This window comes from Amycolatopsis sp. CA-126428 (assembly GCF_002904335.1).
Taxonomy (GTDB): domain Bacteria; phylum Actinomycetota; class Actinomycetes; order Mycobacteriales; family Pseudonocardiaceae; genus Amycolatopsis.
Map to the genome: position 1 here is coordinate 1 of NZ_PPHF01000085.1, position 44,269 is coordinate 44,269.

General features: G+C 70.7%; 40 protein-coding genes. 18 read left to right on the forward strand and 22 right to left on the reverse strand.

The genetic code is table 11. The annotated features are described in order from the left end of the window. Positions 1-456: 456 nt before the first annotated feature. The gene (locus C2L58_RS23205; protein WP_103339721.1) at positions 457-1,908 is read right to left on the reverse strand and encodes an amino acid adenylation domain-containing protein; all 1,452 of its coding nucleotides are present in this window, start codon (positions 1,906-1,908) and stop codon (positions 457-459) included. Further along, positions 1,905-3,029 carry an acyl-CoA dehydrogenase family protein gene (locus C2L58_RS23210; RefSeq protein ID WP_103339722.1) on the reverse strand — a complete coding sequence of 375 codons (1,125 nt, stop codon included), beginning with the start codon at positions 3,027-3,029 and terminating at the stop codon, positions 1,905-1,907. The genes C2L58_RS23205 and C2L58_RS23210 overlap by 4 nt, the downstream gene beginning before the upstream one ends. Positions 3,030-3,221: 192 nt before the next feature. Here C2L58_RS23210 and C2L58_RS23215 point away from each other — a divergent pair, with 192 nt between their 5' ends. From C2L58_RS23215 to C2L58_RS23240, 6 genes are read left to right on the forward strand one after another with little or no spacing between them, the layout of a single operon-like run. Then, a complete protein-coding gene (locus C2L58_RS23215) occupies positions 3,222-3,503 on the forward strand; it encodes an acyl carrier protein (RefSeq protein WP_103339723.1) in 282 nt (93 codons plus the stop codon). Next, positions 3,500-4,846 (forward strand): NAD(P)/FAD-dependent oxidoreductase, encoded by a 1,347-nt coding sequence (locus C2L58_RS23220; protein ID WP_103339724.1) that lies wholly within the window; start codon positions 3,500-3,502, stop codon positions 4,844-4,846. Before C2L58_RS23215 ends, C2L58_RS23220 begins: the two co-directional genes overlap by 4 nt. Positions 4,847-4,859: 13 nt before the next feature. Further along, a complete protein-coding gene (locus C2L58_RS23225) occupies positions 4,860-6,227 on the forward strand; it encodes a TrpB-like pyridoxal phosphate-dependent enzyme (RefSeq protein ID WP_103339725.1) in 1,368 nt (455 codons plus the stop codon). Position 6,228: 1 nt separating this feature from the next. Then, entirely contained in the window at positions 6,229-7,182 is a 954-nt protein-coding gene (locus C2L58_RS23230; protein WP_103339726.1) for an amidohydrolase family protein, read from the forward strand. 1 nt (position 7,183) lies between these two features. Then, positions 7,184-7,654: a MaoC/PaaZ C-terminal domain-containing protein gene (locus tag C2L58_RS23235; RefSeq protein ID WP_103339727.1), complete on the forward strand. Its 471-nt coding sequence runs from the start codon at positions 7,184-7,186 to the stop codon at positions 7,652-7,654. Beyond that, positions 7,651-8,112 (forward strand): aminoacyl-tRNA deacylase, encoded by a 462-nt coding sequence (locus C2L58_RS23240; RefSeq protein ID WP_103339728.1) that lies wholly within the window; start codon positions 7,651-7,653, stop codon positions 8,110-8,112. The genes C2L58_RS23235 and C2L58_RS23240 overlap by 4 nt, the downstream gene beginning before the upstream one ends. Before the next feature lie 3 nt (positions 8,113-8,115). Here the strand turns inward: C2L58_RS23240 and C2L58_RS23245 are convergent, their stop codons facing one another. The 5 genes from C2L58_RS23245 to C2L58_RS23265 form a co-directional block, all read right to left on the reverse strand. Then, complete coding sequence (locus C2L58_RS23245) at positions 8,116-9,306, reverse strand: cation:proton antiporter domain-containing protein (protein WP_103339729.1); 1,191 nt, start codon at positions 9,304-9,306, stop codon at positions 8,116-8,118. Next, complete coding sequence (locus tag C2L58_RS23250; RefSeq protein ID WP_233225875.1) at positions 9,303-10,187, reverse strand: DMT family transporter; 885 nt, start codon at positions 10,185-10,187, stop codon at positions 9,303-9,305. Before C2L58_RS23250 ends, C2L58_RS23245 begins: the two co-directional genes overlap by 4 nt. A gap of 5 nt (positions 10,188-10,192) precedes the next feature. Then, entirely contained in the window at positions 10,193-10,780 is a 588-nt protein-coding gene (locus C2L58_RS23255) for a helix-turn-helix transcriptional regulator (protein ID WP_146073650.1), read from the reverse strand. Between the two features lie 770 nt (positions 10,781-11,550). Further along, entirely contained in the window at positions 11,551-12,414 is an 864-nt protein-coding gene (locus tag C2L58_RS23260) for a hypothetical protein (RefSeq protein ID WP_103339732.1), read from the reverse strand. 230 nt (positions 12,415-12,644) lie between these two features. Continuing rightward, positions 12,645-13,589, reverse strand: a complete 945-nt coding sequence (locus C2L58_RS23265; protein WP_233225876.1) for a patatin-like phospholipase family protein — start codon at positions 13,587-13,589, stop codon at positions 12,645-12,647. A 247-nt stretch (positions 13,590-13,836) separates the two neighbouring features. Between C2L58_RS23265 and C2L58_RS23270 the strand changes: the two genes are divergently transcribed. After that, a complete protein-coding gene (locus tag C2L58_RS23270; protein ID WP_103339734.1) occupies positions 13,837-14,376 on the forward strand; it encodes a TetR/AcrR family transcriptional regulator in 540 nt (179 codons plus the stop codon). Between the two features lie 584 nt (positions 14,377-14,960). On the opposite strand, the gene C2L58_RS23275 is transcribed toward C2L58_RS23270, so the two are convergent. Then, positions 14,961-15,428, reverse strand: coding sequence for a cupin domain-containing protein (locus C2L58_RS23275; RefSeq protein WP_103339735.1), 468 nt, complete (start codon positions 15,426-15,428; stop codon positions 14,961-14,963). Between the two features lie 26 nt (positions 15,429-15,454). Further along, positions 15,455-15,790, reverse strand: a complete 336-nt coding sequence (locus C2L58_RS23280; RefSeq protein WP_233225877.1) for a hypothetical protein — start codon at positions 15,788-15,790, stop codon at positions 15,455-15,457. 159 nt (positions 15,791-15,949) lie between these two features. On the opposite strand from C2L58_RS23280, the gene C2L58_RS23285 reads away from it, so the two are divergent. Continuing rightward, entirely contained in the window at positions 15,950-16,555 is a 606-nt protein-coding gene (locus tag C2L58_RS23285; protein ID WP_233225878.1) for a TetR/AcrR family transcriptional regulator, read from the forward strand. A 167-nt stretch (positions 16,556-16,722) separates the two neighbouring features. Here the strand turns inward: C2L58_RS23285 and C2L58_RS23290 are convergent, their stop codons facing one another. Beyond that, positions 16,723-17,937, reverse strand: a complete 1,215-nt coding sequence (locus tag C2L58_RS23290) for a helix-turn-helix transcriptional regulator (RefSeq protein ID WP_103339757.1) — start codon at positions 17,935-17,937, stop codon at positions 16,723-16,725. A gap of 548 nt (positions 17,938-18,485) precedes the next feature. After that, positions 18,486-18,941 carry a type II 3-dehydroquinate dehydratase gene (locus C2L58_RS23295; RefSeq protein WP_103339758.1) on the reverse strand — a complete coding sequence of 152 codons (456 nt, stop codon included), beginning with the start codon at positions 18,939-18,941 and terminating at the stop codon, positions 18,486-18,488. A gap of 188 nt (positions 18,942-19,129) precedes the next feature. On the opposite strand from C2L58_RS23295, the gene C2L58_RS23300 reads away from it, so the two are divergent. Further along, positions 19,130-20,392: a cytochrome P450 gene (locus C2L58_RS23300; RefSeq protein ID WP_103339737.1), complete on the forward strand. Its 1,263-nt coding sequence runs from the start codon at positions 19,130-19,132 to the stop codon at positions 20,390-20,392. Between the two features lie 222 nt (positions 20,393-20,614). Here C2L58_RS23300 and C2L58_RS23305 read toward each other — a convergent pair whose 3' ends face one another. Together C2L58_RS23305 and C2L58_RS23310 are read right to left on the reverse strand one after the other, a co-directional pair. Then, positions 20,615-22,405: an ABC transporter ATP-binding protein gene (locus tag C2L58_RS23305; protein ID WP_103339738.1), complete on the reverse strand. Its 1,791-nt coding sequence runs from the start codon at positions 22,403-22,405 to the stop codon at positions 20,615-20,617. Further along, positions 22,405-24,180 carry an ABC transporter ATP-binding protein gene (locus tag C2L58_RS23310; protein WP_103339739.1) on the reverse strand — a complete coding sequence of 592 codons (1,776 nt, stop codon included), beginning with the start codon at positions 24,178-24,180 and terminating at the stop codon, positions 22,405-22,407. Before C2L58_RS23310 ends, C2L58_RS23305 begins: the two co-directional genes overlap by 1 nt. A 304-nt stretch (positions 24,181-24,484) precedes the next feature. Between C2L58_RS23310 and C2L58_RS23315 the strand changes: the two genes are divergently transcribed. Further along, on the forward strand, positions 24,485-25,684 hold the full coding sequence (locus tag C2L58_RS23315; protein WP_103339740.1) for a cytochrome P450: 1,200 nt from the start codon (positions 24,485-24,487) through the stop codon (positions 25,682-25,684). 98 nt (positions 25,685-25,782) lie between these two features. Beyond that, positions 25,783-25,983 (forward strand): ferredoxin, encoded by a 201-nt coding sequence (locus tag C2L58_RS23320; RefSeq protein ID WP_103339741.1) that lies wholly within the window; start codon positions 25,783-25,785, stop codon positions 25,981-25,983. 211 nt (positions 25,984-26,194) lie between these two features. On the opposite strand, the gene C2L58_RS23325 is transcribed toward C2L58_RS23320, so the two are convergent. Next, positions 26,195-28,186 carry a multicopper oxidase family protein gene (locus C2L58_RS23325; RefSeq protein WP_103339742.1) on the reverse strand — a complete coding sequence of 664 codons (1,992 nt, stop codon included), beginning with the start codon at positions 28,184-28,186 and terminating at the stop codon, positions 26,195-26,197. A 220-nt stretch (positions 28,187-28,406) separates the two neighbouring features. Beyond that, positions 28,407-29,294, reverse strand: coding sequence for an NAD(P)H-binding protein (locus C2L58_RS23330; RefSeq protein ID WP_103339743.1), 888 nt, complete (start codon positions 29,292-29,294; stop codon positions 28,407-28,409). A gap of 213 nt (positions 29,295-29,507) precedes the next feature. Here C2L58_RS23330 and C2L58_RS23335 point away from each other — a divergent pair, with 213 nt between their 5' ends. Further along, a complete protein-coding gene (locus C2L58_RS23335; protein WP_103339744.1) occupies positions 29,508-31,010 on the forward strand; it encodes an FAD-dependent monooxygenase in 1,503 nt (500 codons plus the stop codon). A gap of 33 nt (positions 31,011-31,043) precedes the next feature. On the opposite strand, the gene C2L58_RS23340 is transcribed toward C2L58_RS23335, so the two are convergent. Beyond that, positions 31,044-31,298 carry a hypothetical protein gene (locus C2L58_RS23340; protein WP_146073651.1) on the reverse strand — a complete coding sequence of 85 codons (255 nt, stop codon included), beginning with the start codon at positions 31,296-31,298 and terminating at the stop codon, positions 31,044-31,046. 55 nt (positions 31,299-31,353) lie between these two features. Between C2L58_RS23340 and C2L58_RS23345 the strand changes: the two genes are divergently transcribed. Then, a complete protein-coding gene (locus tag C2L58_RS23345) occupies positions 31,354-32,136 on the forward strand; it encodes a hypothetical protein (RefSeq protein ID WP_233225879.1) in 783 nt (260 codons plus the stop codon). Between the two features lie 11 nt (positions 32,137-32,147). Here C2L58_RS23345 and C2L58_RS23350 read toward each other — a convergent pair whose 3' ends face one another. The 3 genes from C2L58_RS23350 to C2L58_RS23360 are packed head-to-tail and all read right to left on the reverse strand — an operon-like array spanning position 32,148 to position 34,581. After that, a complete protein-coding gene (locus tag C2L58_RS23350) occupies positions 32,148-33,059 on the reverse strand; it encodes a transketolase family protein (protein ID WP_103339746.1) in 912 nt (303 codons plus the stop codon). Continuing rightward, complete coding sequence (locus tag C2L58_RS23355; RefSeq protein ID WP_103339747.1) at positions 33,056-33,742, reverse strand: thiamine pyrophosphate-dependent enzyme; 687 nt, start codon at positions 33,740-33,742, stop codon at positions 33,056-33,058. Before C2L58_RS23355 ends, C2L58_RS23350 begins: the two co-directional genes overlap by 4 nt. 20 nt (positions 33,743-33,762) lie before the next feature. Further along, positions 33,763-34,581, reverse strand: coding sequence for a 27-O-demethylrifamycin SV methyltransferase (locus C2L58_RS23360; protein WP_103339748.1), 819 nt, complete (start codon positions 34,579-34,581; stop codon positions 33,763-33,765). Positions 34,582-34,778: 197 nt separating this feature from the next. On the opposite strand from C2L58_RS23360, the gene C2L58_RS23365 reads away from it, so the two are divergent. From C2L58_RS23365 to C2L58_RS23385, 5 genes are all read left to right on the forward strand, one after another. Next, a complete protein-coding gene (locus tag C2L58_RS23365) occupies positions 34,779-36,053 on the forward strand; it encodes a cytochrome P450 family protein (protein WP_103339749.1) in 1,275 nt (424 codons plus the stop codon). A 16-nt stretch (positions 36,054-36,069) separates the two neighbouring features. Next, positions 36,070-36,843, forward strand: coding sequence for a thioesterase II family protein (locus C2L58_RS23370; protein WP_103339750.1), 774 nt, complete (start codon positions 36,070-36,072; stop codon positions 36,841-36,843). Next, on the forward strand, positions 36,840-38,033 hold the full coding sequence (locus C2L58_RS23375; RefSeq protein ID WP_103339751.1) for a phthiocerol/phthiodiolone dimycocerosyl transferase family protein: 1,194 nt from the start codon (positions 36,840-36,842) through the stop codon (positions 38,031-38,033). Before C2L58_RS23370 ends, C2L58_RS23375 begins: the two co-directional genes overlap by 4 nt. A 7-nt stretch (positions 38,034-38,040) precedes the next feature. Beyond that, entirely contained in the window at positions 38,041-39,543 is a 1,503-nt protein-coding gene (mhpA, locus tag C2L58_RS23380) for a bifunctional 3-(3-hydroxy-phenyl)propionate/3-hydroxycinnamic acid hydroxylase MhpA (RefSeq protein ID WP_103339752.1), read from the forward strand. Positions 39,544-39,920: 377 nt separating this feature from the next. Next, positions 39,921-41,186 (forward strand): cytochrome P450 family protein, encoded by a 1,266-nt coding sequence (locus C2L58_RS23385; protein WP_103339753.1) that lies wholly within the window; start codon positions 39,921-39,923, stop codon positions 41,184-41,186. Positions 41,187-41,481: 295 nt separating this feature from the next. Here C2L58_RS23385 and rifN read toward each other — a convergent pair whose 3' ends face one another. The 3 genes from rifN to C2L58_RS23400 are packed head-to-tail and all read right to left on the reverse strand — an operon-like array spanning position 41,482 to position 44,179. Next, positions 41,482-42,393 (reverse strand): kanosamine kinase, encoded by a 912-nt coding sequence (rifN, locus tag C2L58_RS23390; protein ID WP_103339754.1) that lies wholly within the window; start codon positions 42,391-42,393, stop codon positions 41,482-41,484. Between the two features lie 4 nt (positions 42,394-42,397). Beyond that, positions 42,398-43,096, reverse strand: coding sequence for an HAD-IA family hydrolase (locus tag C2L58_RS23395; RefSeq protein WP_103339755.1), 699 nt, complete (start codon positions 43,094-43,096; stop codon positions 42,398-42,400). 12 nt (positions 43,097-43,108) lie between these two features. After that, on the reverse strand, positions 43,109-44,179 hold the full coding sequence (locus C2L58_RS23400; protein ID WP_103339756.1) for a Gfo/Idh/MocA family protein: 1,071 nt from the start codon (positions 44,177-44,179) through the stop codon (positions 43,109-43,111). Positions 44,180-44,269: the final 90 nt, after the last annotated feature.

A 44,269-nucleotide genomic window follows, 5' to 3' on the forward strand; every position in this document is an offset into this window, starting at 1 on the left:
CCACCGCCACCCCGGGTACAAGGGCAGGTGAACGCCTTCACCACGCACGAAGGTCTCGAACTCCTCCGGCGTGACACCAGCCTCCGTGTCGATGGCGATGTACTGGAAAGTGAACACCGACGAGCGTCCCATTGCGTCCAATCTTCGGGCCGGGAGGGGAACGCGCGTCCGACAAGCACGACTCCCCCGCGCCACATCCTGCCAGCTCCAGAGCAACGGGGCCCGCGAGCCCTCCCCACCGGAAGGCTCTCGTCATGACACGCTCCAGCGCGAACTTCGACGACTCGGCTGCCCGCTCCTCCCGCGCGAACACGCACACCGTCGCCACCCCGTCGAACTCAATGCCGCGCAGGGTGCCGAACAACGCGTCCCAGTGCACCTCGCCCTGGCCGACGGGGGAGCCTGTGGTCGGCCAGTACCTCAAATCCGCGGCCGCCGGCGGATGACGGCGCCGGGTCACGTACCCAGGCCGGTGGCCAGTGCCTTGCGGTCGAGCTTGCCGTTCGCCGTCCGCGGTAGGGCGGCCAGGACGCGTACCCGGTCCACGATCATGTGGCGGGGCAGCAGTTGCGCACAGTGCCGCTTCGCGTCCAGCAGGCCGAACGCGCTGCCGTCCACCGCCACCACGTACGCCGTCAGCAAGGCGTCCATCCCGGTCCCCACGACGGCCACGGCCACCTGGCTCACCTCGGGATGGGACTGGAGCGCGGCCTCCACGTCGCCCAGTTCGATCCGGTTCCCCCGGATCTTCACCATGTTGTCCCGGCGCCCCACGTAGTGGTACTCGCCGTCGGCGCGCAGCACGACGCGGTCGCCGGTGCGGTACGGGCCGGTGTGCGGCTCGGCGCCGTGGTAGCCCAGCATGACGGTCGGCCCGTCGACCACCAGCTCGCCCTCTTCCCCCGGTGCGGCCGTCGATCCGTCGTCGCGGACGGCCCACACCCGGTCGCCCGAGCAGGCGTGCCCGATCGGCGCGGGCCGCGTCCAGCCGGCCGGGACGTCGGTCACCTCGTAGAACGTGCACACGTTCGTCTCGGTCGGCCCGTACAGGTTCAGCAGCCGGACGTCGGGGAAGTGGGCCCGCAGTGCCCGCAGGTGGTCGACGGGGTACGGCTCGCCGGCGAACAGGACGGCTCGCAGGTCAGGCAGGTCGGCGGTGTGGAGGCCGCCGTCGCGGGCCATCAGGATCAGCACCGAGGGCACCGAGTACCAGACGGTGATCCGCCGCGCGGCGAGGAGTTCGACCAGCAGGCGCGGCGCGTACGCGGTCTCCTGCGGCACCAGGTGGACCGACGCGCCCGCCAGGAACGCGACGTACAGGTCCAGCACCGACAGATCGAAGTGCAACGGCGCGTGGTTGGCGAACCGGTCCGCCGCCTGGGCCTTCAGCTCGTCCGCCGCCCAGTCCACGAACGCCAGCGCGTTGCGGTGGGAGATCCGGACGCCCTTCGGGACGCCGGTGGACCCCGAGGTGTAGAGGATGTACGCGAGGTCGTCCGGCGCCCGCCGCACGTCCAGCGGCGCCGCCACGGGCCCGCCGCCGAGGGCCACGCACAGCGTGGTGAACTCCTCGCCCAACGCCGCCACGCCCTCCGGCGTGGTGATCACCACCCTGGGCGCGCAGTCGCGGATCACCCGCACGGCCCGCTCCACCGGGCTCAGCGGGTCCACCGGAACATAGGCCGCGCCGACCCGCAACGCCGCCTGCATCGCGACGACCGCCACCGTCGACTTGGTCAGCCACAGGGCTATCCGGTCCCCCGCCTGAACGCCCATTGTGGACAGCCGGTGTGCGAGCCGGTCCGCCTCGGTGTTCAGTTCGGCGTAGGTCAGCGTGCCGTCGCCCGCGCTGACGGCGATCGCGTCGCTCGCCCCGTGCGCCCGGACCAGGTCCTGCAGAAGTCTCACAGCCCCCACTCCTTGGCCATCTGCTCCAGCTGCATCTCGGACGTGCCGGAGAACGTGGTCGCGGCCATGGCGTCCAGCAGTTCGTGCGACACCCCGACGTCGGTGCGCACGCCGGTCCCGCCGAGCACCCGCATCGCGAACGCCGCCGTGTCCACGGCCACTTCGCTGACCGCGAGCTTCCCGGCGGCCACAGCCCCCGAGGCCCGCTCACCCATGTCCAGCCGCCAGCACGCCTGCCACAGCAGCAGCCGGGCCGCTTCCAACCGGCCGCTCAGCCGCGCGATCCCGTGCGACACGGCCTGGTTCGTGCCGATCGCCCGGCCGAACTGGCGGCGCTCGCGGGCGTGCGCGACACACCGCTCCAGCAGCCGTCCGGCCTGGCCCAGGTAGGCGGCGAACAGGCAGGTCCGCTCCCAGCGCATGGACGACTGGAAGATGGCCGCGCCCTGTCCCGGCACGCCCAGCACGTGGTGCGCGGGCACCCGGCACCCCGCCAGCCGGACCTCGCCGACCGGGCAGGTGGCCAGCACCGCCTTGGCGAACGGCTCGACGGTCAGCCCCGGCGTGTCCCGTTCCACGACGAAACCGGTCACCCCCAGGTGGCCGAATTCCGGGTCGGTGGACGCGTAGACCACGAACACATCGGCCTCGGGAGCGTTGCTGACGAACGACTTCACGCCGTCCAGGACGTAGTGGTCGCCGTCCGCGCGGGCGGTCGCGCGCAGCGCGGTGACGTCCGACCCCGCGTCCTGCTCGGTGATCGCGTTGGCGCCGACCCATTCTCCGGACGCCATCAGCGGCACCATCCGCTTGCGTACCCGTTCGTCGCCGTGCTCCACGATCGGCATCGCGCACGCGAACAGGTGCGCCAGCGACGCGAACACCAGTCCCATGTCCGCGCACCCCAGCCCGAACGCCTCCATGGCGCGTGCGGTGTCGAGGAACCCGTGCCCGGTTCCGCCGAGATCGGCCGGCACGCTGTAGCCGAGCAGCCCGGCGTCGCCGCACCGCCGCCACTGCTGTCTGGTCAACGCCGCCGGCCGTTCGTCCGGCCAGGTCGCGGTCTCCGCGCGAAGGCGGTCGAAGTCGGCCTGGGCGGCCGGGTGCCATCCGAAGTCCACGTGACGCAACAGTAGGCGGCGCGGGCCTGGTTGTCCTCGCCCGGAATACCGGCCCCGACCTGGCCGCACGAACAGGTCGGGGCTCCGCCGAACGGCTGGCTGCCGCCCGCCATTCCGACGGAAGACACCGGTTGTCCACGGCTTATAGCATCGGGACCGGTCTGTCGGTGCGACGCGGATACGGAGACGTGCATGGAACACGCTGAAGTCCTTGGCACACTGACGGAATTCATCCGGGAGAAGGTGCTGGACTCCGCAGGCGTGGAGGTGGACCCGCACACCCCGCTGCTGGAGTGGGGCATCCTCAACAGCCTGTCCACGACCGCACTCGTCGTGTTCATCAACGAGCGGCTGGGGGTGGACGTGCCCGCCGAACGCATGGTGGGCCGCAACTTCCGGGACCTGGACAGCATCACGCGGCTGGTGCTGGAGCTGGCGGCGGACGCCCGCGAGCCCGAGATGGGGGCGCTGTGACAGACGTCGACTTCGACATCGGCATCGTCGGCGGTGGCCCCGCCGGCTCCACGATCGCCTCGTACCTGGCCAAGGCGGGCCTGTCCGTCGTGCTGCTGGAGGGCGAGCTGTTCCCGCGCCCGCACGTGGGCGAGTCACTGATCCCGGCGACCACCCCGGTGCTGGCCGACATCGGCGCACTGGCCAAAGTGGACGAAAGCGGGTTTCCGCGCAAGTACGGCGCGGCCTGGACCTCCGCCACCAGCAACGACATCTCGTCACTGGGTTTCAAGCTCTCGCACGGGTTCAAGGCCGCGGAGGTCGCGTTCAGCGAACGTGACCAGCAGGGCGTCGACCAGGACTACACCTACCACGTCGACCGGGGCCAGTTCGACCTGTTGCTGTTGCAGCACAGCGAATCCCTGGGCGCGAAGGTGTACGAGGGCGTGCGCGTGCAGCGCGTCGAGCTGGACGAGGACATCAAGCGGATCGTCTTCACCATGGGGCGGCGCGAGATCGGTGTCCGGGTGCGGCTCGTCGTCGACGCCAGCGGGCGGAGCACGCTGCTCGGCCGCCAGCTCAAGCTCAAGGTGCCCGACCAGGTGTTCAACCAGTACGCCATCCACACCTGGTTCGACGGGCTGGACCGCGCCGCGCTGGCGGTGGACAAGAAGCAGGCGGACTTCATCTTCATCCACTTCCTGCCGATCACCGACACGTGGGTCTGGCAGATCCCGATCACCGACACCATCACCAGCGTCGGCGTGGTGACCCAGAAGAAGCACTTCACCGCCGCGAAACAGCAGTGGGGCGCGTTCTTCGAGGATGCCACGGGGACCCGCCCGGAGCTGGCCGAGGCGCTGCGCAAGAGCGAGCGGGTCCGGCCGTTCAAGCCCGAGGGCGACTACAGCTACGCCATGCGGCAGGTGTGCGGCGACGGCTGGCTGATGGTCGGCGACGCGGCCCGGTTCGTCGACCCGATCTTCTCCAGCGGCGTCAGCGTCGCCATGAACAGCGCGCGGATCGCGTCCTACGACATCCTCGAAGCGGCCGAGCACGGGGACTTCACCAAGCCGTCGTTCGGCCGGTACGAGACGAAGCTGCGCCGCGCGGTGAGCAACTGGTACGAGTTCATCTCGATCTACTACCGGCTCAACATCCTGTTCACCGCGTTCGTCGCGGACCCGCGCTACCGGCTGGACGTGCTGCGGATGCTCCAGGGCGACGTGTGGGACGGCGACGGCGAGCCGGCCGCGCTGACCCGGATGCGGGAGATCACCCGCGAGGTCGAGGAGAACCCGGACCACCTGTGGCACCCGCACCTGGGCACGCTGCGCGCGCCGAGCCAGGCACCGCTGTTCTGAAGGGAAGAGTGACGTGAAGAAGTTCCTGCTGCCCGAAGACGACATGCCGGCTCAGTGGTACAACATCCTGCCGGACCTGCCCAAGCCGCTGCGGCCGCCGCTGCACCCGGTGACCCACGAGCCGGTCACCGCGGCCGACCTGCGGGCACTGCTGCCGGACGAGGTCATCGCGCAGGAGTTCAGCCCGCAGACCTGGATCGACATCCCCGAGCAGGTGCAGGACATTTACCGGATCTGGCGGCCGTCCCCGCTGTACCGGGCGGACCGGCTGGAGAAGGCGCTGGACACCCCGGCCAAGATCTACTTCAAGTACGAGGCGGTGTCGCCTGCCGGGTCGCACAAGCCGAACACCGCCGTGCCCCAGGTGTTCTACAACGCGCAACAGGGCGTGAAGCGGCTGACCACCGAGACCGGCGCGGGCCAGTGGGGCTCGGCGCTGTCGTTCGCGGGCAGCCTGTTCGGCGTCGGGGTCACCGTGTACATGGTGAAGGCGTCGTTCCAGCAGAAGCCGCACCGGCGCTCGCTGATGGAGACGTGGGGCGGCGAGGTGTACGCCTCGCCCAGCACCCACACCCAGGCCGGCCGGAAGATCCTCGACGACGACCCGGACTCGCCGGGCAGCCTCGGCATCGCGATCAGCGAGGCCGTCGAGGACGCGCTGGCCCACGACGACACCAGGTTCGCCCTCGGCTCGGCCATGAACCACGTGGTGCTCCACCAGACCGTGATCGGGCTGGAGGCCAAGCGGCAACTGGAGATGGCCGGCGACTACCCGGACGTCGTGGTCGGCTGTGTCGGTGGCGGGTCGAACTACTCGGGCCTGGCGTTCCCGTTCCTGGCCGACACGCTGACCGGCGCTCGGAGCGGCACCCGGTTCATCGCCGCCGAGCCCACCGCGTGCCCGACTCTGACCAGGGGCCGCTACACCTACGACTACCCGGACACCGCCGGCCTCGGCCCGCTGCTGCACATGAAGACCATGGGCCACGGCTTCATCCCGCCCCCCATCCACGCGGGCGGCCTGCGCTTCCACGGCGACGCGCCCACGCTGTGCCTGCTGCAGGACGAGGGTTTCGTGGAAGCCCGCGCCTACAACCAGAACGAGGTCTTCACCGAGGCCGTGCGGTTCGCCCGCACCGAGGGCTTCGTGATGGCGCCGGAGTCGTCGCACGCGCTGCGTGGTGCGGTCGCCGAGGCGCTGGCCGCGAAGGAGGCGGGCGAGGCACGCACGATCCTGTTCGGGTTCTCCGGCCACGGCCACTTCGACATGGGCGCGTTCGACACGTTCCTGGCGGGCAACCTGGAGGACTACGAGCTGCCGCAGGAGCAGATCGACGCGGCGTTCGCCGACGTGCCCACGATCACCGCCCAGCCGGCCTGACGTGTCCGAAGTGGACTGGATCGACGTGCACCACCACGCGTACCACGGGCGGCTGGCCGACGCGCTGGCCGCCCGCGGTGTGACGCACATGGCGCCGGGCGTGCCGGTGCCCGGATGGGCAGCGGCCGACACGCTCCAGGTGATGGCCGAGCACGACCTCGCCGCCGCCGTGCTGTCGGTGCTGATGCCCGACGCGGCGCTGTTGCTGCCCGGCGCCGCGGACCTGGTGCGGCAGACCAACGAGTGGACCGCCGACGTGGTGCGGGAGCACCCGGACCGGTTCGGGCTGCTGGCCACCCTGCCACTGCCGGATGTGCCCGCCGCGCTCGCCGAGGTCGAGTACGCCTTCGACGTGCTCGACGCCGGCGGCGTGGTGCTGCCCGCCTCGTTGCCGGACGGCTCGGTCCTGGGCGACCCCGGCCTGGACCCGCTGCTGGCGGAGCTGGACCGGCGCGGCGCGGTGGTGTTCGTCCACCCGAACCCGGGCTACCGGTGCTCCTGCACGGGCGCGCCGGACTTCGCCGCCGCGGTGCCGCCGCCGCTGGTCGACTTCGTCATGGACACCACCCGCGCGGTGGCGAACATGCTGTTCCGGGGTGCGCTGCGGCGCTTCCCCGGCATCCGGTTCATCCTCGCGCACGGCGGCGGCACCATCCCGTTCCTGGTGGGGCGGCTGGAGTTGGCCCGCACGTGGGTGCTGCCCGGCCAGGACGGCTCAGTCCGCGAGGATCTGGGCCGGCTCTACTACGAGACGGCCCAGTCGTCCTCGTTCGCGGCGCTGGCGTGCGTGGACGCCGTTGCCCGGCCGGGGCACGTGCTGTTCGGCACGGACTTCCCGTTCATGGCCGGTCCGGTGGTCGGGCAGACCCGGCGCGAGGTGGCCGCGCACCGGCCCGGCATCGGCGGGGCGGGCATGGCGCTGTTCCCCGGGCTGAGCGCCACCGCCAGGACGTGACGTGCGTTATTTCGAGGATTTCCGGGTCGGCGACGTGTACGAACTGGGCAGCCGGCGGATGTCCGAGGCGGAGATCCGCTCCTTCGCCGGCCAGTTCGACCCGCAGCCGATCCACCTCGGCGAGCCGGGCGAACCGCTGATCGCGAGCGGGTGGCACGTGGCCGCCACGTTCATGCGGCTGTACGTGGATTCGGTGGTCAGCGGGTCGGCCGCGGAGGTGTCGCCGGGCATCGACGAGCTGCGCTGGCTGCGCCCGGTGCGGCCCGGCGACCTGCTGGTCGGGCGGATGACCGTGCTGGGCACGACCGTGTCACTGTCCCGAGAGGACTGCGGGATCGTGCGCCAGCGTGGCGAACTGTCGGACGACTCCGGGCGGCCCGTCATGCGGTTCGTGTTCCACGGACTGATGAAGCGGCGTGAGCATCGCCCCGCCACCTCGGCCGACGTCCACCCCGATACACTCCGGACGTGAGCAGACCGACTCCCGCGCAGATCCTGCTGGCCGCCGGCGTGCCGTTCTCGTCCTTCACCCACGCGCCGATCCGCACGTACGAGGACATCGAACGCGAGCTGAAGCTGCCCGCCGAGCGGTTGCTGAAGACGTTGGCGTTCCGTACCGAGGACCGGTTCATCCTGGTGTCCATGCCGATGTTGACCCCGGCCGGCTACGGCAAGATCGCCAAGGCGGCGGGCGTGTCCCGGGCCAAGCTGCGCCGCGCCGGCGAAGACGACCTGGCGGAGCTGGGCATGGCTCCCGGCGGCATCAGCCCGTTGACCGAGCTCGCCGGCCGCACGGTCGTGTTCCACACGACCGTGCCGGACATGGGCACGGTCTACTGCGGCAGCGGCCGGGACGACGAGACCATCGAGGTCGCCGCGGCAAGCCTGGTCGAGCTGGTGCGGCCGGTGCTGCACGACGTGGCCGGCTGACCGTCACACCGAGGCGAGCTTGGCGGCGGGCTCCCGGTACAGCAGTTTCACCAGTGGCCCGCTCATCATCGTGGTGAGCACGGCCATCAGCACCAGTCGCGAGTACAGGTCCCGGTCGAGCAAGCCCAGTTGCAGGCCGATGCTGAGGATCACCAGCTCGGTCAGGCCCCGGGTGTTGAGCAACGTGCCCATGGTCGCGGACTCCCGCCAGTTCAGCCGGCACAGCCGGGCCGCCAGCACCGCGCCCGCGAACTTGCCGCCGACCGCGACCAGCATGATCAGCCCGAACTCGGCGAACCCCGGCCACGTGGTGCCGGACAGGTCGACGTCGAGCCCGGCGACCACGAAGTAGACCGGCAGCAGCAACACCTTGCCGACCTGCTCGATGCGCTGCGTCACGCCCGCCCGCAGGTCCGTCCCGTGCGGCATGACGAGCCCGAAGAGGAACGCGCCGAAGATGAAGTGCAGCCCCATCCACTCGGTCAGCGCGCTCCACACGAGCAACCCGATCAGCACGACCGCGAACAGGTCCCGCCGGGCTGCCGCGATCCGTGCCAACAGCGGCCGCACCACCAGGAAGCTCAGCAGGACCAACGGCAGCACCAGCGCCAGCCGCCACTGTCCGGACGTGCCGGCGCCGAGCGTCGCGATCGTGACGGCCAGCATCGTCCACGCCAGCAGGTCGCCCAGTGCGGCGCTGCCCAGCGCGAGCACGCCGATCTTCGTGCCGGCCATGCGCCAGTCGCCGAGCATCCGCGCCAGCACCGGGAACGCGGTCACGGCCATCGCGGTGCCCAGGTAGAGCACGAACGCCGGCCGGTCGTCCGCGGGCCGCAGCGCGGTCGCCAGCACCACACCCAGGACGAACGGCGTGACCATCGACCCGATCGACAGCACCACGATCGACCCGAGCCGGTCGCGCAGCAGGTCCCGGTTGAACTCGAGGCCCACCAGGAACATGAAGAACACCAGCCCGACGTTGGCCAGCGAGCTGAGCATCGGCCGGATGTCCGTGGGGAACACCAGGTTCGCCACGGTCCCGCCGAACAGGGTCGGCCCGACGAGCACGCCGGCCAGGATCTCGCCCACCACGGCGGGCTGCGCGATCCGCGTCGCCAGCCAGCCCATCACCTTGGCCAGCGCGACGATCACGGCCAGCGCCACGAGCAGCGCGACCACCTGATGGGAGATCACGCCGGCTCCGGATGCCGGCTGCGCGCGGGCCGCAGCCCGATCACGAGTCCGCCCATCACCACGCACGCGCCGACCAGGTCCGCGAGCCGGGGGTGGCCGGTGCCCAGCACGACGGTGGACAGGACCGCACCGACCGGGAGGAAACCGGAGAACAGCCCGGCTTTGTCCGCACCGAGCCGGGGCAACGACGTGTACCAGCACAGGAACGCGAACACCGTGATCACCACGGCCAGGTAGCCCAGGGCGAGCGCCTCGGCCGCGGTCGGCACCCGGACCAGGTCCGGCCCGCCGACGACGAGCCCCACCACGACCAGCTGCGGCACGGCCAGCGCCGCCGAGTACGCCGACACCCGGATCGCGCCGAGCCGGCCCAGCACCGGCAGCGCCAGCAGGGAGAACCCGGCCTCGCACGCCAGCGCGCCGAACGCCAGCAGCAGCCCCAGCGGCGACCCGCCGCCGAACCCGCCGGTCACCGCGACCCCGATGACCACGATCACGGACGCCAGCAGCACGCGCGGCGCGGGCTTGCGCCGTTCCAGCAGCGGCCCGACGAGGGCCAGGATGATCGGCACGGCGGCCACCACGGTGCCCACGGTCGCCGGGTCGGCGAACCGGGTGCTCTCCACGATCAGCACGTTGAACGCGGTGAGCCCGGTGAGCGCGAGCGCCATCAGGAAGAACACCTCACGCCGGGTGAGCCGCACGATGCCGTTTCCCGTCGCCCGCGCGATGGCGAGCAGCAGCAGCGAGCCGATCAGGTAACGCACGGCTTGGCCGCCGTACACGGGATAGTCGTGCAATGCCGGGGAGACGCCGGTCAGCGTGCCTACGCAGAACATCGCGGTCGCGGCGCCTATCGCGCCACGGCGCAACTCGGTCATCCTGATCAACGGTTCACGGCCTCCCCCGCTGCTTCGGACAGCTCCCCCACGTTGATCAGCCCGGTTTCGTACGCGTAGGCCACGGCGCTCGCGCGGTTGGGCAGGCGTAGCTTGCGCAACAGGTTCTGCACATGGAACTTGACGGTGCTCTCGGTGAGCGACAGGTGCCGGGCCATCGCGGAGTTCGTCTGGCCCGCCACGAGCAGGCGCAGCACGTCGGTCTCCCGGCGGGTGATGCGCTCCGGCTGCGGCTCGCCCCGTTCGGCGGTGCGCGGCGCGGGGCCGGCGTAGAACGCGTAGCCCGCGGCGAGCATCCGGATGGCGCTGAGGAACTCGTCCGGGCTGGAGGTCAGCGGCAGCACACCCACCCGGGGCGCGTCCGGCAGCACCGCGTTGTCGTCCAGCACGAGGACGTTCGCCGACGGCCAGCGGTCGAGGAACCGGCGCGCGGCCAGCGGTGCGCGCGGCACGTCGGCGAGGCAGCCGATCACGACCACGTCGGGCAGTTCCTCGGTGTGCCGGGCCAGGCTTTCGAAGGTGTCGACCTGGTGGGCCACCTCGATCCCCGAAGCCTCGTCGAGAGTTTTGCGCATCCCGATCCGGAAAAGCGTTCTCCGTTCCGCCAGGATGACTTTCGTGGGATTGCCGATGAGTGCGTTCTTCACAAGCGCGGGTCCCCCAACCTGGTGTGCGTGCGACCCAGCCGCCAGCAGATCAGGCGGCCGGCAGAAGAATGCGGTCGACTGGTGCCCAGGCAGCTTTGACCTCGGGTCTCGCACCCGTCCCCAGGCTGTGCGATCGACCGGTGCACGGTGATTCGATGATCGGCTTCCGCTCCGGCGTCGCCGGACGCGTCTGGCACGCGACAGATATTACGGCGCTAACGTCCTACGGTCATGCCTCCCCATTTTCCCCCATGCCCGCTCACCCGCAGGCCGAACACCCGTGTCATCTCATATTGCACGTCTCCGGTGATCAACACAACCTCGTGGGGCCCATCTGGCCCACCTCCGGTTTGTGCCCCCGGAGCCGCGAGCAGACGTTCCGCTTCTCGGGCAGATCTGCCTGGATGCTCGTATCGTCGCGTGAATGAGCGTGCCTCGGATATTCACGTGGGTCGTTTCATCGCCCGAATAAGTGCCTCAACGGGGGATACCGTGGCAGTTTTGTCGTTGTCCGGTGGGATCAGCAGGCGAGCAACCGACCCGCGCCCGACCAACGGATTTGGCCGGCTACACCAGGTGCTTCGTCATGATGTCCAGCGAACCACCGCCGGCCGCCGCCGGAGCCCGGGCATGGCCGAGCACCTCATCGCTGCCGGCAGCCGGGCGGATTCCCGGCTGCCGATCTCGATTTCCCTGGATCAGGGGTGGTAGATCTCCTTGACCGTCGTGATCCGGTCGTCGCCGTTCACGGTGATCCGCGCGAGGATCGAATTGCCGTCCTTCAGGTGCTGGAGCAGCTCGTTCCGGCCGCACGGCCCGTTGCCGTAGCCCTGACCGTCGATGGTGACCGAATCGCCGGGGCACAGGGTGGCCGCGCTGAACACCTCGCCGCCCTTCTGCAGCGGGAGCCGGTAGGTCTTGCCGTCGAGCGGCACCCAGTGGCCGTTGTCCGGACCGCCGTTCTGGCGGGTGACCAGCTGGAAGCGGACCATCTGCACACCGGCGTCGTACCCGGCGAACTGCACCTCCTGGGTGGTGTTCGGGAACTTGCGGACAGTCACGGCCGAAAGCCTGGTCTCCAGCTGCAGGAAGCTGTCGGGCACCCCGCAGACGACGGCACCCTGGCTGCCGGCGAACCCCGCCTGGCGGGCGCACGTCCACTTCCCCTGGACGTCGAGCACCCGCTCACCCGGGCCTTCGGCCTGCGGCAGCTTCCCGTAGTACTCGGTGATCACGGTGAACGCCTCGGTGCAGCCCGGCGTGGTGCCGTCGGTGGCGGCCACCGCGATCAGGTCCATCTTCGTCCGCCCGGGTGCGCCGACCCGGCCGCCGTACTTGCTGCAGTCGACGTCGCCGGCACCCCCAGCGCCGGAACCTCCGGTGGCAGCCCCCTGGCCGCCGCCTTCCGGCACCTGCTCCACCGCCGCCGTCACCGTCTCGTTCTTCGCCGGCGAGCCATTGCCCGCAACACTGTTCCCGCTGCACGCGGAAAGCAGAACGGTGGCAGTGAATGCCCCGGCCACCATGGCCGTTTTGATTGTCTTCTTCGCGGTGAATTCCATCTCGACGCCCCTCCTGCAGCCTTTTTGAAGCTTTGTCTCCGAAGACGCCGGAAACGGAATCAGGTTGTTCACCGGTGCCGCCGGACCGCAGCGCTGCCCGAAATTCCGGCCCGCCCTGTCCCCACGGGCACAACCTCGGCCGGCCGCGCAACCCCTCCCACCGATGCGCGAACGAGAGGAACTCCCGGCCGCCTCCGGTCAGGGCCAACGCATGCCCCCAACTGGACCGATCAGAAGTCCCAGGCGGCCCGGATCGCTGCCGCTTCGCGTTCCGCCTGGCGCCTGCCGATGTGGAGAGCCCGGCCGGCGGTCTCCGGGTCCAGCATTTTCACCGGTGCTTCGAGGTCACTGAAATCAGGCTCGACGGCCACCAGCCGGGTGTTTTCACGCAACTGGGCCACTTCGGCGTCCGCCCTGATCGTCGAAGCGGATCGATCGCTGTCGGCCGCGCTTCCCTGGGCACCAAGAGGATGGCAGGACACGACCACCAGAACGTCGCTCGGTGGCGCCGCCGTGGCGTTCAGGTGGCTCACTAGACCGCCGTCCAGGTAGCGGGCTCCGTTGATGGTGACGGCGGGGAACAGCATCGGTACGACGCAACTGGCCGCGACAGCGTGTCGCAGCGGCACACCGGATTCCGGCCCCCACACGACGAGCTCGCCGGTGCCGGTGTCGACCGCCGTGCAGCGAAACCCGGGAGGCCAGGCGACTCCGTCGAGGACGTCGAGCAGGCCGAGGTAGTCGTCTTCGGTGAGCGTGGTCGTTGCTTCCCGCACCGCGGAGCCGATCGCTCGCAGCGCTTGCCGCGGATCGGCGGCGAGGGCGGCTTGGCGCGACGCACCCAGGAAGCTTTCCTCGCTCGCCGCCAGGACGGCGAAGTCGAGTTTCCGTCCAACCGCCGCCAGGACGGCCAGCGCGTCGGTGACGTCGCGACCGCCGGCCAGCAGCGCACCGACCAGGGATCCCGCGGATGTTCCGACGATCGACGAGGCTTCCGAAAAGTCGACACCGGCTTCGCGCAGCCCGGCGAGCAGACCCGTCTGCCAAGCGACACCGACGGTACCGCCGCCGCCGAGAACGACCGTGCGCGTGGGTGAGCCATTTCCCGGAGAAGTCATTGCTGTTCCTTCACGATGCGAGGTTGATACCGAAGAGGCGCAGGCGTTGCGGACCATGCGCGAGGGAGTGCGGGGGGCCGGCCGGCGGCCTCGGCGATGATGTCGTTGGCCCGCCTGCTGAGCGAACGCTCGGGTCACCGCGGTCTTCCAGGAGTGCCTTCACCACCGAGGTGAACTCGGGCAGGTTCCAGTGTTCTTCGATCGCGATCAGTGCCACACCAGGTCTCCCGGGGTCCGGGCAGTCCGCTCAACCACCGTTGAGTGAGACGGTACACGAATCGCTCAACGGCTGTAGAGTGAAGTCATGACCGAGACCTTCCGCGCCGCCAAACGCGCCCGTACCGCCCAGCGGATCCTCGACGCCGCCCGGCAGGAATTCGCGACCCGGGGCTTCGAGGGCGCGACGATCCGGGGCATCGCCGCCGCGGCGCGAGTGGACGCCTCACTGGTGATGCAGCACTACGGCTCGAAGGCGGCCCTGTTCACCACCGCCGTTCAACTACCCGGCGAGGACGCCAAGATCGCCGCCGAGCACCTGCTGGAGGTCCTCGCCAACCGGCTGCGCGAACTGCCCCCGGAGACGGCCGCGCTCGTCCGGTCCATGCTCACGGTGCCCGAAGCCGCCGACTCGATGCGGTCCTACCTCGACGAACGCGTCGACAACCTCGCCAGGTCACTCGAGGGCGACGACGCACACTTGCGCGCCCTGATCACCGTGAGCGGCATCCTCGGCCTGACGATCACGCAGCACTTCCTGAAGCTGCGCGCCTTCGACGATGCTTCCCACGAATCGCTGCTGCGGGCAGCGCGCGGCTGGGCCGAATACTTGTCCCGCGACTCGTAAGACCGGTCAGCAGCAGGCGATCGTTGCCTGCACCCGGTTGCCGCCGTACCGGCTGGGCGCGCATCAGGCGTAAGTGAGGACAGGTGCAACGACGAGGGCTCCTCCGCGTCCTCGAGCCGGTCAGCCGGCGGAGACGGTCGACCGCCTTGCTGATTTCGCCGACACTGAAGTTGCGGGCCCGGCCGTTGCGCAGGCGGCTGAGGTGGCAACGCCGGACCAGCCCCCCACACCGGCGGCCGCCGGAGCGGCGTCCCGCACAAATCACCCCATCGCTCGAGCGACGCGGGCGGGCGGGCGCCGACCATCAGCAGATGTCCACGTCGGCCGACGCGGTCACCAACTCGGTCGCCGGGCCGCGTTCTCCTTGATCGTCGGACGGGAGGCGCTCAGCGCGGGTCGCCGAACCAGGCGGACAGGGTGTCGCGGAGGGATGTCGTGTCGGGACCAGGCATTCGACCTGCTGGCCGCGGGGATCCACACCTTCGGCGGGAATTCCTGATCAGGCCATTGACCGCAGCGACGGCGGGTGCACGACGGGGAGATCGAAAGCCTCTCCCCTCCCGAGCGCCACTTGCCGAGTGGGGTCAGCGAGGCGGGCCGACGATGACGTTCCCGAACTTCTCCGCCGCCTCGGCCATCCGGGCCGGAGAGATCTCGAAACCGTCCGGCCGGGGCTCGGCCCGGTCGCGGCCGGCGTGGCGGAACATGCCCTCGATGCCCGCCGGGGTGTTGATCATCAGCAGGTCCGCCGTCGCGGAGGTGATGCGGTAGGCGTGCGGGATGTTCTTGGGCAGGAAGACGATGCCACCCTCCGCGAGCTCCATCTCCTCCTCCCCCACCCAGACCAGCGCGGTGCCCTTGATGAGCATGAAGACTTCGTCTTCCCTGGTGTGCAGGTGAAACGGCGGCGCCTCGCCCTTGGCGACGTCGAACCGGCCGACCATCAGCCGGCCGTCGGTGGCGGCGCCGTCGAGCAGGATCGACAGCGTGCCGCCGTCGAGCCACTCCAGCTTCTGCTGCTGGTCGGGCTGGGCGAGGTAGGCCATGCTCATCGGGTGGCTCCGTTCGGAAGGGACGGTCAGAGGGAACCGAGGACACGCAGGCGGTCGGCGACCGCGCGGCGGGCGACGTCGGTGTCCCAGGCGCACGTTTCGAACTCGTGCGGCACCCCGGGGTGCAGGTGGAACTCCACCCAGCGCAGCAGCACCTTCGTGCCGTCGCCGGCGACCGCGTGGAAGTCGGTGACCGTCACGTCGGCCGGGGTGGGCTGCAGCGCCGCCGTCTCGGCCATCATCGCTTCCAACGCGACACGCCGGGTCGCGATGTCGCCCACGGCGGGGTGCGGTGCGGCGGCCACGGCTTCGGCCATCGGCGCCAGGATCGCGGCGACCTGAGGATCGACGGTGAACGTCACAACGGTCCTACTCTCCGGGGATTCGCACGGACCGGATCGACGGTGATCGAGGCCAGGACACGCGACTCGGCGACGCTCAGGCGCGATAAACGGACGATATCGTCCGGCTAATCGGCTGTCAACGAGGCGGCGAAGCACCGAACTGCAATGATCGGTGCCGTGAGCGAGAGCAGAGGCGGACCTGGCAGGCGGCGAGAGCTGCGGCGGGACGCGATCGACAACCGCGACCGGGTCCTGGCGGCGGCCGCCGCCGCGGTCCGCCGGGAAGGGACCGCGGTCCCGATGGCCACCATCGCCGCGGATGCCGGGGTCGGCGTCGGTACCGTCTACCGCCACTACCCCTCGCGGGACGCGCTGCTCGGCGCGTTGACGCACCGGTCCTTCCAGCTGGTGCTGGAGACCGCCCGCCGGGCCGCGGCCCTCGACGGACCACCGATCGAGCGGATCCGCTTTTTCCTCGAACGCACCATCGAGCACGGATCGGACCTCGTGCTCCCGATGCACGGTGGCCCGGCACCCGGCGACCAGGCCACCGTCGCGCTCCGGGACGAAGCCCACCGGACACTGGGCTCGATCCTCGAACAAGGACGAGACGACGGCTCGATCCGGGCCGACGTGACCAGGGCCGACATCGTCAGCTTCGGCGCGTTGCTGGCGCAGGGTCTCCCCCACGTCCCGGATTGGAAACCCACGGCACGCCGCCAAGCCGACATCTACCTCACCGGCCTCCTGAACCGCCCCGGCCGGCCGGATCCCGGCCGCTGAACCGCGGCTACTTCGCCCCGGACTGCGGACTCGCTCCACGATCGTCCGCAGTTCCTCGACGTGCCCGAAGAACCGTTGCCGACCCACGCCGCTGGCTTTTTCTTCAGCGTGGCCGGCTGTTCGGACAGCGCGGAGTCCGACCGGCCCACCGCGTCCACCCTCCTTCCCTACGAGAACACCTTCCAAGCCGCCGCCAGCTCCACTCTCGACGTGATGTTCATCTTCTGGAACACCTTCTTCAGGTGGAACGCCACCGTGTGCCGGGAGATGAACAGCTGCCGGCCCACCTCGTTGTTGGTGTGGCCCTGGCTCACCAGCTCCGCGACCGCGAACTCGGTGTTCGTCAGCCCGTGCCGCACCGTGCCTTCGCACTCCACCGTGCGGGTCGTGCCGCGGCGGACGCCGTACTCCCGGAGCTTGTTCACCACCCGGGCGGAGTCCCGCGTCGCGCTCACCGCCGTGTACGCGTCCAGGACCGATTCGAGGATCCGGATCGTCCGGTCGCGTTCGGAACACCGGACGGCCAGCAGGCTCGCCAAGTCCTCGCGCGCCGAGGCCGCGCACCAGCGGTCGGGGTGGATGTCGGCCGCCTCGTGGAGCTTGGCCGGGTCCTGCTCCAGCAGGCCCGCCGCGTGCAGGGCCGAGCCGCGGATCACGCTGAACTCCGGCTGCTCGGCGGCCAGAGCGGCGGACTCCTCCGCCGCAGCCCTCGCCAGGTCGTGCGCGCCCAGCTTGGTGCACGCGCGCACCAGCCAGGACGCCGCCGCCGGCTCCGACACCAGCAGCTGCCGGAGCACCACCGGGTTCGTGACGATCCCGGCGATGAGGCTCGCCGCGCTCTCCACCCCGCTGCGGGCCTCCACCGCCTGCGCGGCCACCCACGCTCCGGGTGCCTGCCCGAAGTACCCGAGCAGCGCTTCGTCCGACAGCTTGTCGACGAAGTGGCGGCACGCCCGCATGTCCGCGCGGCGCAGCGCGCCCAGGGCCAGCACCACGTAGCTGGGCGGCCGCAGCGACCGGTCACCGCAGCTCTCGGCGATCCGCAGCCCGGTGCTGATCTCGCCCATCGCGTCGTCGACGCTGCCCATGGCGAACAGCAGGCTGCCCCGCACGTTGTGCTCGACGGCGGTCATGCGGTCGGAGGCTGTCCCGCCCCGGCCCGCTTCCGCCGACTCGAGCACCCGGCGGCCGGCGTCGAGGTCGCGGGCCTTGATCAGCAATCCGACGTACCAGAACCGGGCCAGCTGGCCGAGTTCGCCGGATTCCGGGCCGCTGCCCTCCGCTGCGGCTTTCGCGCAGTACAGGCCGGTGTCGAGCCGGCCGTTGAACCACGACGAGGCGGAGCGACGGAGGAACCCAGCGGTATCACAGGACCGCTGCATCAAATCGTCACCGAATCCGGCGAACGGATTCTGCGGCATTCGCAAGTTGGGTACGTCCAACATCGACTATCCCCCAGGCATAGACGGCATGAGACAGAATTCGCGGCGCGCCGCGCTACAGGGGATTCTCCCGACACCGAGCTTGAACGGCACACCCGTAGGGGCCGTTCAACCCAATGTAATGCGCACCGCGTCAATGACGTATTCACGCGGAGCGCAGAATGTAAAGTCAGTGTGTGGCAGCACCCCAGAAGGCGCGTTGGAGCGCGCCACCACAACCTCCCCAGGTTGGTCGTTCAAAATTAACAGCTTGCCCGGCCCACACTAGCTTCGGCCCGACCGGCCGTCCTAGGCCATGTGACGGCGGTCACAACCTTTCAGAATGCTGAACAAGCTGGCATTCCTTGCCTCACAAGGTGATTCTCCGATAGTGATCATTCCGAATCAGTCCGATGGACTAGCGAGCAAACGGTTAGTAGTCAACAAACCAGTCACGGCGGAACACCGGTAAGCGGCGTTACCGGTCCGGTCCCGGGACGCTGGCGCGATCAGCGTAGTGCCTTACCCGGATCGGAGCACAGGTGCAGCAGTGCCCGCGCGGCCAGGCGGTAGCCGAAGGCACCGAGGCCCACGACCACCCCGCTCGCGAGCGGCGCGATGACCGACTCGTGCCGGAACGCCTCGCGCGCCCACACGTTGCTCAGGTGGACCTCGACCCACGGCGGCTCGTAGCCGGCCAGGGCGTCCCGCAGGCTCCAGCCGGCGATCATCAGCGCACCGGGGTTGACGATCGCGCCGACCGTGGTGTCGCGGTGCTCGTGGATCGCGCCGACCAGCTCGCCTTCGCCGTCACGCTGCACCGGAACGACGTCCCACCCGCGGGGACGCACCTCCTCGGCGACCGCCTTCTCGATGTCGGCCAGCGTGTCGGTGCCGTAGATCTCGGGCTCGCGCCGGCCCAGCACACCCAGGTTGGGACCGTTCAGCAGCAGGACGTCGGGCAACGGGAACACCTCGCTCAGCAGGGGGACCGGACCACCTCATGCTGTCGACGCCGGCCGGGGGCACCAACCCCCACGTTGATAGTTGCGCCCGGTGACCTATCAGACCGAGGGATACCCACCCGGCCGCGGGGAACTTAGGCTCGCGGGCCGAGGCTTGTCCGGCAATCCGGGAATGGAGTTCCCCCGCAGTGACGACCAACGTGACCGAAACCGCACCCAGAAACGAATCGCTGCGCTCACCGCTCCCCCCGGAGTTCGTCCGGCGCGAGGATCCGTTCCACGTGCCGCCCGCTTTGGTGGCCGTGTCCGAACGAGGTCCTGTCGCCCGGGCGACACTGGCCTCCGGTGATCCGTTCTGGGTCGTCTCCGGGTACGAGGAAGCGCGTGCGATGCTTTCGGATCCGCGCTTTTCCGCCGACCGGTTCCAATACCACCCGCGGCTCAAAGAACTGCCGGCCGAATTCCGGGAACGCCTGCGGGACGACAAAGCGCGTGCCGGGTCGTTCATCAACATGGACCCGCCGGAGCACACCCGGTACCGGAAACTGCTCACCGGGCAGTTCACCGTCCGCCGGATGCGCGAACTCGGCACGCGGATCGACGAAATCGTCGCCGGGCGGGTGGACGCCATGCTGGCCGGCGGCACCACCGCCGACCTGATGACCGAATTCGCGTTGCCCGCGCCGTTGCTGATGATCTGCGAACTGCTGGGGGTCCGGTACGAGGACCGGGCGGAGTTCCAGCAGCGCGCGGCGGCCCTGCTGCAGATGGACGCGCCGGTCGCGGAAGCGGTGAAGAACGCCGACGCCCTGCGCACGTTCATGCAGGCGCTCGTCACGGACAAGCGGAAGAACCCGGCGGATGACCTCGTCTCCGGCCTGATCCACCACGCCGGCGCCGATCCCGCGCTCACCGACGACGAACTGATCAACATCGCCAACCTGCTGCTCATCGCCGGCTACGACACCACGGCGAGCATGCTGGGGCTGGGCATCTTCGTGCTGCTCCAGCGCCCGGACCAGCTGGCCACGCTGCGCGACGAACCGGCCCGCGTCGCCGACGCCGTCGAGGAGCTGCTGCGCTACCTGTCCGTGGTGAACCCGGGGATCTTCCGGTTCGCCAAGGAGGACCTGGAGTTCGGCGGCGAGCACATCCCGGCCGGCTCGACGGTGGTGGTCTCCGTGGTCGCCACCCACCGCGACGCGCGGCAGTGGCCGGAGGCGGACCTCGACCTGACCCGCCCCCGCGGCCCGCACCTGGCGTTCGGCCACGGCGTCCACCAGTGCCTCGGCCAGCAGCTGGCCCGGATGGAGATGCAGGCGGGCTACGCGGAGCTGCTGCGCCGGCTGCCGAACCTGCGGCTGGCGGTGCGGCCGGAGGAGGTCCCGCTGCGCAACGACATGCTGACCTACGGGGTGCACTCGCTGCCGATCGCCTGGGACGCCCCCTGAAGACTGAGAAGAAGGCCCGGACCGCTGGACGGCGGTCCGGGCCTTCTCGGGTCCGGGACCGCGCCGAAGGGGGCCGCGAACGCCGACGCGCGCATGCCCCCCGAGCCGGAGAAGCTGATCGTCGACCGGCTGTCCGTCGGCAGCGAGAGGCCTGTCCCGCGGTCCCGCGCGGTCATGGGCCGCCAGGCGGCTCGGCCACGAGTTGCGCTGTCCGTTGTTCGGTCACGCCCGGGTGGCCGCGAACTGGGCGGCGTGGAGGCGGGCGTAGGCGCCGCCTGCGTCGAGCAGGCCGGCGTGGCTGCCCTGTTCGACGATGCGGCCGGACTCCATGACCAGGATCAGGTCGGCGTCACGGATCGTGGACAGGCGGTGGGCGATGACGAAGCTGGTGCGACCACTGCGCAGTGCGGTCAGGCCTTGCTGGACGAGCATTTCGGTGCGGGTGTCCACCGCGCTGGTCGCCTCGTCGAGCACCAGGATGGCGGGTTCGACGAGGAAGGCGCGGGCGATGGTGACCAGCTGGAACTCCCCGGCCGAAAGGCCACCGCGTTCGGAGTCGAGCACAGTGTCGTAGCCGTCGGGCAAGGTGCGGATCAGATGGTCCGCGTGCACGGCGGTCGCGGCGGCGACGATCTGCTCGCGGGTGGCCTCAGGCCTGCCGTAGGCGATGTTGTCGGCGATGGTGCCGGCACACAGCCACGTGTCCTGCAGCACCATGCCGATCCGGCGGCGCAGGTCGTCGCGGGCCATGCGGGTGATGTCCACGCCGTCGATGGAGATCGTGCCGCCGCAGGGGTCGTAGAACCGCAGCAGCAGGTTGACCAGGGTGGTCTTGCCCGCACCGGTCGGCCCGACGATCGCCACGGTCTGCCCGGGTCGGACAGTCAAGGACAGGTCGTCGATCAGGGGCTGGTCGGGCCGGTAGCGGAAGGACACCCCGGTGAAGGCGACCTGGCCGGTGACGGTGGCCGGGCTTTGCGGCCGGGCCGGGTCGGGCCGCTGCGGGTTGGCGTCGTGCAGCTCGAAGACCCGTTCGGCCGACGCGGTCGCGGACTGGATCTGACCGGCCATCGCCGCGATCAGCGAGATCGGCTGGTTGAACCGCAGGACGTAGGAGATGAACGCCTGGATCTCGCCGATGGACAGGGCACCGGACGCGACGCACAGCCCGCCGGCCACCGCGACCAGCACGTAGCCGACGTTGCCGAGGAAGGTCAGCGCCGGAGCGATCAGTCCGGAGCGGAACTGCGCGTCGGCGGCGGCCGAGCGCAGTTCGTCGTTGTGCGCGGCGAACGTCTGCCGTGCCTGGCCCCAGCGCCCGAACGCGGTGACCAGCTCGTGCCCGGTGTAGACGTCCTCCAGGTGGCCGCCGAGTGCTCCGGTGGCCGTCCACTGCCGGGTGAACTGGGGTTTGGCGCGGCGGGCGATCGCCTTGCCGGCCCAGGCGGTCACCGGGAGCATGACCACCGCGACCGCGGTCAGCAGCAGCGAGATGCGCAGCATCATCACCAGTGTGCCGATGAACAGGAACACCGAGGCCATCATCTGGTTGGCCGACTGCTGCAGGGACTGTGCGACGTTGTCGATGTCGTTGGTGGCGCGGGACAGCAGGTCACCACGGGATCGCGTGTCGAAATAGGACAGTGGCAGCCGGGACAGCGCGAGGTCGGTGCGTTCGCGCAGCCGGAACGCCATCCGCTGCACCACGGTGGCGGTCAGCCGCGCCTGGGTCACCGTGCAGATCCAGTACAGTGCGGCCAGCACGCCCGACAGCATCAGGAACCGGTTGACCGCACCGAAATCGACGCCGCCACGGCGGATACCGTCCACAATGGTGTCGGTGGCCCGCCCGAGCAGCAGCGGGATGGTCGCCAGTGTGCCATTGCCGGCGACGGCCAGGGTGACCATGATGACGAGCCGCGCCCGGTCCGGGCGCATCAGGCCGAGCAGCCGCATGGCGGTGTCCCGAAACGCGGCCGGGTGCGTGGGAGACTTCGGGGAGCCGGAGCTCATCAGGCCGCCCTCTCGACGGTCCGTTGCGAATCGACGATCTGCGCGTAGGTGGGGCTGGCGGCCAGCAGCTCTTCGTGCGTGCCGACGGCTTCGACCAGGCCCGCCTCGAGCACCACGATCGTCTCCGCGGTGCGGATGCTGGACACCCGCTGAGCGACGATCACCTGGGTGGCGTCCCCGATCTCGCCGGCCAGCGCGGTGCGCAACGCCGCCTCGGTGGCGTTGTCCAGTGCGGAGAACGCGTCATCGAAGAGGTAGATCCGTGGCCGCGCCAGCAGCGTCCTCGCGATCGCCAGCCGCTGGCGCTGACCGCCGGACACGGTGCCGCCGCCCTGCCCGATCACCGTGTCCAGCCCGTCCGGCATGGTCATGACGAACTCGGCGGCCTGCGCGACCTCCAGTGCGTGCCACAGCTGCCCGTCGTCGGCGGACGGGTTGCCGTAGCGCAGGTTGTCCGCGATCGTGCCGGCGAACAGGTAGGCGCGCTGGGGCACCAGCCCGACCAGCCCGGCTACGTCGCTCCTGGCGAGGTTCCGCACGTCGGTGCCGTCGATGCGCACGGCGCCGTGGTCGGCATCGAGCAGCCGGGAGACCAGGTTGACCAGGGTCGTCTTGCCGCTCCCGGTCGAGCCGATGATCGCGGTGGTCCGGCCGGGCCGGGCGGACAGGCTCACCCCGCGCAGGACGGGGTACTCGGCACCCGGATAGCCGAACGTGACGTCGGCGACCTCCAGGTTCCCCCGCCGGTGCTCGATCCGGACGGGCGTGGCGGGTTCACCGACACTCGGTTCGGTGGCCAGTACCTCGGCGATCCGGCCGGCACTCACCCTCGCCCGCGGCGCCAGCACGAACACACCGGTCGCCATCGACACCGCGCCCAGAATCTGGATCAGGTAGGTCAGGAACGCGATCAGCGCGCCCAGCCGGAGTTCGCCGTCCACGATCCGGTGCCCGCCGATCGCCAGCACCGCGACCGACGCCAGGTTCGCGATCAGCATCGCTGTGGCACCGAAGAACGCCTGCACCCGGCCCAGCCGGATGCCGACCCGCAGCAGGTCGGTGTTCGCGTCGGCGAACCGGCGCCGCTCGATCGCGTCGCGGACGAATGCCCGGATCACGCGGATGCCGGTGATCTGCTCGCGCATCACCCGGTTGACCACGTCCATGTACCGTTGCAGCCGCTGTGAGGCAGGCACCATCCGCCGGATGAGCAACCCGATCGTCACCACCATGACCGGCACCACGACCAGCAACACCAGCGAAGACTTCACGTCTTGCCGCACGGCCAGCAAGATCCCGCCGGTCGCGACGAACGGTGCGGTCAGCAGCAGGGTCAGCGTGGTGAACACCAGCAACTGCACCTGCTGGACGTCGTTGGTGCTGCGGGTCAGCAACGACGACGCGCCGAACCGGCCTATTTCCTTGGCGGAAAAGCCCGCCACCCGGTCGAACAGCGCGACCCGCAGGTCCGCGCCCAGCCCCATCGCGACCCGCGCGCTCAGGTACACCGCGCCGCCCGCACAGCCGGCCTGCGCCAGTGTCACGGCCAGCATGATCCCGCCGTGTCCCAGGATGTAACCGCCGTTGCCGGTGAGCACCCCGTAGTCGATCACGTCGGCGTTGAGGGTCGGCAAATACAGCAGCGCCAGCGCCTGCCCGGCCTGGAGCACGGCGATCGCGAGGATCAGCTTGCGGTAGGGGCCCGACCGGGGACGCAGCAAAGCCGGCAATGACCGCGGTGCCGGCAGCGACGAGGATTCGGCGGGTGCGGTCATAACCCGACAATAGCGCGAACAGTGCCAGACAATTTTCTCGTCCCCGATTATTGGTGATCCGAAGATATTGTGATATGTCCCTTGTGGGTGGAGGAGTTGCCGGCGTGGCGCCGGATGACCTCCTCCGAACGATGCCCGAGCACGGCCACCCGGGCATCCCCCGATCGAATAGCGCGGGCGCACCACCAACTTGCAGGATGCCCGGCCGGGCGCCGGGCCTCTACCGTCTGCGAAACGGCACCGCAGCGCGCCGGCCTCCGCGCCGGCGGATCGCGCGCATTTCGGCACGGAAGGAAAACGACCCATGACCGCCACCGAGGAATCCGCGACGGAAACCGTGGCTTTCCCGCAGGACCGGACCTGCCCGTACCTTCCGCCGCCGCGTTACCGGGAGCTGGCGAATCAGGGTCCGGTGAGCAGGGTCGTGCTGTGGGACGGCCGCGAGGCCTGGGCGGTCACCAGCTATGCGCTGGCTCGCCAGTTGCTGGTCGACTCCCGGCTCTCCGTCGACCGCCGGAACCCGGGGTTCCCCGCGAGGGGTGCGTACGTGTTCGGGACCGGCGAGCGCAGCACGCCGGCACTGGTGGGTGCCGACGACCCGGCGCACAAGATCCACCGCGGGATGCTGATCTCCGCCTTCACCATCAAGCGGATCGTCGCCATGCGCCCGCTCATCCAGGAGTTCACCGACCGGGTGCTCGACGCCGTGATCGAGAAGGGCCCTCCCGCGGAGCTGGTCACCGACTTCGCGATGCCGCTGCCGTCGATGGTGATGTGCCAAGTGCTCGGCGTGCCTTACGAAGACCACGACTTCTTCGAGGAGCAGATCACCCGGTTGCTGGGCGAGCAGCGTCCGCAGGGACCGATGAGAGAACTCCAGGCCTACATCGGCGACCTGATCGGGAAGAATCAGCACCGGCTGAGCGAAGGGCTGTTCAAGGACCTCGCCACCACCCCCGAGAGCCGGGGGATGACGCGCGAGGAGCTGGTCGACCTGATCCTGGTCCTGCTGGGGGCCGGCCATTCGACCACCTCCAACATGCTCTCGACCACCATCTACACCCTGCTGCGACACCCGGAGCAACGTGCCGAGCTCCAAGCGGATCCCTCGTTGATGCCCGCCGCCATCGAGGAGCTGCTGCGGTACCTCAGCATCGCCGACGGGATGGGGCGAGTGGCGACGGAGGACATCGAGATCGCGGGCATCACCATCCGGGAGGGCGACGGCGTGGTCTTCCTGACGTCGGTGATCAACCGCGACGAGAGCGTCCACGACCGGCCGGACGAACTGGACTGGCACCACTCCACGCGGGAACACATCGGTTTCGGCTTCGGCGCTCACCAGTGCCTGGGGCAGAACCTGGCCCGCGTCACCATGGACATCGGCCTCCGCAGCCTGTTCACCCGGCTGCCCGGCCTGCGTCTGGCGGCCGCGCCGGAGGACGTCCCCTTCAAACCGGGAATCGCCATCCAGGGCATGAACGAACTGCCGGTCACCTGGTGAGCACCGGTTTGCCTCGCCATACCACCAGAGGAGGTCCCCTTGCACACGGACATGATCACCTACGGCGTGCACTCGCCGCCGATCACCCGGGACGCGGCATGAAGGTATCCGCGGACCAGGCCGCCTGCGTCGGTGCGGGCCTGTGCGTGCTGCGCCTGCCCGAGATGTTCGACCAGTGCGAGGACACCGGCGTGGTGGTGCTCCGGCAGACCGAACCGGGGCCGGAGCCCGAGGCCGAAGCAGCTGTGCTCGAGGCGGTCGAGCTTTGCCCGGCCAGGGCGCTGCGGGTCGATCGCTGAGGGCGCCCGATCCGAACCGCTCCCCGGAAGCCGGGACTGGGAATCCAGTTCCGGCTTCCGGGGAGCGGTTCGGCGTATCCGGGAAGTTCGTCTTCCGAGCCCGTCCCCGACGCTGAAGCCGACTGCCTCGACAACTCCATGGCCGAGAACCGGAGAGGCCTGAGCCCGGCCGAATACCGGGCTCAGGCCTTCAAGCTCCGACCTTCACTGGTCAGTGCCCGCCGTGGCCGGAGTTCATGGAAGGCATCGCGGACATCGAATGTCCGCCGTGGCCGGACCCGCTCGAGCGCATGTGGAACCGGGCCACCTCGGGCGGGTGCACGACGAAGGGCCGCATCATGCCTTCGTCTTCGTGGTCGAGGACGTGGCAGTGGTACATGAACTCACCGGTTCCGCCGTCGAACCGGCCGGCGACGGTGATCCACTCACCCTGCCGCAGGATGAAGGTGTCTTTCCAGCCTTCCTCGTACTTCTCGATCGGCAGGCCGTCACCAGGTGCGGGCAGCGGCGTGGTGGTGCCGCCGGTCGCGAGGTCGAAGGGCTTCAGATCGCCGATCGCCCGCCGGTTCAGCAGCTGGAACCGCGCCAGGTGGATGTGCATCGGGTGCGGGGTCCCGCCGAGGTGGATCAGGTTCCACACCACCCAGCGGCCCCGGTCGACGAAGATCGTCGTCGTGTCGTCGAACAGGCGGGCGACCTTGCGGAAGGTCCGGACCATTCCCATCGCCGGGTCGGTGAGCTGGACGATCCCCTCCGCCGGGAACTTCGCCGGCAGCGCGGCGGGGTCGGTGATCTCCTGCAGCTCCCACATTTCCGGGTGCGGCCTGCCGGCAACCCCCGGCGGGGTCATCGCGACGAACACCTCGTCGTGGTCTTCCGGCACGGACGTACCGGGCGCCAGCCGGACATACGATGGGGACAGCCGGGCCGGCGGGGAGAACGAGTCGTTGCGCGCGCGGCCCTCGACGCGGAACTCCATGATGTCGGGCTCGACCGTGGCGCCGGTGTTGACCAGGCGCAAGCGCTGGCCCGGGAACCGGCTGAAGTCGATCAGCAGGTCGGCCCGCTCGGCCGGGGTGAGGGTCAGCCCGTCCGCCGGCATCGGCGCCGGAGCGGGCAGCAGTCCGGCGTCGGTGCCGGCGATCCGGATCGCGTCGTTGTGCACGGTGCCCGCCTCGTCGACGAGGTTGAGGCGGAAGAACCGGGAGTTCGCCGCGTTGAGCACGCGGAAGCGGTACCAGCGCGTCTCGACGTCGAGGTGGGGCCAGATGACTCCGTTGACGACGGTGAACGGGCCGGTGACGGGGGCCGACGTGCCGCTCGCGGGCAGGTACTGGAACTTGAACAGCAGCTGACCGGTGAGCGCGCCGGTCGCCGGGTCGGTGTCGAGGTTGCGGTCGGCGATGATCAGCGGGACCTCGTAGTCGCCGCCCGGGAGTCCGAGCGCGGCCTCCTCGTCGTCGCGCACGAGGTACATACCGGCGAGGCCCGCGTACACGTTGAAGCGCGTCACGGCCATCGCGTGGTCGTGGTACCAGAGACCCGTCGCGGGCTGGCCGTTCGGGTACTCGGTCAGCTGAGTGCCGCCCGGCAGCATGCCGTTGTGCGCCCAGCCGTCGTTGCCGCCGTTGGTCACCGCGCCGTGCAGGTGCACGACGTTCCACGGCACCAGTTCGGCGACACCGCCGATCAGCTCCACCCCGGGCGCCACGCTGCCGTCCTGGTTGCGGTAGCCGGGCAGGTTCGCCGGCGTCGGCTGCGCGAACGGCGCGCGCACGGCCACGAGCGGGACGGTGCCCTGCAGCTCGTTGGTCCACGCGACCCGCAGCTGCCTGCCGCTTCGCACCTCGACGGTCGGGCCGGGGAACTGTCCCTGGTAGGTCCACAGGGTGGTCTCGGGCAGCTGGGAGTGCAGCCGGACCCGCGCGTTGGTCATCGTGATCGTCAGTTCGTCCCGGTACCGCCGCGAATATGCCCGGAGCACCGGCGGAATCCTCACCGGGTCGAGGAACTTCGTGAGACCGAAGTTCGGCGCCGGGAGCTGGACCGCCTGCATCGGCTGCCTTGGCCGCCCGCCGCCGGTCGCCGGCAAGGTCGCCGCCCCCGGTGCGCTCGAACCGAGCAAGCCCATGCCCGCCACGACGCCCGCGGAACCGAGCACGGCGGAGGTGAGGAAGACGCGACGATCGACGGAGCCGTCCATCAGTGTTTCTCCTGCTTCATCTGGGGGGACTACACCCGTTGTGCGGCAACGGTTCACCGTCTGGGGCGCGGGCTTCGCCGATCAGGCTGCGGGGCCGGTCGCCACAGCGTGTGCAGGCCGCGGAACGAGGTCATGCCGCCGATTGCCCTGCATGACCAGCCACAGGCTATGGCAGGCCTCTTCGGCGGACATCCCTCGTTCTGATAGCCGCGACAACCTGCTAGTTCGTGAAGTCCGCCTTGTGGTCCACCGCCCACTCGGCGAAGGTCCGGGCCGGCTTGCCGAGGACCTTCTCGACCGTGCCGTCGATCTCGGCAGGCCCTTCGAGTGCTTCCACGTAGTGGCGGATCCTGGTCTCGATGATCTCCGGTGCGGCTGCCGGTTCGATCACTCCGCTCCGGATGAGTTCTTGAAGGCGGGGCTCGAACCGCTGGCGGAGCTCCACGCGCACGTCATCGCCGGTGATGTCGTCGAACGCCAGGTCGCGGCCGATCGCCTTGCCGATGAGGGCGACCTGCTCGGCCTGGGTGATGCTGTCGCCGCCGGTGATGTGGTACTTCGCCCCGGCGTGGCCGTCCTGGAGCAGGGCGCAGGTGCTCACTTCGGCGATGTCCCGCTCGTGGATGGCCGACACGTACGAGCGTGCGTAGTGGAGCCGCACCGGCGCTCCGGCCTTGATGGACCGGGCCCACTGCAGAGAGTTCGCCGCGAACAGGCCCGGCCGCACGAACGTCCACGACAGACCGGACCGCTCGATCGACTCCTCGGCGGCCAGATGCCACCGCGCGATCCAGTGGCCCGGGTCGCGACCGGCGACGGCCAGCGAGGACAGGAGCACGACGTGCTTGACGCCGGCGGACTTCGCGGCCGCCATGATTTCGCCGATGGCCGACGGCTGGGTGTACAGGAAGACCTTGTCCACGCCTTGAAGTGCTTGTTCGAACGTCTTCGGGTCGGTGAGATCCGCTCTGCGGACATCGACCTCCGCCGGCAGGTCGAGCGACTCGGGATCACGGGAGGTGGCCCGCACGTCCGTTCCCGCCTGTACCAGCAGGTCCACGACGTTGCGGCCGACATTGCCGGTCGCGCCGGTCACCAAGATCGTCATGAGTCTCCTGCCTGGATCGCTTTTTCCGGTTCGTCAAGCACGGTTGGCCCTCACGCAGGGTCCTCCTGGCCGAAGTGTCCGGGCGTCAGACTCGCCGACGTCGCTCGGTGGGGACCATCACCAATGCGAGTAGTCCGGGACATATACCAGATCGCAGGATACCGCCTGCCCGGCCGGACGGGCCACGCTCTGCTGGTCGAAAGCGAGAGGCCCATGACGAAGACCGATGTGGTGATTGCCGGCGCCGGGCCGACGGGGTTGATGCTGGCCTGCGAACTGCGGCTGCACGGCGTCGAAGTGCTGGTGCTGGACAAGCTCGAGACCCGCTCCGGTGAGTCACGGGCGAGTGGGCTGCACGCACGCACGCTGGAACTGCTGGACCAGCGGGGCATCCTCGGCCCGTACCTCGCCGAGGGCACGACGGTGCCTGCCGGGCTTTTCGCCAAGCAACTGCTGGACTTCAGCAAGCTCGAGACCCGCCACCCGTTCACGTTGCTGCTGCTGCAGAACCGGGTCGAGGTCCTGCTCGAACAGCGTGGCGCCGAGCTCGGCGCGCCGGTGTGCTGGTCGTCCGAAGTGGTCGGTCTGCGGCAGGGCGAGGCAGGCGCGGAGGTCGACGTGCGCGGGCCGGACGGCTCGGTGTCGACGGTGCGGGCGGAGTACGTGGTGGGTTGCGACGGCGGGCGCAGCGCGGTCCGCAAGCTCGCGGGAATCGACTTCCCCGGCACCCCGGCGACCCTGACCTCCTGGCTCGGTGACGTCGAGATGACCGATCCGCCCGACGGACCGGCGGTGCTCGCCGGGGAGAGCGGCAACGTCTCGATCCTGGGTTACGAGCCAGGCTGGTACCGCGTGTTCACGACCGAGTACGACCGGGTGACTGCCCGGGATGAACCCGTGACGTTCGAGCGGTTGCGGGACGCGACGGTCCGGATCGCCGGCAAGGACTTCGGCATGAACAGTCCCCGCTGGCTCTCTCGCATCGGTGATGCGGCGCGGCTGGCCGCCGGTTTCCGGCGGGGCCGGGTGCTGCTCGCCGGGGACGCCGCCCACATCCACTTCCCGGCCGGCGGTCAGGGCATGAGTCTCGGCATGCAGGACGCGGTCAACCTCGGGTGGAAACTCGCCACGGTGATCCACCGTCACGCGCCCGACGACCTGCTCGACAGCTACCACAGTGAACGGTATCCGGTGGCCGAGCGCGTACTGCAGAACACGCGTGCGCAGATCGCGCTGGCCCGCCCCGGCGCACACGCCGGCGCACTCCGGGAGTTGTTCGCCGGCCTCGTCGCGGTCGGCGAGGTGAACCACCTGCTGGCCGGCATGATCTCCGCACTGGACGTCCGCTACCCGCTCGGCGAGGCGCATCCCCTGTGCGGCTACCGGTTCCCCGACCTCGACCTGACCGTGCCCAGCGGCGATATCCGGCTGTTCAGCCTGCTGCACAAGGCGCGCCCGCTGCTGCTCAACCTGTCCGGCGACGCGGTGGTCGCCGCGGAGGTGACCACCGCCGCCAAGGCGTGGGCCGACCGCCTCGACGTCGTCGACGCCCGCCGCGCCGACCGGGCCCGTGCCGCCGGTGAGATCCCGTCGCCTGCCGCGGTCCTGCTCAGGCCCGACGGGTACACCGCCTGGGCGGCGTCCGACGGCGAAGCTCCCGACATCGTGGCACTGGAGGCCGCGCTCACCACCTGGGCCGGCCCGGCCGACCGATAGCCGACCAGGGCCGCGGGCCCACCGCGTTGCCGGTCACCTCGCGGTGGCCGGCACGGACCACCGTTCGCTCACCACCCGGCGCATGCCGCCGTGGCGTTCCAGTGCCTCGAGCAACGCGGTGAGTTCACTCATCCGGTAGCTCGTGGTCCGGCCATGGCCGTTCTGCACGCCACCGTCACGCAGTCCCACGGGAGCCACCGCGACGACCACGCCGCGGTGGCTGTCCCGGTGCAGGGCACGGTTCTCCCGGCTCGACCGGACGAACTCGGCCCGCTCATCGCTTCCCACCGAAGCGGTCATCATGGCCTGACGCCCGACGTTGCGCCCCGTCCGCGGTGAGCTGTTGTTCGCCATGGGCCGGGTCGGCGAAGGTATCGCCGAGATCGGCGCCGGGTTGCGGATCGCGGAGTGGCGCGGTATCCGGTCTTTGCTGCCGAACGGCTATGTCGTGATGGCACTCGGTGCATTCCGCCGCGCTGACATGAGGACCTGTCTCCACTATGTGGACAAGCTGGCAAGGGAGGCTTTGCTGGGCTATTTCGGGCAGGCCGCGGGGGCATGGGTGACCGCTCTGGACACGGAGGCCCGCAGCGGCGTGGAGTGCGCGGCTGGTCTCATCGACGGGATCGTCATGAACCCCGTCGTTCTTCGCCAGCTTCTGGTGTCGGAGCCGGCGGCGGCTTCGTGGCTGGTTCGTGCGGCAGGCAAACTGGGTGCCCGCGACGTGGGGAAGGCGCTGGTCTCGGCGGCCTCTGCCGCGTCCGCCGGTCACTCGCGGCTGAGCGTGGTACGAGCGTCGGCGTTGCATGCCGCAGGACTGCTGGAGGAAGACGCCGGCAAGTTGCGCGAAGCGTCGGCGCTCCACCCTGATCGATGGTGCGGGGCGTCCGCGCGGGAAGACCTGGCCGGTCTGGCGGCCAAGCGGGGCTCGGAACATGGCGACGCTCACTTCACGTGCCGAGCCGGCGGCCAACTGGAAAGCAATGCGATGAGGTTGCGCGATGCCAGCGACAGCAGGTCGACAGACAACGGGTCGCCAAGGCCGCCTCGGGGCGCTGGGGGACAGGACGAAAGCCGGCTCCACCCACACCGCCTGGGGGTGAACGGTGTGGGTGGAGCCGGGTGAGGTCCGGCTCGTCAGGCGACGAAACGGGTGATCGAGTCCGCCAGGGACCCGGCGTCGACGCCGAACAGGCGGTCGTGTTCCTCCGCCGTGCCGTAGACGCGGGCCTCGCGGTCCCGCCAGGTGCCGAACGAGCGGAGGCGGTGCGGGACGTCCGCCAGCGCCTCGGTGACCTCGAACGCCGACGTGCCGCGCAGGTACGGCTCCACCAGCACCACGTTGGGCGCCGCGGCCGCCACCGCCGCGCGCAGGCCCGCGTGGTCGAACGGGCGGACCGTCGACGCGTACAGCACCGTCACGTCCGCCGTCTCGGTGGCCGCCAGGACCTGGTCCAGGACCGGGCCGACCGCGATCACCACGCCCGACCGGCCCTGGCGCAGCACCGTGAACCCGGCCGAGACCGGCACCGCCTCGCTGTTGGCCCGTTCGGACAGCCGGACGTAGACGCGGCCGTCCCCGGCGATGGCCTGGCTCAGCAGCGGGGCGACCTCGTCCTCGTGACCCGGCACGTGCACCGTCCAGCCCGGCAGCGTGTCCAGCAGGGCCACGTCGCCGGGGGCCTGGTGGGTGCGGCCCCACGACGGGTCGTCGTAGGAGGCGCCCACGCTGACCAGCACGGCGCCGACGTCCTGGTGGCCGAGGCCGATCTTGAGCTGTTCGAACGGCCGCTCGACCAGGAACGGCGCGTACGTGTGCACCACCGGCCGCTGGCCGGCCAGCGCGAAGCCGCCGGCGATGTCGATCATCGCCTGCTCGCGGATGCCGAAGTTGAGGACGCGGTCCGGGTACTCCTTCTTCACGTCCCAGAAGAACCACGACGAGATGTCGGCGGTCAGCATGACCACCCGCGGGTCCGTGGCCAGCGACTCGATCACCGTCTCGGCGAAGACCGTCCGCATCTGCTTCCTGGTCACCTGGGCGGTCATGCGCCGGCCCCTTCCTCGAGCGGGAGAATCTCCGCGACGACCGCGCGCGGCCGCCCGTCGGTCTCCCCGGTCAGCGCCTTCTCCAGCTCGTCGTGGTCACGGCCGTCGACCGTGGTCGCCGCCCAGCCCTCCTGCTCGAAGCGCCCGGCGATGCCGCCCGGCCAGCCGAGGCTGGCCGTCTTGTTGTCGATGACGATCGCGGTGAGCCGGTCGAGCCCGAGCCGGCCGGCGATGGCCATCGTCTCGTGGTTGCTGCCTTCGTCGAACTCGCCGTCGCCCATCAGGACGAACACGCGGGCGTCCCGGCCCTGCGCCCGCAGCCCGAGCGCGGTGCCGACGCCGAGCGGCAGCCCGTGGCCGAGCGAACCGGCGCTGATCTCCACGCCGGGCGCCAGGGTGCGGTCCGGGTGCATACCCAGCGGCGAGCCCCACTGCCGCCAGGTGTCCAGCGTCTCCGGCGCCATGAAGCCCTTCGCGGCGAGCACCGCGTAGTAGGCCATCGGGCCGTGGCCCTTGGAGAGGTAGAACCGATCGCGGTCGGGGTCGTCGATGTTCGACGGCGACACGTTGAGCACGCGCTCGTAGAGCACCCAGATCGCGTGCAGCGTCGACGCCGCGGCCCAGCCGTGCTTCTCGTCCCCCGTCATCCGGCCGAACAGGCCGCGGAGGTTCTCTTCGGTCATGGATCCGGGCATGGGTTCCCTCACTCGGGCTTGCGCGCGGTCAGGAGGACGTAGCCGAGCGACGGTTCGTCGCTGAACGCCTGGAACCGGCCCAGCGTGACCTCGAACTGCGCGGCATCGATGTACTGCAGCGCCTGCTCCCGCAGCCCTTCGAAGCGTTCTGCCGCCTTGGCCCACGACGGCCGGGTGAACTGGCTGACGTCCTCGGCGTTCTCCGGCTCGAGGCCGGCTTCGCGCAGGTGGGCCTGGTACTCGTCGAGCGGGACGACGGCGACCACGCCCTTGCCGACCTCGCGGACGCGCTCGGCGTCGGCCTCCAGGCCGGCGGGGCCGGGGACGAGCAGGAAGTCGCCGAGCGCCAGCCGCCCGCCCGGCCGCAGCACGCGGGCCGCCTGGCGGATCACGTGCCAGCGGTCCGGCATGTGGTGCAGCGATTCCAGGGCCCAGACGAGGTCGAACGACCCGTCCTCGTACGGCAGCTCCATCGCGTCGGCGTATTCGAAGACGACCCGGTCGTCGACGTCGGCCTTGTAGGCGCGGTCGTTCGCCCGCTCCACCTGCTTCTCGCTGATGGAGATGCCGGTGACCATGACGTCGTTCGCGGTCGCCATCCGGATCGCCGGCTCGCCGTTGCCGCAGCCGATGTCGAGCAGCCGGTCGCCCGCCCGCAGCGGCAGCATCCCGGCCAGCCGGTCGGTCAGCCGCGTGGTGGCCTCTTCGAGCGTCGCGGACTCGTCGTCCCAGTAGCCGTGGTGCAGGTTCTCACCCCAGAGCTGGTCGAGCAGGTCCGCGAACGCGTCGTAGCCCTTACCAATCTCTTTCGGAGTCGGCTTCGTCACCAGTACCCCTCAGCATTCGTTTCGGCATGATTCTCCGCAGGCTATGGGAGACACGGCAGACTGGGCATCCCTCGTTCTGATAGCACTGCCGGACTGTCCACAGGAGACACGGGCGAGCACTGTCAGGTTGGGGGATGCCCGGCCGGGCACCGCTTCCCTACCGTCCGACCCGGGCACGCTTCACGCGAACGGAAGGGATGGCCATGACCGCCACCGCCAGGCCTTCGGCCGAGCCGGTCGACCTGTTCTCGCCGGAAGTGGTCGCCGACCCGTTCGGCTGGTACGCGCGGTTGCGCGAAGAGCCGTTGCCGCACACGGGAACGCTCAACCTCGGCACCATGATGGGCGGGCCGGACATGTGGCTCGCCACCCGCTACGAGGACGTCCTCACCGTCCTCACCGATCCCCGCTTCCTCACCAACCCGCCGGAAGACTCGCCGCTGGCCGACATCCGCGCCGGCGTCTTCAAGGCGATGAACTTCCCCGAAGACCTCATCCCCTGGATGGCCAACAAGCTCAACACCGCCGACGGCGAGGACCACACGCGGCTGCGCAAGCTGGTCTCCTACGCGCTGACCGCGCGCCGCGTCAACGCGCTGCGGCCGCGCGTCGAGAAGATCACCGCGGACCTGCTCGGCAAGATGGCCGAGCAGGGCAAGGACGGCTCGCCGGTCGACATCGTCGAGGAGTTCTGCTTCCCGCTGCCGGTCACGGTCATCTGCGAGCTGGTCGGCATCGACGAGTCCGACCGCGCGGCCTGGCACGCCTGGGGCAACGCGATGGCGACCATGGACGGCCCCAGCATCCCGCCCGCGCTGCGCAAGTGCATCGCCCTCTCCCGCGAGCTGATGGCCCGCCGGCGCGCCGAACCGCAGGACGACCTGGTCACCGCGCTCGTCCAGGCCCAGGCCGAAGACCCGGGCCGGGTGTCGGACGACGAGATCGTCGGGATCCTGTTCAGCCTGGTCACCGCCGGGCACCAGACGACGACCTACCTGATCGGGAACTCGGTGCTGTTCCTGCTGGAGCACCCCGGCCAGCTCGCCCGGCTGAAGGCCGAGCCGGCGCTGTGGGCGCAGGCCGTCCGGGAACTGCAGCGCCTGGGCCCGCTCCAGTTCACGCAGGCGCGGTTCCCGTCCGAAGACGTCGAACTCGGCGGTGTCACGATCCCGCGCGGGACGCCGGTCGCGCCGCTGCTGCTGGCCGCCAACACCGACCCGCGCAAGTTCGACGAGCCGGACAAGCTGATCGTCGACCGGCTGAGCGTCGCCAACGAGATGCACCTGTCCTTCGGCAAGGGCATCCACCGCTGCCTGGGCCAGCACCTCGCCTACCAGGAGGCCGAGGTGGCGCTGCACGGGCTGTTCACCCGGTTCCCGGACCTGGCGCTCGCCGTGCCGCGCGAGGAGATCCCGTGGATCCTGCGGCCGGCGTTCACCCGGACCAAGACGCTCCCCTTGAAGCTCGCTTAGCCGAAGGGCAGTCCCCGTGCACCAACCAGATGTCGAAAAGTGGTTACGCCGTTTCGCACAGGCCCCGGACGCGCGAGCGCGGCTCGTCTGCCTGCCCCACGCCGGCGGCTCGGCCAGCTTCTTCTTCCCGCTCGCCAAGGCCCTCGCGCCCGCGGTGGAGGTTCTGGCGGTCCAGTACCCGGGCCGCCAGGACCGGCGCCACGAGCCGCCCGTCGACAGCATCGGCGGGCTGACGAACCGGCTGCTGGAGGTGCTGCGCCCGTTCGACGACCGGCCGCTGGCGCTGTTCGGGCACAGCATGGGCGCGATCATCGGCTACGAACTGGCGTTGCGGATGGCCGAAGCCGGGCGGCCCACGCCGGCGCACCTGTTCGCGTCCGGGCGGAGGGCGCCGTCGCGCTACCGCGACGACGACGTGCGCGGTGCGTCGGACGAACGGCTCGTCGCCGAGCTGCGGAAGCTGGGCGGGTCCGACGCGGCCATGCTCGCCGACCCGGAACTGCTGGCCATGGTGCTGCCCGCGATCCGCAGCGACTACCGCGCGGTCGAGACCTACCGGCACGAGCCGGGACGGCAGCTGGACTGCCCGGTCACGGTGTTCACCGGCGACCGCGATCCGCGCGTGTCGGTCGAGGAGGCCCGTGCGTGGGAGGAGCACACCACCGGGCCCACCGAACTGAAGGTGCTGCCGGGCGGCCACTTCTTCCTGGTCGACCAGGCCGCCCCGATGATCGCGACGATCACCGGCAAGCTGGCCGGCGTCGCGCTGGCCACGGGAGGGAAGCCGTGACGCGGACCGGAGTGCGGCGGGCGCTGGCGCCCAGCGAGAGCATCCACGCCGTCAAAGAGGCCTACATCGGATACACCGTGCGGGCCGAGGGGCGGCTCGATCCGGACGCGCTGACCACGGCGTTCGAAGCGGTCTGCCGCGCCTTTCCGCAGCTTTCCGCACGGGTGGAGTTCACCGGCGAAGGCGCGGTCCTCACCGAGTCGGACTCCCCGCCGGAGGTCCGGTTCGCCGACGGCGACCTCGACCGGCCGCTGTCCGGGCTCGACCTCGACCAGAGCCGCTCGCTGAGCGCGCTGAACGTCGTCCGCGACGGTGACGCGGCCGGCGTCTGCCTGGCGATCCAGCACAGCGTCGCCGACGCCCACCACGCCACCGCGATCCTCTCCGCGCTGTGGTCCTGCTACACCGACGTCGTCGAAGGCGTGCCGCTCGACCTGGGCCGGCACCCGTATCCGCGGTCGCTGGAGGACCTGCTGGCCGAGCGCGGCATCCACGCGAACGGCCCGGCGACACCCCTGGCCCCACCGGCCACGCCCCGGCCGGAACCCGTCGTCCGGCACGTCGTCCGGCACCGGCTGACCGAGGCCGAAACGACGGCGCTGGCGAACCTCGGCCACCGCGAGAAGGTGACGATCAACGGCCTGGTGTCGGGTGCGGTGCTGCTCGCCGAGGCCGAGGTCCGCGAGATGCCGCTGACCGACCTGATCTACCGGTACTCGGTGAACCTGCGCGGCCGGCTGACGCCCCCGGTCGGGGCGACCGAAGGCACCAACGTGCTCGGCGGGGTCGGCTTCAAGGTGACCGGCGGGACGGCGCCCGACGCCGTCGCGATCGGCCGGGCCATCGGCGAGCAGCTGCGGGCCGGGCTCGCCGACGGTTCCGTGCAGCGCAGCATCCTCGACATGTTCAGCAGGCCCGCCGCCGCGAAGCCGTGGGACCCGAAGCTCGCGCTCGTCGTGGTCAGCATCATGAACTGGGGCGTCGTCCCGCCGATGCGCACGCCGGACGGGCTGCGGCTGGCCACCCTGCACTCGGCGTCCCGGATGCGGGAGGCCGGCGCGCTCGGCGGTTACGTGCTGAGCACGTTCGGCGGCCGGATCGGCCTGGACCTGGCCTGGCCCGAGGGCGATCCGTCGCTGCCGCGGCGGCTGGACTGCCTGCGCGAACAGCTGGCCCGCCTGACCCTGTGAGGTTCTTTTGACGGACACGGACGTCGTCATCGTCGGCAACGGCCCGATCGGCGCCACCCTGTCGGTGCTGCTGGCCCAGCGCGGCTGGCGGGTGACGGTGCTGGAGCGCCGGCCGCGGCCGTACCGGCTGCCGCGGGCGACCAGTTTCGACGGCGAGACCGCGCGGCTGCTGGCCGCCACCGGGATCGGCCCGGACCTCGGGCGGATCACCGCGCCGGCCAACGGCTACCAGTGGCAGACCGCCGACGGGCAGACGCTGCTGGACATCGCCTTCACCACCGAAGGACCGTACGGCTGGCCGGACGCGAACACCATGCACCAGCCCGCGCTGGAGGAACTCGTCGCGGCCCGGGTGGCGGACCTGCCCGGAATCACCGTGCTGCGCGGGCACGAAGTCGTGGCCATCGCCGACGGCGAGCACGTCCAGGTGACCGCCGTCGACGCCGACGACGTCTCGCGGACGCTGTCGGCGCGCTGGGTGGTGGGCTGCGACGGCGCCAACAGCTTCGTGCGCGAGCACCTCGACGTGCCGGTGACCGATCTCGGGTTCTCCTACGAGTGGCTGCTCTGCGACGTCCAGCTGACCGAGCCGCGTGAGTTCGTCCCGACGAACGTGCAGATCTGCGACCCGGCCCGGCCGACGACGCTGGTGGGCAGCGGCCCTGGCCGCCGTCGCTGGGAATTCATGCGCCTGCCGGGGGAAAACGCGGCCGAGCTGAACACCGCCGAGACGGCGTGGCGGCTGCTGGCGCCCTTCGGCGTCACCCCCGGGACCGCGACCCTGCTGCGCAGCACCACCTACATCTTCCAGGCCCGCTGGGCCGACCGGTGGCGGGTGGGGCACGTCCTGCTCGCCGGCGACGCGGCGCACCTCATGCCGCCGTTCGCGGGGCAGGGCATGTGTTCCGGCATCCGGGACGTCACCAACCTGGCGTGGAAGCTCGACCTGACGCTCCGCGGCCTGGCACCTGAGTCTCTTTTGGACAGTTACGGGCACGAACGCCGGGAGCAGGCCCGGGAGGCCATCCTGGCGTCGGTCCAGCTGGGCCGGGTGATCTGCGTGACGGACCCGGCGGCCGCCGCCGAGCGGGACGCCACCGTGCTGGCCAACCGCCGCGGCAAGCCCGCGGGCCGTCCGGAGCCGGCGAAACCGCTCGCCGGGGGGCTGCTCCACGAAAGCCCGGGCGCGGGTGTGGTCGTGCCGCAGGGGCGGGTGTGCGCGGGCGGGACCACCGGGCTCTTCGACGACGTCGTCGGCCGGGGTTTCGTGCTGCTCACCACCGAAGAGTCCCCTTCGGACTTCCTCGCCGAGCTCGGCACGCACGTGGTCCGGCTGGACGGCAGCCTGGACATCGAGAACGTCTACCGGCCGTTCCTGGCCCGGTTCGGTGCGGCTTCGGCCCTCGTCCGCCCGGACTACCACGTCTTCGGCACCGCGAGCCGGGGCGACCTCCCGACCCTGGCCGACGCCCTCCGCACCAGCCTGCGCACCCCGGTCCCCACGCCCTGACCGAAGCGCCTGCCCCGCCATCGGACAGCGGGGGTGGCCGGAGGTCGGCTCCGGCTTGCCCAGGACACCGCCGCGAGCCATCACCAACGCGGGTAGTCCCGGCCGGTTGCCCGCGGCGGCCTACCACGTTGAGGGATGTCCGCTCGTCCCCGCGCTTCTAGCGTGATTCGAGCGTGAGGTCCGCAATCGAGGAGCAGAGGATCGATACGACGTGGTCGACTCAGCCCGATCGGACCTGCCGGCGCACCTCGAAGCGCGCACGTCCGCACCCGGCGGCTGTTCGCGGGCAACCTGACCCGCCACCCCGCCTGCATCGCCGCCACGCACCGACCGCACGACCATCCGCAACGGACTGCTTCGATACGAAAGGAAGGCCCATGACCACCACTGCCGAGACTTCGGCCGAACCGGTCGACCTGTTCTCCCCGGAAGTGGTCGCCGACCCGTGGGGAGCGCACGCGGCGGTCCGCGAGGCGCCGACGCTGCAGATCGGCGGCTTCATGGGCGGGCCGCCGATGTACCTGGCCGCCCGCTACGAAGACGTGCGGCAGGTCCTGATGGACCAGCGGTTCCAGTGCAACCCGCTGGCCGACTCGCCCGCCGAGGACATCCGCAACGGCGTCTTCCGGCACCTGGACATGCCGGAGGAGCTGATCCCCTGGCTGAAGAACCTGATCAACGCCTCCGACGGCGAGGAGCACGCCCGGCTGCGCAAGCTGGTCTCCTACGCGCTCACCGCGCACCGGGTCGGCAAGTTCCGCCCCCGCGTCGAGGAGCTCACCGCGGAGCTGCTCGACAAGCTGACCGCCGAGGGCGGCGACGGCACGCCGATCGACCTCGTCGAGTCGTACTGCTACCCGCTGCCGGTCACGGTGATCTGCGAGCTGGTCGGCGTCGACGCGGAGGACCGCCCGCAGTGGCGCGCGTGGAGTGACGCGATGGCCACCCTCGACGGCAAGCGGCTGCCCGAGGAGGTCCGCAAGACGCTCGCCGCGGCACGCGGGATGATCGAGCGGCGGCGCGAAGAGCCCAAGGACGACATGGTCACCGCGCTCGTCGAGGCGCAGGCCAAGAACCCGGGCATCGCCACCGACGACGAGCTGGTCGGCGTCCTGTTCAGCCTGGTCACCGCCGGGCACCAGACGACGACCTACCTGATCGGCAACTCGGTGCTGGCCCTGCACGAGCACCCGGACCAGCTCGCGCGGCTGAAGGCCGACCCGACGCTGTGGCCGCAGGCTGTGCGCGAGCTGCAGCGGCTGGGCCCGATCCAGTTCGGGCAGCCGCGGTTCGCCACCGAGGACATCGAGGTGGGCGGCACGGTGATCCCCCGCGGGATGCCGGTCGTGCCGCTGATCATGGCGGCCAACAGCGACCCGCGGAAGTTCCCCGAGCCGGAGAAGCTGAAGATCGACCGGCTCGCCGTCGGCAGCGAGAGCCACCTCGGCTTCGGCAAGGGCATCCACCGCTGCCTCGGCCAGCACGTCGCCTACCTGGAGGCGGAAGTGGCGCTGCGCGGGCTGTACACGCGGTTCCCGGACTTGACGCTGGCGGTGCCGCGCAAGGAGATCCCGTGGATCCTGCGGCCCGGCTTCACCCGGACCAAGGACCTTCCGGTGCGGCTCGTCGCGCCGGCGTCCTGACGCCCTGCCGGGACTGCGCCCGGCTGTCCCGGCCGACGAAGTCCGGGTCAAGCCGGGCGAACGCGTTCCCGGGACTGGCCGGGCTGCCGGTCACCGGGTAGCGCGGTGTTCCCCCTTCGGCCGGCCGGGTGCTCCCCCGGCCGGCCGAAGTCTTGGCCGGGTCACACGCAGGCCCGGGCCGAGGTAACTGCCCGTGCGGTGCGACCCGGAGAGAGAAAGGGGTGCCTACGCCATGAGATCCCCGGCCCCTGACCGGCGCGGATGAACCACTCGGTGCCGAACCGCAGGTGAGCGGTCACAGTGCTGCTCCCCCCGCCACCAATCCGGCGAGCGCCACCGCACCCCGCAGCGACGACAACCCGCCCAGCGCGGCCGGTTCCACGGGGACCGGGGTCTGGCCCTGGCGCACGAACTCCGCGAGGTGCCCCGCCACCGACGGCACGATCTCCGGAATCCCCGCCGCGAACCCGCCGCCGATCAACGCGCGGTCCGGGTGGACCAGCTCCTGGACCCCGGTCACCGCCGCGGCCAGTGCCCGGGTGGTGCCTTCGAGGGCGTCGGCGGCCCACGGCTCTCCGTGGTGCAGTGCCCGCTGCAGCGCGGGGAACGAGACGTCCGCTCCGCGCAGGAGGGACGCGCGGCGGAGGGTCGCCGGGCCGGAAGCCAGCGTTTGCAGGCACCCTCGGCGGCCGCAGACGCACCGGACCCCGCCCATCTCGACGATCAGGTGGCCGATCTCGAACGACCCGCGGCCGAGGCCGGGGCACGGCACGCCGCCCAGGACCAGGCCGCCGCCGATGCCCGTGCCGATGCCGATGTACAGCAGGTTCTCGCAGCCCGAGGCCCGCGCCTCGGCGAGCGCGCCGAGGTCGCCGTCGTCCGCCCAGGCGATCGCCGCCTCGGGGAACAGCTCGTGCAACGCCGTTTTCAGGTCTACTCCGGTCCACTCCGGGCGGCTGGGCCAGGTCGTGATCCGGCCGTCCGGGCCGACCGTGCCGGGCATCGCGACCCCGACCGCCTCCAGCGGGACGTCGAGCCGCTCGCGCAGCCGGGCCACGTGCCCGGCCAGCTGCGCGAGGTCCTCCTGCGCGCTGTGCCGGGCTCCCCAGGCGAACGACGTTTCCTCGACGCACTCGGAGCCGGCCTCGACGCGGAAGGCGACCTTGGTGCCGCCGACGTCGATGCCGAGGTGGCCCGGGGTGCCCACGTCGTCAGCGGCCGGGCACCGGCGGGCAGAGCGCGAGCAGGTCGGCCGGCTGCCGCAGCACCACGTCGGGACCAGCGGCGAGCAGCTCGCCGATGTCGTCGGGGGGCGCCCACAGGGCGGCCGCCGAAGCGACGCCGGCACCTCGTGCGCTCTGCAGGTCGGTGGGCGCGTCACCGATCATGATGGCCTGCTCGGGCGGGACGTCCAGCAGGTCCAGCGCGTGCCGCACGATGTCGGGGGCCGGCTTGGGCCGGGCGACCTCGTCCGAGCCGATGACGTGCTCGAAGAACGGGAGCAGGCCGAGGTCGTCGAGCAGGGACCGGGCCCGCGGCCCGCTCTTGCCGGTGGCGATGGCCAGCCGCAGCCCCCGCGCCCGCAGCGTCAGCAGCAGCTCGGTGACGCCGTCGAAGATCTGAACCTCGCTCGCGAGGCGGTAGCTCTCGCGGACGAACGGTTCCTCCAGCTCCAGCGGCAGGCCCATGATCCGCATGATATCCGGAAAATAGCGGCCGAGGTGGCGCCGGTACTCGGCAAAAGGCGCCGGGCCGTCGCCGACCACCTCCGCGTAGGCGATGGCGAAGGCCTCGCTCATCACCGCGAAGCTGTCGACGACGACCCCGTCGAGGTCGAAGATGACCGCGTGCCGGACCGGTACCGAGGGATCGGCCCCGGCCTCCGGCCGATCGACGATCGGGAAAGACATGGAGCTCCCTTTCTACTGGTACGCCGGGACAGCGCCGCGCACCGAGCCCGCGGAGGCGTAGAAGTTCTCGATCAGCTGCACGATCGGCCGCGCTTCGGCGACGGCCCGGCCGCGGTTGCCGGGATCGGCCAGCGTCGTGGCGAGGTCGCTCACCTGGCGGGTGTATTCGACGCCGATGCGCTCGAGCGGCACGGGCAGCCGGGTGGTGGTGCCTTCGCGGGTCACCGTCAGCACGGGCTCGGGCTCGCGATTGGGGCTGAAGCCGAAGGTGCACCGCAGGTCCGCGGTGCCGGCGCTGCCCTCGACGTGGATCACCGAGACGTCTCGCGCCTGGTGCGAGGCCCAGCTCGCCCGGAGGGAAACCGAGACGCCGTCGTCGCGGACCAGGAAGCCGCGCGCGGTGTCCTCGACGTCGGCGAGGTCGGCGCCGGGCCGGTCCTGCCGCCACGCCGCGCGCCAGGCGCCGGCGTTGACGAAGTCGTCCGACGTCACGCCGATGACCTGGGTGAAGGCGGCCGGGCCGAGCAGGAACGCAAGCGTGTCGAGCAGGTGCCAGCCGAGGTCGTACAGCGCTCCCCCGCCGGCCTTCTCGCGCTGGGTGAACCAGCCGCCCGCGCGCGGCACGCCCCGGGCCCGGATCCAGCCCATGGCGACGTGCCGGATTTCGCCCAGCTCCGGCAGGAGGTCCCGCAGCGCGCCGACGTCACCGCGGTAGCGGGCGGCACTGCCGGCCAGCAGCATCCCCCCGCTGCGTTCGGCCGCGGCGAGGATGTCGATCTCGGCCGAGGTCAGGCACACCGGCTTCTCCAGGAACACGGAGATCCCGGTCGCGAGCAGCGCGCCCGCCACCTCGGTGTGCAGGTAGTTGGGCACCGCGACGACGGCGAGGTCTACGTCACGTGCGGTCAGCGCGGACACCGCGGCGTGCGTGGGGATACCGGTCGCCTTCGTGAACGCCTGCCGCGACGCCGGGTCGGCGTCCACGGCGGCGACCACCTCGAAGTCCGCGTGCTCGCGCAGCAGGGGCAGCCACAGCTCCCGGCCCGCCCAGCCGAGCCCGACCACCGCGGCCCGGACGCTCATGCGCACCCCTCGCTGACGCTCGGCGTGGCCTGAGCGGCACGCGCAGTGTTGAATGATTCGCTCGCCAGCTCGCTCATGCGCACCCCTCGC

Excerpts from the sequence above, each read along its gene's own strand:
- C2L58_RS23320 (WP_103339741.1), top strand. The coding sequence starts at position 25,783 with ATGAAGGTATCCGCGGACCAGGCCGCCTGCGTCGGTGCGGGCCTGTGC.
- C2L58_RS23255 (WP_146073650.1), bottom strand. The coding sequence starts at position 10,780 with ATGCGCAAAACTCTCGACGAGGCTTCGGGGATCGAGGTGGCCCACCAG.
- C2L58_RS23275 (WP_103339735.1), bottom strand. The coding sequence starts at position 15,428 with ATGAGCATGGCCTACCTCGCCCAGCCCGACCAGCAGCAGAAGCTGGAG.
- C2L58_RS23215 (WP_103339723.1), top strand. The coding sequence starts at position 3,222 with ATGGAACACGCTGAAGTCCTTGGCACACTGACGGAATTCATCCGGGAG.
- C2L58_RS23400 (WP_103339756.1), bottom strand. The coding sequence starts at position 44,179 with ATGAGCGTCCGGGCCGCGGTGGTCGGGCTCGGCTGGGCGGGCCGGGAG.
- C2L58_RS23330 (WP_103339743.1), bottom strand. The coding sequence starts at position 29,294 with ATGACGATCTTGGTGACCGGCGCGACCGGCAATGTCGGCCGCAACGTC.
- C2L58_RS23310 (WP_103339739.1), bottom strand. The coding sequence starts at position 24,180 with ATGACCGCACCCGCCGAATCCTCGTCGCTGCCGGCACCGCGGTCATTG.
- C2L58_RS23325 (WP_103339742.1), bottom strand. The coding sequence starts at position 28,186 with ATGGACGGCTCCGTCGATCGTCGCGTCTTCCTCACCTCCGCCGTGCTC.
- C2L58_RS23355 (WP_103339747.1), bottom strand. The coding sequence starts at position 33,742 with ATGACCGAAGAGAACCTCCGCGGCCTGTTCGGCCGGATGACGGGGGAC.
- C2L58_RS23350 (WP_103339746.1), bottom strand. The coding sequence starts at position 33,059 with ATGACCGCCCAGGTGACCAGGAAGCAGATGCGGACGGTCTTCGCCGAG.
- C2L58_RS23305 (WP_103339738.1), bottom strand. The coding sequence starts at position 22,405 with ATGAGCTCCGGCTCCCCGAAGTCTCCCACGCACCCGGCCGCGTTTCGG.
- C2L58_RS23260 (WP_103339732.1), bottom strand. The coding sequence starts at position 12,414 with ATGGAATTCACCGCGAAGAAGACAATCAAAACGGCCATGGTGGCCGGG.
- C2L58_RS23335 (WP_103339744.1), top strand. The coding sequence starts at position 29,508 with ATGACGAAGACCGATGTGGTGATTGCCGGCGCCGGGCCGACGGGGTTG.
- C2L58_RS23270 (WP_103339734.1), top strand. The coding sequence starts at position 13,837 with ATGACCGAGACCTTCCGCGCCGCCAAACGCGCCCGTACCGCCCAGCGG.
- C2L58_RS23315 (WP_103339740.1), top strand. The coding sequence starts at position 24,485 with ATGACCGCCACCGAGGAATCCGCGACGGAAACCGTGGCTTTCCCGCAG.
- C2L58_RS23385 (WP_103339753.1), top strand. The coding sequence starts at position 39,921 with ATGACCACCACTGCCGAGACTTCGGCCGAACCGGTCGACCTGTTCTCC.
- C2L58_RS23265 (WP_233225876.1), bottom strand. The coding sequence starts at position 13,589 with ATGGTCCGCAACGCCTGCGCCTCTTCGGTATCAACCTCGCATCGTGAA.
- C2L58_RS23250 (WP_233225875.1), bottom strand. The coding sequence starts at position 10,187 with ATGACCGAGTTGCGCCGTGGCGCGATAGGCGCCGCGACCGCGATGTTC.
- C2L58_RS23365 (WP_103339749.1), top strand. The coding sequence starts at position 34,779 with ATGGCCATGACCGCCACCGCCAGGCCTTCGGCCGAGCCGGTCGACCTG.
- C2L58_RS23290 (WP_103339757.1), bottom strand. The coding sequence starts at position 17,937 with ATGCAGCGGTCCTGTGATACCGCTGGGTTCCTCCGTCGCTCCGCCTCG.
- C2L58_RS23395 (WP_103339755.1), bottom strand. The coding sequence starts at position 43,096 with ATGTCTTTCCCGATCGTCGATCGGCCGGAGGCCGGGGCCGATCCCTCG.